The 57671-nt window shown below is 65.2% G+C and carries 57 protein-coding genes and 2 tRNA genes (1 of these 59 running past the window's edge); 49 read left to right on the forward strand and 10 right to left on the reverse strand.

Annotated elements, in window-relative coordinates; translation table 11 throughout:
* Positions 1-127 precede the first annotated feature (127 nt).
* The 15 genes from metG to ACX3PH_RS15645 all read left to right on the forward strand — a co-directional run bounded on the left by metG (position 128) and on the right by ACX3PH_RS15645 (position 13880).
* Positions 128-1705 carry a methionine--tRNA ligase gene (gene metG / locus ACX3PH_RS15575; RefSeq protein WP_459093615.1) on the forward strand — a complete coding sequence of 526 codons (1578 nt, stop codon included), beginning with the start codon at positions 128-130 and terminating at the stop codon, positions 1703-1705.
* Positions 1702-2589 carry a TatD family hydrolase gene (locus ACX3PH_RS15580; protein ID WP_459093616.1) on the forward strand — a complete coding sequence of 296 codons (888 nt, stop codon included), beginning with the start codon at positions 1702-1704 and terminating at the stop codon, positions 2587-2589. Before metG ends, ACX3PH_RS15580 begins: the two co-directional genes overlap by 4 nt.
* Complete coding sequence (gene rsmA, locus ACX3PH_RS15585) at positions 2589-3422, forward strand: 16S rRNA (adenine(1518)-N(6)/adenine(1519)-N(6))-dimethyltransferase RsmA (protein ID WP_459093677.1); 834 nt, start codon at positions 2589-2591, stop codon at positions 3420-3422. Before ACX3PH_RS15580 ends, rsmA begins: the two co-directional genes overlap by 1 nt.
* Before the next feature lie 20 nt (positions 3423-3442).
* On the forward strand, positions 3443-3997 hold the full coding sequence (locus tag ACX3PH_RS15590) for a hypothetical protein (RefSeq protein WP_459093617.1): 555 nt from the start codon (positions 3443-3445) through the stop codon (positions 3995-3997).
* 9 nt (positions 3998-4006) lie between these two features.
* Entirely contained in the window at positions 4007-4942 is a 936-nt protein-coding gene (locus ACX3PH_RS15595) for a 4-(cytidine 5'-diphospho)-2-C-methyl-D-erythritol kinase (RefSeq protein ID WP_459093618.1), read from the forward strand.
* A gap of 220 nt (positions 4943-5162) precedes the next feature.
* Positions 5163-6203 carry a hypothetical protein gene (locus tag ACX3PH_RS15600; RefSeq protein WP_459093619.1) on the forward strand — a complete coding sequence of 347 codons (1041 nt, stop codon included), beginning with the start codon at positions 5163-5165 and terminating at the stop codon, positions 6201-6203.
* A 96-nt stretch (positions 6204-6299) separates the two neighbouring features.
* Positions 6300-6950, forward strand: coding sequence for a hypothetical protein (locus tag ACX3PH_RS15605; RefSeq protein ID WP_459093620.1), 651 nt, complete (start codon positions 6300-6302; stop codon positions 6948-6950).
* A 38-nt stretch (positions 6951-6988) separates the two neighbouring features.
* Complete coding sequence (locus tag ACX3PH_RS15610; protein WP_459093621.1) at positions 6989-8779, forward strand: ABC-F family ATP-binding cassette domain-containing protein; 1791 nt, start codon at positions 6989-6991, stop codon at positions 8777-8779.
* Complete coding sequence (locus ACX3PH_RS15615) at positions 8776-9120, forward strand: TraR/DksA family transcriptional regulator (protein WP_459093622.1); 345 nt, start codon at positions 8776-8778, stop codon at positions 9118-9120. The genes ACX3PH_RS15610 and ACX3PH_RS15615 overlap by 4 nt, the downstream gene beginning before the upstream one ends.
* 70 nt (positions 9121-9190) lie before the next feature.
* Positions 9191-10315, forward strand: coding sequence for a DUF4192 domain-containing protein (locus ACX3PH_RS15620; protein WP_459093623.1), 1125 nt, complete (start codon positions 9191-9193; stop codon positions 10313-10315).
* Between the two features lie 36 nt (positions 10316-10351).
* A complete protein-coding gene (locus tag ACX3PH_RS15625; protein ID WP_459093624.1) occupies positions 10352-10561 on the forward strand; it encodes a type II toxin-antitoxin system VapB family antitoxin in 210 nt (69 codons plus the stop codon).
* Positions 10558-10992, forward strand: a complete 435-nt coding sequence (locus ACX3PH_RS15630; protein ID WP_459093625.1) for a PIN domain-containing protein — start codon at positions 10558-10560, stop codon at positions 10990-10992. The genes ACX3PH_RS15625 and ACX3PH_RS15630 overlap by 4 nt, the downstream gene beginning before the upstream one ends.
* A 163-nt stretch (positions 10993-11155) precedes the next feature.
* Positions 11156-12130 carry a MetQ/NlpA family ABC transporter substrate-binding protein gene (locus tag ACX3PH_RS15635; RefSeq protein ID WP_459093626.1) on the forward strand — a complete coding sequence of 325 codons (975 nt, stop codon included), beginning with the start codon at positions 11156-11158 and terminating at the stop codon, positions 12128-12130.
* Positions 12131-12192: 62 nt separating this feature from the next.
* On the forward strand, positions 12193-13221 hold the full coding sequence (locus tag ACX3PH_RS15640) for a methionine ABC transporter ATP-binding protein (RefSeq protein WP_459093627.1): 1029 nt from the start codon (positions 12193-12195) through the stop codon (positions 13219-13221).
* Positions 13221-13880 carry a methionine ABC transporter permease gene (locus ACX3PH_RS15645; protein WP_459093628.1) on the forward strand — a complete coding sequence of 220 codons (660 nt, stop codon included), beginning with the start codon at positions 13221-13223 and terminating at the stop codon, positions 13878-13880. Before ACX3PH_RS15640 ends, ACX3PH_RS15645 begins: the two co-directional genes overlap by 1 nt.
* A 91-nt stretch (positions 13881-13971) precedes the next feature.
* Here the strand turns inward: ACX3PH_RS15645 and ACX3PH_RS15650 are convergent, their stop codons facing one another.
* Complete coding sequence (locus tag ACX3PH_RS15650) at positions 13972-14463, reverse strand: MarR family winged helix-turn-helix transcriptional regulator (protein ID WP_459093629.1); 492 nt, start codon at positions 14461-14463, stop codon at positions 13972-13974.
* 166 nt (positions 14464-14629) lie between these two features.
* On the opposite strand from ACX3PH_RS15650, the gene ACX3PH_RS15655 reads away from it, so the two are divergent.
* From ACX3PH_RS15655 to ACX3PH_RS15665, 3 genes are all read left to right on the forward strand, one after another.
* Positions 14630-14701, forward strand: a tRNA-Gln gene (locus ACX3PH_RS15655).
* 114 nt (positions 14702-14815) lie between these two features.
* Entirely contained in the window at positions 14816-16255 is a 1440-nt protein-coding gene (gene glmU / locus ACX3PH_RS15660; RefSeq protein ID WP_459093630.1) for a bifunctional UDP-N-acetylglucosamine diphosphorylase/glucosamine-1-phosphate N-acetyltransferase GlmU, read from the forward strand.
* Positions 16256-16302: 47 nt separating this feature from the next.
* On the forward strand, positions 16303-17280 hold the full coding sequence (locus ACX3PH_RS15665; protein ID WP_459093631.1) for a ribose-phosphate diphosphokinase: 978 nt from the start codon (positions 16303-16305) through the stop codon (positions 17278-17280).
* Here ACX3PH_RS15665 and ACX3PH_RS15670 read toward each other — a convergent pair.
* Positions 17277-17639: a hypothetical protein gene (locus tag ACX3PH_RS15670; protein ID WP_459093632.1), complete on the reverse strand. Its 363-nt coding sequence runs from the start codon at positions 17637-17639 to the stop codon at positions 17277-17279. The genes ACX3PH_RS15665 and ACX3PH_RS15670 overlap by 4 nt on opposite strands.
* A gap of 425 nt (positions 17640-18064) precedes the next feature.
* Here ACX3PH_RS15670 and ACX3PH_RS15675 point away from each other — a divergent pair, with 425 nt between their 5' ends.
* The 14 genes from ACX3PH_RS15675 to ACX3PH_RS15740 all read left to right on the forward strand — a co-directional run bounded on the left by ACX3PH_RS15675 (position 18065) and on the right by ACX3PH_RS15740 (position 30937).
* Entirely contained in the window at positions 18065-18565 is a 501-nt protein-coding gene (locus tag ACX3PH_RS15675) for a MarR family winged helix-turn-helix transcriptional regulator (RefSeq protein WP_459093633.1), read from the forward strand.
* Between the two features lie 94 nt (positions 18566-18659).
* Positions 18660-19937, forward strand: a complete 1278-nt coding sequence (locus ACX3PH_RS15680) for an aconitase/3-isopropylmalate dehydratase large subunit family protein (protein ID WP_459093678.1) — start codon at positions 18660-18662, stop codon at positions 19935-19937.
* Positions 19934-20446, forward strand: a complete 513-nt coding sequence (locus tag ACX3PH_RS15685) for a 3-isopropylmalate dehydratase small subunit (protein ID WP_459093634.1) — start codon at positions 19934-19936, stop codon at positions 20444-20446. The genes ACX3PH_RS15680 and ACX3PH_RS15685 overlap by 4 nt, the downstream gene beginning before the upstream one ends.
* Before the next feature lie 167 nt (positions 20447-20613).
* Positions 20614-21111, forward strand: a complete 498-nt coding sequence (locus tag ACX3PH_RS15690) for a MarR family winged helix-turn-helix transcriptional regulator (RefSeq protein WP_459093635.1) — start codon at positions 20614-20616, stop codon at positions 21109-21111.
* A gap of 54 nt (positions 21112-21165) precedes the next feature.
* Positions 21166-22209, forward strand: a complete 1044-nt coding sequence (locus ACX3PH_RS15695; protein ID WP_459093636.1) for an ABC transporter substrate-binding protein — start codon at positions 21166-21168, stop codon at positions 22207-22209.
* Positions 22210-22329: 120 nt separating this feature from the next.
* Positions 22330-23154, forward strand: a complete 825-nt coding sequence (locus ACX3PH_RS15700) for an ABC transporter permease (RefSeq protein WP_459093637.1) — start codon at positions 22330-22332, stop codon at positions 23152-23154.
* A gap of 1 nt (position 23155) precedes the next feature.
* Positions 23156-23935 carry an ABC transporter ATP-binding protein gene (locus tag ACX3PH_RS15705; RefSeq protein WP_459093638.1) on the forward strand — a complete coding sequence of 260 codons (780 nt, stop codon included), beginning with the start codon at positions 23156-23158 and terminating at the stop codon, positions 23933-23935.
* The gene (locus tag ACX3PH_RS15710; protein ID WP_459093639.1) at positions 23932-25113 is read left to right on the forward strand and encodes a M24 family metallopeptidase; all 1182 of its coding nucleotides are present in this window, start codon (positions 23932-23934) and stop codon (positions 25111-25113) included. The genes ACX3PH_RS15705 and ACX3PH_RS15710 overlap by 4 nt, the downstream gene beginning before the upstream one ends.
* Positions 25110-26177, forward strand: coding sequence for an aminopeptidase P family N-terminal domain-containing protein (locus tag ACX3PH_RS15715; RefSeq protein WP_459093640.1), 1068 nt, complete (start codon positions 25110-25112; stop codon positions 26175-26177). Before ACX3PH_RS15710 ends, ACX3PH_RS15715 begins: the two co-directional genes overlap by 4 nt.
* Before the next feature lie 28 nt (positions 26178-26205).
* Positions 26206-27285, forward strand: coding sequence for an ornithine cyclodeaminase family protein (locus tag ACX3PH_RS15720; protein WP_459093641.1), 1080 nt, complete (start codon positions 26206-26208; stop codon positions 27283-27285).
* A 32-nt stretch (positions 27286-27317) separates the two neighbouring features.
* Positions 27318-27830: a LeuD/DmdB family oxidoreductase small subunit gene (locus ACX3PH_RS15725; protein ID WP_459093642.1), complete on the forward strand. Its 513-nt coding sequence runs from the start codon at positions 27318-27320 to the stop codon at positions 27828-27830.
* The gene (locus ACX3PH_RS15730; protein ID WP_459093643.1) at positions 27827-29089 is read left to right on the forward strand and encodes an aconitase/3-isopropylmalate dehydratase large subunit family protein; all 1263 of its coding nucleotides are present in this window, start codon (positions 27827-27829) and stop codon (positions 29087-29089) included. The genes ACX3PH_RS15725 and ACX3PH_RS15730 overlap by 4 nt, the downstream gene beginning before the upstream one ends.
* A 52-nt stretch (positions 29090-29141) precedes the next feature.
* Entirely contained in the window at positions 29142-30410 is a 1269-nt protein-coding gene (locus ACX3PH_RS15735; protein ID WP_459093644.1) for an aconitase family protein, read from the forward strand.
* The gene (locus tag ACX3PH_RS15740) at positions 30407-30937 is read left to right on the forward strand and encodes a LeuD/DmdB family oxidoreductase small subunit (protein ID WP_459093645.1); all 531 of its coding nucleotides are present in this window, start codon (positions 30407-30409) and stop codon (positions 30935-30937) included. The genes ACX3PH_RS15735 and ACX3PH_RS15740 overlap by 4 nt, the downstream gene beginning before the upstream one ends.
* A gap of 38 nt (positions 30938-30975) precedes the next feature.
* Here ACX3PH_RS15740 and ACX3PH_RS15745 read toward each other — a convergent pair whose 3' ends face one another.
* The 4 genes from ACX3PH_RS15745 to ACX3PH_RS15760 all read right to left on the reverse strand — a co-directional run bounded on the left by ACX3PH_RS15745 (position 30976) and on the right by ACX3PH_RS15760 (position 36667).
* Positions 30976-32736, reverse strand: a complete 1761-nt coding sequence (locus ACX3PH_RS15745; RefSeq protein ID WP_459093646.1) for a thiamine pyrophosphate-requiring protein — start codon at positions 32734-32736, stop codon at positions 30976-30978.
* Positions 32733-34214, reverse strand: a complete 1482-nt coding sequence (locus tag ACX3PH_RS15750; RefSeq protein ID WP_459093647.1) for an aldehyde dehydrogenase family protein — start codon at positions 34212-34214, stop codon at positions 32733-32735. The genes ACX3PH_RS15745 and ACX3PH_RS15750 overlap by 4 nt, the downstream gene beginning before the upstream one ends.
* A gap of 113 nt (positions 34215-34327) precedes the next feature.
* Complete coding sequence (gndA, locus tag ACX3PH_RS15755; RefSeq protein WP_459093648.1) at positions 34328-35785, reverse strand: NADP-dependent phosphogluconate dehydrogenase; 1458 nt, start codon at positions 35783-35785, stop codon at positions 34328-34330.
* A 69-nt stretch (positions 35786-35854) separates the two neighbouring features.
* Positions 35855-36667 carry a FadR/GntR family transcriptional regulator gene (locus ACX3PH_RS15760; RefSeq protein WP_459093649.1) on the reverse strand — a complete coding sequence of 271 codons (813 nt, stop codon included), beginning with the start codon at positions 36665-36667 and terminating at the stop codon, positions 35855-35857.
* Positions 36668-36802: 135 nt separating this feature from the next.
* Here ACX3PH_RS15760 and ACX3PH_RS15765 point away from each other — a divergent pair, with 135 nt between their 5' ends.
* From ACX3PH_RS15765 to pth, 8 genes are all read left to right on the forward strand, one after another.
* The gene (locus ACX3PH_RS15765; RefSeq protein ID WP_459093650.1) at positions 36803-38092 is read left to right on the forward strand and encodes an ABC transporter substrate-binding protein; all 1290 of its coding nucleotides are present in this window, start codon (positions 36803-36805) and stop codon (positions 38090-38092) included.
* 110 nt (positions 38093-38202) lie between these two features.
* Positions 38203-39126: a carbohydrate ABC transporter permease gene (locus ACX3PH_RS15770; protein ID WP_459093651.1), complete on the forward strand. Its 924-nt coding sequence runs from the start codon at positions 38203-38205 to the stop codon at positions 39124-39126.
* Positions 39123-39998, forward strand: coding sequence for a carbohydrate ABC transporter permease (locus ACX3PH_RS15775; protein WP_459093652.1), 876 nt, complete (start codon positions 39123-39125; stop codon positions 39996-39998). Before ACX3PH_RS15770 ends, ACX3PH_RS15775 begins: the two co-directional genes overlap by 4 nt.
* Before the next feature lie 2 nt (positions 39999-40000).
* Positions 40001-40528 (forward strand): gluconokinase, encoded by a 528-nt coding sequence (locus tag ACX3PH_RS15780; protein WP_459093653.1) that lies wholly within the window; start codon positions 40001-40003, stop codon positions 40526-40528.
* Positions 40525-41685, forward strand: a complete 1161-nt coding sequence (gene dgoD / locus ACX3PH_RS15785; RefSeq protein ID WP_459093654.1) for a galactonate dehydratase — start codon at positions 40525-40527, stop codon at positions 41683-41685. The genes ACX3PH_RS15780 and dgoD overlap by 4 nt, the downstream gene beginning before the upstream one ends.
* Before the next feature lie 31 nt (positions 41686-41716).
* Positions 41717-42955 (forward strand): D-mannonate dehydratase ManD, encoded by a 1239-nt coding sequence (manD, locus tag ACX3PH_RS15790; RefSeq protein WP_459093655.1) that lies wholly within the window; start codon positions 41717-41719, stop codon positions 42953-42955.
* A gap of 206 nt (positions 42956-43161) precedes the next feature.
* Entirely contained in the window at positions 43162-43842 is a 681-nt protein-coding gene (locus tag ACX3PH_RS15795) for a 50S ribosomal protein L25/general stress protein Ctc (protein ID WP_459093656.1), read from the forward strand.
* Between the two features lie 36 nt (positions 43843-43878).
* A complete protein-coding gene (gene pth, locus ACX3PH_RS15800) occupies positions 43879-44463 on the forward strand; it encodes an aminoacyl-tRNA hydrolase (RefSeq protein ID WP_459093679.1) in 585 nt (194 codons plus the stop codon).
* Positions 44464-44658: 195 nt separating this feature from the next.
* On the opposite strand, the gene ACX3PH_RS15805 is transcribed toward pth, so the two are convergent.
* From ACX3PH_RS15805 to ACX3PH_RS15815, 3 genes are all read right to left on the reverse strand, one after another.
* Positions 44659-44732, reverse strand: a tRNA-Pro gene (locus tag ACX3PH_RS15805).
* 34 nt (positions 44733-44766) lie between these two features.
* Positions 44767-45726 (reverse strand): metallophosphoesterase, encoded by a 960-nt coding sequence (locus ACX3PH_RS15810; protein WP_459093657.1) that lies wholly within the window; start codon positions 45724-45726, stop codon positions 44767-44769.
* Entirely contained in the window at positions 45723-48266 is a 2544-nt protein-coding gene (locus tag ACX3PH_RS15815; protein WP_459093658.1) for a transglycosylase domain-containing protein, read from the reverse strand. The genes ACX3PH_RS15810 and ACX3PH_RS15815 overlap by 4 nt, the downstream gene beginning before the upstream one ends.
* A 51-nt stretch (positions 48267-48317) precedes the next feature.
* Here ACX3PH_RS15815 and ACX3PH_RS15820 point away from each other — a divergent pair, with 51 nt between their 5' ends.
* On the forward strand, positions 48318-48479 hold the full coding sequence (locus tag ACX3PH_RS15820) for a DUF4177 domain-containing protein (protein ID WP_459093680.1): 162 nt from the start codon (positions 48318-48320) through the stop codon (positions 48477-48479).
* The gene (locus ACX3PH_RS15825; protein ID WP_459093659.1) at positions 48479-48949 is read left to right on the forward strand and encodes a RidA family protein; all 471 of its coding nucleotides are present in this window, start codon (positions 48479-48481) and stop codon (positions 48947-48949) included. Before ACX3PH_RS15820 ends, ACX3PH_RS15825 begins: the two co-directional genes overlap by 1 nt.
* A gap of 9 nt (positions 48950-48958) precedes the next feature.
* Here the strand turns inward: ACX3PH_RS15825 and acs are convergent, their stop codons facing one another.
* Positions 48959-50947, reverse strand: a complete 1989-nt coding sequence (acs, locus tag ACX3PH_RS15830; RefSeq protein WP_459093660.1) for an acetate--CoA ligase — start codon at positions 50945-50947, stop codon at positions 48959-48961.
* A gap of 353 nt (positions 50948-51300) precedes the next feature.
* Here acs and ACX3PH_RS15835 point away from each other — a divergent pair, with 353 nt between their 5' ends.
* The 7 genes from ACX3PH_RS15835 to tmk all read left to right on the forward strand — a co-directional run.
* Positions 51301-52422 (forward strand): TadA family conjugal transfer-associated ATPase, encoded by a 1122-nt coding sequence (locus tag ACX3PH_RS15835; RefSeq protein ID WP_459093661.1) that lies wholly within the window; start codon positions 51301-51303, stop codon positions 52420-52422.
* Positions 52419-53354 (forward strand): type II secretion system F family protein, encoded by a 936-nt coding sequence (locus tag ACX3PH_RS15840; RefSeq protein WP_459093662.1) that lies wholly within the window; start codon positions 52419-52421, stop codon positions 53352-53354. The genes ACX3PH_RS15835 and ACX3PH_RS15840 overlap by 4 nt, the downstream gene beginning before the upstream one ends.
* A gap of 153 nt (positions 53355-53507) precedes the next feature.
* The gene (locus ACX3PH_RS15845) at positions 53508-53669 is read left to right on the forward strand and encodes a DUF4244 domain-containing protein (RefSeq protein ID WP_459093681.1); all 162 of its coding nucleotides are present in this window, start codon (positions 53508-53510) and stop codon (positions 53667-53669) included.
* A complete protein-coding gene (locus ACX3PH_RS15850; protein ID WP_459093663.1) occupies positions 53647-54015 on the forward strand; it encodes a TadE family type IV pilus minor pilin in 369 nt (122 codons plus the stop codon). The genes ACX3PH_RS15845 and ACX3PH_RS15850 overlap by 23 nt, the downstream gene beginning before the upstream one ends.
* Positions 54015-54365: an Rv3654c family TadE-like protein gene (locus tag ACX3PH_RS15855; protein WP_459093664.1), complete on the forward strand. Its 351-nt coding sequence runs from the start codon at positions 54015-54017 to the stop codon at positions 54363-54365. Before ACX3PH_RS15850 ends, ACX3PH_RS15855 begins: the two co-directional genes overlap by 1 nt.
* A 98-nt stretch (positions 54366-54463) precedes the next feature.
* Positions 54464-57292 (forward strand): type I DNA topoisomerase, encoded by a 2829-nt coding sequence (gene topA, locus ACX3PH_RS15860; RefSeq protein WP_459093665.1) that lies wholly within the window; start codon positions 54464-54466, stop codon positions 57290-57292.
* Between the two features lie 2 nt (positions 57293-57294).
* Positions 57295-57671: the 5' portion of a dTMP kinase gene (tmk, locus tag ACX3PH_RS15865; protein WP_459093666.1), read on the forward strand. The gene runs 241 nt beyond the window's last position; 377 of the gene's 618 nt are visible here — the first part of the coding sequence; the start codon lies at positions 57295-57297; the stop codon falls past the right edge of the window.

The following is a 57671-nucleotide window of genomic DNA, read 5'->3' on the forward strand; positions in this document are numbered from 1 at the left end:
TGTCCTGTCACGAACCTGTCAGCGATGTCCCGTCACTTCACACCCGCTCGAGCCGCTGCGTGGTCAACAAACCGGCTCGCGGTTGGAGGCGCGTAACCGCATCCGGGCGCCGTTTAGGATGGACACCATGGCCGCCGGTGACTCCTTCTACATTGCGACGCCCATCTTCTATGTCAACGACGTGCCCCACATCGGCCACGCGTACACCGAGGTTGCGGCCGACGTGCTCGCGCGCTGGCACCGTCAGAGCGGCGACGACACCTGGCTTCTGACCGGAACGGATGAACACGGCCAGAAGATCCTGCGCACCGCCGTCGCGAACGGGGTGAACCCGAAGGAGTGGGCCGACCGCCTCGTCGACACCGCGTGGAAGCCGCTGCTCGAGACGATCAACATCGCCAACGACGACTTCATCCGCACGACCGATGAGCGGCACGAGACCGGCGTGAAGCTGTTCCTGCAGAAGCTCTACGACGACGGGTTCATCTACCAGGGCGAGTTCGAGGGCCACTACTGTGTCGGCTGCGAGGAGTACAAGCAGCCGGGCGACCTGATCCCGGGAACCGGCGAGTTCGAGGGCCAGCAGGTGTGCGCCATCCACTCCAAGCCGGTTGAAGTGCTCAAGGAGACCAACTACTTCTTCCGGATGAGCGACTTCGAGCAGCCGCTGCTCGACCTCTACGAGTCGAACCCCGACTTCGTGCAGCCGGACAGCGTGCGCCACGAGGTCATCCAGTTCGTCAAGCAGGGGCTCCGCGACCTCTCGATCAGCCGCTCCAGTTTCGACTGGGGCATCCAGATCCCCTGGGACGACAAGCATGTCGTCTACGTCTGGTTCGAGGCGCTGCTCAACTACGTGACCGCGATCGGCTACGGCGTCGACCAGGAGCAGTTCGACCGCCGCTGGCCGGCCACCCAGCTGGTCGGCAAGGACATCGCCCGTTTCCACGCCGTGATCTGGCCGGCCATGCTGATGGCGGCGGGACTGCCCATTCCGACCAAGGTTTTCGGTCACGGCTGGCTGCTGGTCGGCGGCGAGAAGATGTCCAAGTCGAAGCTGACCGGTATCGCCCCATCCGACATCACCGACACGTTCGGCGTGGATGCGTTCCGCTACTACTTCATGAGCGCCATCCACTTCGGCCAGGACGGTTCGTTCAGCTGGGAAGACCTGGCTGCCCGCTACCAGGCGGAGTTGGCGAACGGTTTCGGCAACTTGGCCTCCCGCGTCATCGCCATGGTGAACCGCTACTACGACGGCGTGCTGCCAGCGCCCGGCGACTACACCGAGGCCGACCTCGGCATCCAGAGGACGGTGGCGGATGCTGTCACGGGCGCAGACGCTGCGATGCAGAAGCTGGCGATTCACGACGCTCATGCTGCCATCTGGACGATCGTCGATGAGCTGAACGGTTACATCACCATCCAGGAACCGTGGGTGCTGGCCAAGAACGACGACACGCGCGAGCGCCTCGGAACGGTTCTCTATACAGCGGCTGACGGGTTGCGCGCCCTCGCCGTGTTGTTGTCACCGTTCATTCCCGATGCGACCGCGAAGCTGTGGGAAGCGCTTGGGCAGGAGTCAGAGGTGCAGGCCCAACTCATCCCGGATGCCGGCACCTGGGGCCAATTGGACCCCGGCACCAAGGTGGGCACCCTCACAGCGTTGTTCCCCCGCATCGAGCAGGTGGAGGCAGCGGTTTGAGTTACCCCCCGCTGCCAGAACCGCTGGTGGTGCCGGTCTACGACAACCACACCCACCTCGAGATGGTGCTCGGCGACGACGCCCCTGACTACCGCGACCAACTGGACAGCGCGAGCAGCGTGGGCGTGCGCGGTGTCGTGCAGGTGGGAACGGACCTCGAATCCTCCCGCTGGTCGGCGGAGGTCGCCGCCAGGGAGCCGCGGATCCTCGCCGCGGTCGCCATCCACCCGAACGAGGCGCCGAGGCTAGGAGACGAGCTTGATGCGGCCCTGGCGGAGATCAACGTGCTGGCTGGACTTCCCCGCGTGCGCGCCGTCGGTGAGACCGGCCTCGACTTCTTCCGAACCGGGGAGGATGGCCGCGCCGCGCAGTTCCGCTCGTTCGAAGCGCACATCGAGATTGCCAGGAAGCACGACCTCGCCCTGCAGATCCACGACCGGGACGCCCACGCCGAGGTGATCGCCACCCTGCGCCGGGTGGGTGCACCCGAGCGCACCGTTTTCCACTGCTTCTCCGGCGACGCCGAGATGGCGAGGCTCTGCGCGGACAACGGCTGGTACCTGTCCTTCGCCGGGACGGTGACCTTCAAGAACGCCACTAATCTCCGTAGTGCGCTTGAGGTAGTCCCGCGCAGCCAGATCCTGATCGAGACGGATGCGCCCTACCTAACGCCCATGCCCTTCCGTGGGCGACCGAACTCCTCCTACCTGATCCCGCACACCCTCCGCTTCATGGCCGACCACCTGGGCACCGAAGCGTCCATGCTGGCCGCCCAGATCTCGTCGAACACCGAACTGGTCTACGGCAACTGGGACGCCGAGCCGGTCACCCAGGACGCCGCTTCGCCGTTCGACCCGGCCATCGAACCGCACGAGCTCGCGTGATGCAGACACTGTTGGGACCGGCCGAGATCAGGGACCTCGCCGACCTGCTCGGCATCCAGCCGACCAAGAAGCTGGGCCAGAACTTCCTTCTCGACGCGAACACCGTGCGCCGCATCGTCAAGGTAGCCCGAGTGCAGCCGGGGGAGACCGTTGTCGAGGTCGGGCCTGGACTCGGGTCGCTCACCCTGGGGCTGACCGAGGTGGGCGCATCCGTCATCGCCGTCGAAATTGACGTGCGGTTGGCGGCCCAGCTTCCGCTCACCGTCGCCCAGTTGCAACCGGATGCTGACCTCACCGTGATCACGCACGACGCCATGACCATCACCGAGTTGCCAGGCAACCCGACCACCCTGGTCGCCAACCTGCCGTACAACGTTTCGGTGCCGGTACTGCTGCATTTCCTCGAGCATTTTCGCGGAATCAGCTCCGGCCTGGTGATGGTGCAGGCCGAGGTCGGGCAGCGCATCGCCGCCGACCCGGGGTCGAAGGTGTACGGCAGCCCGAGCGTCAAGGCGGCCTGGTACGGGCACTGGAAGACGTCGGGCATGGTGAGCCGTCAGGTCTTCTGGCCGGTGCCGAACGTCGACTCGATCCTGGTCGGGTTCCGCGTGCGCGATGAGCCGATCGGCACCGAAGAGGAGCGACTGGCGACCTTCCGGCTGGTGGATGCCGCCTTCGGCCAGCGGCGCAAGATGCTGCGACAGGCGCTGGCGGAATCCTTCGGGAGTTCGGCCCAGGCATCCGCCACCCTCGAAAAGGCGGGCATCCCGCCGACCCAACGCGGTGAGCAGCTCACGGTGCACGACTTCTTGAGTATCGCCCGGGCGATCTAGTGCCGGGTAGCCTGTCAGGCATGGCAGGCGTATCCGAGCAGAACATCTCAGCCGAAAGGCTGCTGGCGGCGACCGGTCGGTTGCGGGACCAGTGGCACGAACTCCTCGACGAGCAGAACGCGAGCACCTGGACGCACACGCAGATCGCCACCTGGCTGCGCGAGACCCACGGCGTTGATGGCTGGTGGGCGCAAGGCGTGACCGTCGGCTACGAGCAGGCGAAAGGGATGCGGGTCCCCGGGCAGCAGCCAGACGGCACCTTTTCGACGAGCGCCAGCAAGACGGTGGAGCGGCCCCAGTCCGACGCGCTGGAGCTGGCAATCGACGCCTACGGTGCCGCGGCCGGCAGCGAGCCGGTCAGTGTGAGCCGTGACGCGAAGCATCCGACCGCCCGCTGGAAACTCGCCGACGGCACGACGGCCCTGGCGACGGTCAGCCCTGGCGGCGGAGGCAAGTCCCGCATCGTGCTCACCCACTCGAAGCTTGCGCACGCGGAGCGCCTGGGCGAGGCGAAAGCGGAGCTGGCCGCGGTTCTCGACGCACTCGCGTCCAGAGTGGACAGATCAGTCGACTAGGTTTAACGCATGACCACCGGGGCTGCATCGAAGGTGGTGCACGCACGGGCACCGGGCAAAATCAACGTGTACCTGAAGGTCGGCGCCCTGCTCGAAGACGGCTACCACGATGTCGCCACCGCGTACCAGGCTGTCTCGCTCTACGAAGATGTCTGGGCCAGCCACGCCAACGATTTTTCGGTCAGCTTCAGCGGTCCGATCGACTGCTCCGAGTTGGTGACGGATGGCTCCAACCTGGCGCTGAAGGCGGCCGGCCTGCTCGCACGCAAGACCGGATACCGGCGCGGCGTGCGGCTCGAGATCGAGAAACACGTCCCGATTGCGGGCGGCATGGGTGGGGGGTCAGCGGATGCCGCGGCCACCCTCCTCGCCTGCGACGCGTTGTGGGGAACCGGGCTGACCCGGGAAGAACTGCTCGACCTCGCCTCCCAGCTCGGTGCGGACGTTCCGTTCGCGTTCACCGGTGGCACGGCGATCGGTACCGGGAACGGCGACCAGTTGAGCCCCGCGTTGGCCAAGGGGACGTTCCAGTGGGTTTTGGCGCTCGCCGACTACGGCCTCAGCACCCCCGAGGTCTACGACGAACTCGATCGTCACCGCGACCGCCACGCCCAGGACATCTTCCCGGTGCAGGCGCAACCGCACGTCGACGCCAACGTGCTTCAGGCGTTGCGGGCCGGCGACCCGCTGATGCTGGCCGAAGTGCTGCACAACGACCTGCAGGCCCCGGCGCTGCACCTCGAGCAGGGCCTGTCCCGCATCATCGAGTTGGGCGAGGCGAACGGGGCGCTCGCCGGCATCATCTCGGGATCGGGCCCCACGGTCGCGTTCCTTGCCGCCGACCTCGACAATGCGCTGGAACTGCAGATCGCACTGAGCGCCGCGCGGCTGACCGTGGTGCGCGCGACCGGCCCCGTGCACGGCGCACGGCTGGTCGCCGAGTAGCCCGCCTTATGACCCACGCTATTAGCGTGTCTCCTCGTCACGTGCTTCCATTCTCCGGTTCTCCGGGTCCCTTCCCTCGCCCACTTCAGGTGAAAAGGCAAAAAGTCGCCGAAAACTCGCTCGTTGGGTGACTTTTCGTCTTCTCGTGAATCATTGAGTATTCGCCGCTCTCAACCCATTCCGCGAAAAGGCGAAAAGTCACCGAAAAACCGATTCTTAGGTGACGTTTTACCTTCTCATGCGTTGGGGAGCATGGCACGGTGGACAACTTCGGCGACGAATGCTCGCCATCGGGCACCATGGGCGGATGCCGCGCAAGGTTCCCCTTCACCCCGCCTTGAACGCCTCGGGCTTCACGGTTGCCCGAGCCAGGGAGCTCGGGCTCGGCAAGCACCGCCTTTTCGGCTCCGACCTCGCGCGGCCGTTTCATGGCATCCGCTCGAAACGCCTGGACGAAACCAGAGTTCTCGGCTTGTGTCTGGCGTACCGTCCACGGCTGCGGCCAGACCACTTCTTCAGCCATGCGACGGCGGCGCTCATTCACGGGATGCCCGTGCCGCTCTCCGTCGAGGCAGACCTTCGTCTCCACGTCACCGCGATGGCGCCGAGCAGCGTTCCTCGGACGGTGGGTGTTGTCGGGCACTCGGTCCAGCGGGGCCGGGAGCGCGTCATGAGTCGGAACGGCTATCCGGTCGGGTCCGCCCTGCAGACCTGGTGCGAACTGGCTGGAGTTCTGGATCGGGACGACCTCGTGGCAGTGGCCGACTATATGGTCGGCGGGGACCGGCCGCTCACCTCACTCGGGGAGCTCGCGCACGCGGCGAAAATGTGGGGGCGACAGCGCGGCGGAAGGCGTCTGCGCGAGGCGGCAGGCCGCGCCAGCATTGGAGCTCAGTCCCGGATGGAGTCCCTCGCACGCATGCTGGTGATCGACGCAGGTTTCCCTGAGCCGGTTGTCAATGGAATCGTGCGCAACGATGCCGGGCGCTGGGTGGCTGAGTCCGATCTGGTCTTCGCCGAGTTCAAGCTCGTGCTGGAGTACGACGGGGACGGGCATCGCACCGACCGCGTCCGTTTTCTCAACGACATCGACCGCAGGCAGCGCATCGAGGAGGCCGGCTGGACGGTCATCCAACTCACGCCGCGACACATCTTCGAACGGCGGGAGCACACGATCGCCCTCATCGCTTCCCACTTGAGTGCCCACGGATGGGCGGGAAACGTCGTCTCGTCGCCACCCGTGCGTGCGAGAAGGCGATAAGTCGCCCAACGCCGCGATTTTCGGTGACTTTTCGCATTCTCGTCGGAAGCAGGGAGCGCTTCCCGGCACGGGCAGTGACTCCGTAGGCTAGGTGGCATGAGTGAGTCGAACCCGTACGCTCCACCGCCCGTCCCTCAACAGTCGTACCAGGCGGTCGCAAAGAAGCCGCCGCTGTCCCCGGAACTGAAGAAATCGGCATCCGTCGCCGGTGCGGTCAGTTTCACCGTGATGTCGATCGGCTGGGGGCTGTTCTCCACGGCCGCCGGCATCGGACTCTTTGCCGGTTTCTTCGCCTGGATGCTCGGAGTGGTCGGGGCATCAGGTAACGGTGCCGACGCCGACTACTTCCGCTTGCAGGAGTTCATCGAGAGCATCAACCCGGGTGCCTGGATCATCCCACTGGTCATCGCCGGCCTCGTCGGCATCGGCCTGTGGGTATGGTTCCTGTTCATCAGCCGAGGCATGCTGGCGAGGGCACATCACCCGTCGCCGTGGGGTGTCACGTGGGCCGGTGCGGGCGTCGCGATTGCCGCGAGCTGGCTCGTGTCGTGGATTGCCTGGCTTCCGCTGCAATTTGTGGGAGTCATCGCACCGGATGCATACAACTCGTTCGAGAGCGGCGTCACGATCACCATCATCCTCGCCATCGTGTCGTTCGTGCTGAACCTCGCGATCTCTGCGGTGATCGGCTGGCTCTCCTGGTGGTGGATGGCCCACGCGATGCGGCCCGGGCCCCAGCACGCGTGAGGATTCAAGTCACAGGCTGACCGGCTACAGTCAGTCCAGTGGCACATCTTCTCGGGGCCGAGTCCCTGCACCTCGAATACCCGACCCGCGTCATCTTCGACAAAGTCACCATCGGCATCAACGAGGGTGAACGGATCGGCGTCGTCGGCCGCAACGGCGACGGCAAGTCGACTTTGCTGCGCCTGCTCGCCGGGCGCATAGAACCGGATTCCGGACGCGTCACGCGGCGCGGCGGGGTCACTATCGGCATGCTCGACCAGGGCGACGAGCTCGACGACACCCTGGTCGTCAGTCACTGCATCGTGGGCGACCGCGAAGAGTACGAGTGGGCTTCGGATGCCCGCATCCGCGACGTCATCGACGGCCTCCTGGTCGACATTCCGTGGGATGCCACCCTCGGCCAGCTCTCCGGTGGCCAACGCCGTCGCGTCGGCCTGGCCAAATTGCTGGTCGGCGACTGGGACGTCATCTTCCTCGATGAGCCGACCAACCACCTCGACGTGGAGGGCATCGCCTGGCTCGCCGGGCACCTGAAGAAGCGCTGGCCGGCCACCCAGGGCGGGCTGGTGGTGGTCACCCACGACCGGTGGTTCCTCGACGAGGTCTGCACCGACACCTGGGAGGTGCACGATCAGCTCATCGAGCCGTTCGAGGGCGGCTATGCCGCCTACATCCTGCAGCGGGTGGAACGCGACCGGATGTCATCCGTCACCGAGGCGAAGCGCCAGAACCTGATGAAGAAGGAGCTGGCCTGGCTGCGCCGGGGAGCACCCGCACGTACCGCGAAGCCGAAGTTCCGGATGGATGCCGCGTACGAGCTGATCGCGAACGAGCCGCCGCCGCGCGACACTGTTGCGCTGAGCCAGCTGGCCACCTCACGGCTGGGTAAGGATGTCGTCGACCTGCTCGATGTCGGCGTCAGCTTTGGCGACCGCGAAGTGTTGAAGGACATCGAGTGGCGCATCGCACCGGGCGAGCGCACCGGAATTCTCGGCGTCAACGGAGCGGGAAAGTCGACACTGCTGTCGCTGATCGCGGGCACGCTGCAACCGACCACGGGCCGGGTGAAGCGCGGCAAGACCGTGAAGGTCGCCATCCTGAGCCAGCAGCTGGACGAGCTCGCCGACATCCAGGAGGACAGGGTGATGGATGTCATCGCCCGCCAGAAGAGCTCCTACGTCACCGGCGGCAAGGAGCTGACCCCCGGCCAGCTGCTCGAGCGCATGGGCTTCATGAGTGCCCAGCTGAGCACCCGCGTCAAAGAGCTGAGTGGCGGCCAGCGTCGCCGGCTGCAGCTGCTCCTCATCCTGCTCGGCGAACCGAACGTGCTCATCCTGGACGAGCCCACCAACGACCTGGACACCGACATCCTGGCCGCCATCGAAGACCTGCTCGACTCCTGGCCGGGCACCCTCATCGTCGTCAGTCACGACAGGTACCTGCTCGAGCGAGTGACCGACAACCAGTACGGCATCCTGGACGGGCGGATGCGGCACCTCCCCGGCGGGGTCGACCAGTACCTGAAGATCCGCTCCGGTGCGACGACGACCGGCGGGGTTCCGGCGGGCAGCAACACGGCGAAGACGCCTGGCACCTCCAGGCTGGCCGGCGCTGAGCTGCGCAACGCCGAGAAGGAGCTGGCCTCGGTCAGCCGCAAGCTGGAGAAGGTCACCGGAAAAATCTCGGAGATCCACGACCGGATGGCTGCGCACGACCAGAACGACTACACCGGCCTGGGCGCCCTCTCTACCGAGATTTCGTCGCTGGAGACCTCGATGGAAGAACTCGAACTGCGGTGGCTGGAGCTGACCGAGGCACTCGGCAAATGAACACCGACAAGTTCCGCGCACTGCTGATCGCCGAGCAGAACGAGACCGTGCAGCTCATGTCGACCCTCGGCGCGGACATCAGCGCCCTGGTTGCCGCCCGCCAGGATTCCAACAACGACGACGAGCACGACCCGGAAGGCTCGACGCTGGCGTTCGAACGGTCACAGACGGATGCCCTGCTCGCCCAGTCCACGCAGCGCCTCCGCGACATCGGCGCGGCTCTGGAGCGACTGGATGCCGGAACCTACGGCGTCTGCGAGACCTGCGGCAAGCCGATCGCGTCTGCTCGCCTTGAGGCGAGACCCTATGCGAGAACGTGCATATCCTGCGCAACACGGTAACCGGGGCAGTTCTCCACAGCTTTGCGACTTCCTGGATCTGACAGGTCAAGAGCCCTCAATACTGATGTTCATGTCGGTGATAGTTAAAGCACAGGGCCCCGCTGATCTGCTCGCGATGATGCCATCGCTCATAGGGTTCACTCCTCAGCGAAGCTTCGTGTTGCTAGCCTTCCGGGGCAAACGCACCTGTGGCGCAATCCGCTTCAACTTGCCGAGTTCGACAACTGAAGCCGTACTCAAACGCATCGCGACTAATGCGGTGGGCACCCTGTGCAAGATCTCGGGCGTCGACAGCGTAGTCGTGGCAATCTTCACGGACGAGGCCATTGGAACGGGCGGGATGCCCCACAGCGATTTTGCGGATGTGCTGGGTCGTCGACTTCGGTTCTCCGGGTTCGGACTGCGCGAGTCGTTGTGCCAGGCGAGCGATGGGTGGGGGTCCTACTGTGACGCTGACACCCCCGACGGCGGGCATCCGCTCAGCGACATTGCCAACTCTCCCGTCGTCGCGAACCTCCCGCCGGAGGCGCTGCCCGACGATGCCGATACCCCGGCGCGTGTCCCCGACGCCCCGGCGGCCGACAAGAAGCGGGTGAGCAACGCGCTCGCGCGTTATCGGCGACTCGCCGTGATCGAGAGGAAGGGCGACCTCGATAGCCTTCCAGCCGAATTGGACGCGCTGGGGGATCTGACAGGGTTCGTAGAGAAAGCCCTCGATTGGGATGAGTCGGCCATCAGAGACAACGATGCGCTCCTCCTCTTCGTGCTCCAGGGCCCTCCGATGCGAGACACGACCATGCTCCAGTGGGCATCGAGCCTGGCCATTGGTGACGTCATGATGGACGAAGCGGAGCGCTGGAACCGTGGTGGGCGCGACCTCAGCATGGCCGACGTGGTGACATCCCCGAACCTTATGTTCGGAAGAGGGCCGAGACCTGATCCTGAACGAATTGAACGCGGAATTCAGCTGCTCCTGACGGTTGTGTCACGGGCTGAGGACGCGGAGCGGCTCTCTCCGCTCTGCATGCTCGCCTGGCTGAATTGGGCTCTCGGTCGCGGAAGTCGGGCCGGTCGCTACATCGACGAGGCGCGGGCGATTGATCCGAACTACGGGATGGCGGAGTTGCTCGACACCATGCTGAGCAACGGCATGCTGCCGGAGTGGGCGTTCGCCGTACCCACGGATTCGATCTGATCCCAAAAGTGTTGCTGCAGGCATATAATTGGATATATGAAGACCATGATCGACGTTGACGATGAAGCCCTGATGGCGGCCGCCCGAGAACTGGGAACGGCAACCAAGAAGGACACCGTGAACGCCGCGCTCACGTTTGCCGCGACACGTCATGCTCGGGTGTCGGCGCTGCTCGATGACCCGCACAGTTACGGCATTGGAGCTGACATCGGTGATGCCGAAGTGATGTCCGCAGCGCGTCGATGAGTCCTGCTGCAGCCACAGGAGCGCTGTATCTCATCGACACGTCGGCATTCGCCAGAGTTGGCGTGCCCTCAGTGAGGACTGTCATCGCCGGTCTCATTGCGGAAGGAGTCGCCGCAACCTGCGTCACAGTCGACTTGGAAGCGGGATACTCCGGTCGAACCGCAGACGATGTTCGAACCATCGCAGAGAACCGCCGGACCCTGTATCGGAACCTGCCGATCACCGAGCCGATTGCCGAGTATGCGAGACAGGTCCAACTCAGGATGGCGGTCCGTGGGCAACATCGTGCCGCCGGAATTGTGGACGTGCTGACCGCCGCAGTCGCCGAACACTATGGAGCGATCATCCTGCACTACGACTCTGATTTTGAACACATCGCTGCGGTGACGGGTCAACAGCAGCTATGGGTAGCACCCAGGGGAACCCTCTAGCAACGTTGCTAGAAAGGCGGCGCCGGCAAGACCGTGCGGGGTGGCGCGGACCGCAGGTTACGCCGCGTGACGTCACACAATGTCACGCAATTTCGAACTGGCGGCGTGCTCGCTGAAGCTGGATAGACAACTTCCCCCAGCATCCGTTTCGAAAGGCTCCACCATGTCTGACCAGCCAGAACTCATCGCCGCGCCGAAGTCCCGCGGCAGGCTTTACGCCATCATCGCCGCGGCGCTCGTCATTGTGATCGCCATCGTCGTCGGCATCGTCATCGCCACCAACAGCTCGAACGCTGCGCCGACGGATGCCGTCGGCAACGCGATCACCGAGGGCAAGGGCTCAGCAGCAGACCCGGTGAAGATCGGTGTCGTCGGGGCATCCGACGCCTACTGGTCAGACTACGTGGAAGCCGCCGCGGCCGAGGGAATCAGCGTCGAACTGGTCGACTTCGCCAGCTACGAACTGCCCAACCCGGCGCTCACCGAGGGCGAGATCGACCTGAACCAGTTCCAGCACATCGTCTACCTGGCCCAGTACAACGAGGCATCGGGCGAAGATCTCACCCCGATCGGGTCGACCGCAACCTACCCGCTTGCGCTGTACTCGACCCAGTACGACTCTGTCGAGGACATCCCAGCCGGCTCCACCGTCGCCGTGCCGAATGACGCCAGCAACCTGGCGCGTTCGCTCCTCGTTCTTCAGTCCGCGGGACTCATCGAGCTCAAGGGTGGCGGGTCGATCTTCGCAACGCTTGACGATATCGACGCTGCCAAGTCGAAGGTCACCGTCACCGCGCTCGAGGCCGCCCTGGCACCGACTTCGCTGCCCGACGTTGCCGCTGCCATCATCAACAACGACTTCGTTGCGGATGCCGGACTCAGCTTCTCCGACGCCATCGCCACCGACGACCCCGCCGACCCGAACGCCCTGCCGTACGTCAACATCTTCGCGGCGCAGGCCGGTGACGCGGACAACGCGCTGTTCCAGAAGCTGGTCGAGATCTACCAGACCACCAAGGTGGTTCAGGATGGTGTGCTCGAGGTCTCCGGTGGAACGGGAGTGCTGCTGCAGACGCCGGTCGCTGACCTGGTCGGATCCCTCGAGAAGGTTCAGGCGGACATCCGCGCTCAGGGCTGAGAAAGACACCGGGAGGGCGCGGAAGAACTCCGCGCCCTTCTGCCATGGAGAAAGCACCACGAATGCCAGTCATCCAATTGAGCGAAGTCTCCAAGACCTTCCCGCCCCGCGCCAGGGGAGAGGCGCCGCTCGTCGCCCTCGACAACGTCAGCCTCGAGATCGAGAAGGGCGACATCTACGGGATCATCGGCTACTCCGGTGCCGGGAAGTCGACGCTGGTGCGGCTGATCAACGCGCTCGAGCGCACGACCAGCGGCAGCATCGTGGTCGCCGGCGAGGAGCTCAGCACCCTCAAGGAGCGGGAACTCCGCCGCATCCGCCTGGGCATCGGGATGGTGTTCCAGCAGTTCAACCTGTTCACCTCCCGCACGGTGTGGGGCAATGTGGCGTACCCGCTGACCGTCGCCGGCGTGCCCAAGGACCAGCACCAGAAGCGCATCTCCGAGCTGCTGCACTTCGTCGGGCTGGCCGATAAGGCGCACAGCTACCCTGACCAGCTGTCCGGCGGGCAGAAGCAACGGGTCGGCATCGCGCGGGCGCTGGCCACCAGCCCGAGCATCCTGCTGGCGGATGAGGCAACCAGCGCACTCGACCCGGAGACCACTCGCGAAGTGCTCGAACTACTGAAGCGGGTCAACGAGGAGTTCGGCGTGACCATCGTCGTCATCACGCACGAGATGGAGGTCATCCGCTCGATCGCGCACAAGGTCGCCGTGATGGATTCCGGTCGCATCATCGAGCGCGGCGAGGTGTTCGACGTGTTCTCCAACCCCCAGGCGGATGCTACGAAGATGTTCGTCTCCACCGTGGTGCAGGCGGTGCCGGAGCCTGCCGAACTGGCCGCCCTGCGACTGCGGCATCCGGGGCGCATCGTCACCCTCTCGTTCAGCGACAGGGACGTGTCCCAATCGTCGGTGTTCCTCGAGCTGGCCTCGGGCGGCGTTGGGTTCGAGCTGATCTACGGCGGCATCAATGACATCCAGGGGCGGACGTTCGGTCACCTAACCCTGAGTCTTACAGGGGACCCGGGCTCAATAGAGGCCGCCCTGGTTCGCGTACGCGACCTCGTCACCGTGGTGGAGGTGGCCTGATGGACGACCTCATCGACTTGCTTCCACTGCTCTGGCAGTCGACCTACGAGACGCTGTGGATCGTCGGCGTCTCCCTCTTCTTCGGCGGCGTCGGCGGACTCATCCTCGGGCTCGGCCTGTACACGACCCGGCGGGGCAGCTTCCTCGCCAACACGGCGGTCTTCACCGTGCTGAACGTGTTGGTGAACATCTTCCGGCCGATCCCGTTCATCATCTTCCTCGCCGCCGCGCAGCCGCTGGCTCGTGCTGTGGTGGGAACGGGAATCGGCAACACCGCCATCATCTTCACCCTGTCGCTGGCCGCGGCGTTCGGCATCAGCCGCATCGTCGAGCAGAACCTGCTCACGGTGCAGCCTGGCGTGATCGAGGCGGCGCGGTCGGTGGGCGCTGGGCCGTTGAGGATCATCTTCACGCTGCTCATCCCGGAGGCGCTCGGCCCGCTCATCCTCGGCTACACCTTCATCTTCGTTGCGCTCGTCGACATGTCGGCGGTGGCCGGCTATGTCGGCGGCGGTGGCCTCGGCAACTTCGCGATCCAGTACGGCTACCGCCTGTTCAACCCGACCGTCACCTGGGCTGCGGTGCTGATCATCATCGTGCTGGTGCAGCTCGTGCAGTGGCTGGGCAACACGCTTGCGCGGAAGGCCCTGCGCCGCTGAAGCAGGTGCGGGCGGTTGCCCCTTCGGCAAGCTCAGGGGATTTCGACGAGCTCAATCCGCTTAAGCGGGTCGAGCTTGTCGAGACTCGGAGTCAGTCGAAGTCGAGGCTGAGCTTGCGCAGCAGCCCGGCCAGCCGGGTGCGGTCGGCGGGGGAGAGCCGTTCCAGCAGCTCCGCCTCGGCGGTGAGCAGCTGGCTGATCGACCCGTCGACCCGCTCCTGTCCTTCCGTGGTCATCATCACCAGCACCCCGCGGCCGTCGCGCGGGTCGGTTCGCCGCTCTACGAGGCGGCGGGTCACCAGTCGGTCGATCCGGTTCGTCATGGTGCCGGATGACACCAGCGTCTGTTGCAGCAGGGACTTCGGGCTCAGCTGGTAGGGCGCTCCGGCGCGGCGCAGCGCCGATAGCACGTCGAACTCCCACGATTCGAGGTCGGATGCCGCGAACGCGCTGCGTCGGGCGCGGTCCAGGTGGCGGGCGAGCCGGCCGACGCGGCTCAGCACCTGCAGCGGCTCGAAGTCGAGGTCCGGTCGCTCCCGCTCCCACGCCTCGACGATGCGGTCGACTTCGTCGTGTGCGGGCATCCCCCCATTATCGTGCCTAACCGAAAATGAAGGAGTTGCGGGCCCGAAGACGCGATTCAGCGTCATCGAGCGCGCGGTGCCCGGATCTCCTTCGTTCTTGACGCTGTGCGCGGGCAACCCGGCGCGTCTGGCAGAATTGGACGGCGCCGTTTTCATGATGGTGCATTCCGCCTTGGTGTAATGGCAGCACTGCAGTCTTTGGAACTGTCAGGTCCAGGTTCGAGTCCTGGGGGCGGAGCAATGAAAAACGCGGGAGCGTATTTCATTGCTCCGTGCGCGGAGCGCGTTCTTGGCCCTGACACGAGGCCAGGTAGTCCCCGGCGCACACCCACAGATCCCACAAGGAGTCCCCATGTCAGCGTCAGGTCTCGCCGTCGTCATCCTGGCCGCTGGGCAGGGCACCCGCATGAAGTCGGCGAAGGCGAAGGTGCTCCATTCGATTGCCGGCGTTCCCCTGGTCGGTCACGTGCTGGCCACGGCGGAGGAGCTGGGGGCGGCGCACATTCTGGTGGTCGTCCGCCATGAGCGGGATGCGGTCGCTGCGGCCGTTGCCGAGCAGTCGCCACACGCGATCATCATCGACCAGGACGAGATTCCCGGCACCGGCCGTGCAGTCGAGGTCGCGTTGAGTGGCCTCCCGGACGACTTCGACGGACCGGTCGTGGTGCTCAGCGCGGATGTCCCGCTGCTGGATGCGGCCACCCTCCGGGCGCTGGTCTCAGCCCACCGGCACGAGAACAATTCGCTGACCATTCTCAGCGCCAAACTGGACAATCCGTCTGGTTTTGGCCGCATCATCCGCTCGGCTGACGGCCACTTCGAGGGCATCGTGGAGCACAAGGACGCCACCAGCGACCAGCTGCGGGTCGTGGAGGTCAACGCCGGCGTCTACGTTTTCGAGCCGAGAAGCCTGCGTTCGGCCCTGTCCGGGATTGGCACCGACAATGCCCAGCGCGAGATGTACTTGACGGATGCTGCAGCCAACATCCGGGCAACCGGTGGCCGTATCGAGGCGGTTCCCGTCTCCGACCACTGGCTGGTCGCCGGCATCAACGACCGGGTGCAGCTGGGTGCTGCCGCCCGCGAGCTGAATGCCCGCATCGTGCGTGGCTGGCAACTTGCCGGGGTGACCATCCACGACCCGGCCAGCACCTGGATCGACCTGAAGGCGCAGCTCGCCGAAGACGTCGAACTGCTTCCGGGCACCCAGATCAAGGGGGCAACCGTGATCGCCCGCGGTGCGACCATCGGCCCCGACACCACTCTCGTCGATTGCGAGATCGGTGAGGATGCCACCGTCAAGCGCACCGACGCGACGCTCGCTGTGATCGGTGCCGGCGCATCCGTCGGCCCGTTCGCCTATCTGCGCGCCGGAACCTACCTCGGGGCCGACGGGAAGATCGGCACATTCGTCGAGACCAAGAACGCGCGTATCGGTGTCGGCAGCAAAGTTCCGCACCTCAGCTACGTCGGCGACACCGAGGTTGGCGAGCACTCGAACGTCGGCGCCGGCACGATCACCGCGAACTACGACGGCGTGAACAAGCACAAGACCATGGTCGGGTCGCACGCCAGGACGGGCGCGCACAACGTCTTCGTCGCGCCGGTTAGGATTGGGGACGGAGCCTATACGGGCGCCGGTACGGTCGTCCGCAAGGACGTGCCAGCCGGGTCGCTCGCAATCAACGTGGCTCCGCAACGCAATATGGCAGGGTGGGTCGAGGCCAACCGTGCGGGCACTGAGGCGGCGAAAGCTGCTGCGGCATCCGACGGCGATTCGAGCGCGTCCTAGCCCCCGCAAGTCCCAGCCACTGGGCGCCGGCAGAGAGCGAGCACTTCTTGTCCGAAATCACCGTCAACGGACAGAAGCGCCTTGTGTTGGTCACCGGCCGTGCGCACCCCCAACTTGCCGCAGACGTTGCGGCGGCGCTGGAGACCGAGATCGTGACGACGGATGCGCGCACTTTCGCAAATGGCGAGATCTATGCGCGTTACGACGAGAGCGTGCGCGGCTGTGACGCATTCGTGCTGCAGTCGCACACCACGCCGATCAACGAGTGGCTCATGGAGCAGCTCATCATGGTGGACGCGCTGAAGCGCGCATCCGCCAAGCGCATCACCGTAGTTGCGCCGTTCTACCCCTACGCCAGGCAGGACAAGAAGGGTCGCGGCCGCGAGCCGATCTCGGCCAGACTGGTCGCCGACCTGTTCAAGGCTGCGGGTGCCGACCGCATCATGAGCGTCGACCTGCATGCTGCCCAGATCCAGGGTTTCTTCGACGGCCCGGTCGACCACCTGTTCGCCATGCCGGTGCTGCTGAAGTACTTCCAGGAGAAGCTCGACTCCAACACGCTGACCATCGTCTCGCCCGACATGGGCCGGGTGCGGGTGGCTGACATGTGGAGCGACCGGATGGGGGCGCCGTTGGCGATCATCCACAAGCGTCGCGACCCGAAGGTGGCCAACCAGGTCTCGGTGCACGAGATCGTCGGTGAGGTGAAGGGGCGCACCTGCCTGCTGGTGGACGACATGATCGACACCGGTCGCACCATCGCCAAGGCGGCCGAGGCGCTCAAGAAGGCCGGCGCAACCAACGTGGTCGTTGCCGCGACCCACGCGGTGTTCTCCGACCCGGCGTCCACGGTGCTGAACAGCGACTTCATCGACGAGGTCGTGGTCACCGATACTCTGCCGATCCCCGAGGAGAAGCGTTTCCCGACGCTGACGATCCTGCCGATCGCCCCGCTGATCGCCGGAGCCATCCACCAGGTCTTCACCGACGGTTCAGTCACGAGCATGTTCGACGGTGCCGCTTAGACCTGCTTCGGCTCTATCCCCATTACCCGGGGCGCCACCGGGATGAGCCCCATCGAGTCGATGTGGTGTTCTGTCCCGGTCCGGTCGAGCGCGTAGCACTCCCAGCCGAGCCCACCAGGGCCGAGTAGCTCGAAACGTGGTGTCGCCCTCAGCGAGGCGTCCACCATCGCCGAGCGGTAGGTGCAGGCCTGCCAGGCGTTGCTGGTGCCGACCGAGACTGTAGTGAAGACGCCCGGCAGTACGAGGGCCAGCACCGCGAGCAGCACCACCAGTCGCAGCATCCAGGTCTTGCGTGCGCTGCGGATCGGTCTCTCTTCGTACGGTTCGTAGCCGCTCAGTTCGGGGTGCTCGTCGCTCACCGATATAGTCTGACACCCTTCTTCCAAAGTGCACGCTCTCCCGCAGATCGTTCGGGCACCATTCAGCTCCACCCGGCGATCACCCGCGCGAAGCAGGGTTCAGTAGGGCTTCGACCTCGTGACTGGTGTTGCCGTCATCGGGCTTCCCGACTCGACGTGGGACAAGGTGCCGTGGGGTCCGACGATCTCCGATGAGGTGCTGGCGTGGCAGCGCCACCACTGGAGGCGTTCCGCGGTTCATCCATCGAACAAGTTCTCGCGATCTGGCTCCAAAACATCAAGGCAATCAGGTTCTGGGACCTCCCGAGGAAGCTGCAGAATCGATCGCCAGCCTTGACTGATGGGAGCGGTTGACGACCCGGTTGTGCTGACAGTAGTGTCTTACTAGGAGTGCTTAGGGTCCCTAACGAACGGAGTCGCTGACTGTGGCCATCAATGCAGAAGCCATCGAGTCGGTGCTCCCTCACGGAACGACGTCACTCGAACGAGACCAGGAGCTGCTCGTCGTCGTCGCGGCCCGGCTCCGCCGCCTGGACATGATCGTACTGGGCCAATTGGATGTTCCACTCACCTTCAGGCAGTACCGCACGCTCGGTCGAATCGCCGGCGGGTGCACTTCTCTCGGTGAACTCCGCGATCAGGCCGGAGTGACGCTTCCTTCGGTGTCTGAAACCGTCAACGGGCTGGTTCGCCGTGGCCTCATCGAAACACGGCAAAGCGAGTCCGATCACCGGGCGAGAGTCTTGTACACCACCCGGGCCGGCGCTTCGGCCGCAGCAGCGGGAGACAAGGCGTTGCGCGAGGTGATCGGGACCCTGACCCGCGACCTCTCGGATGAAAGGCGCGCGGCGCTGGCGGACTCACTGGAGGTCATCTACAAGGCCGCGACCGTGTACCTCGCCGAAAAGCTCACAACGAACGACTGATGCACTGGTAATCGCCAAGGGCGTGCGAGCAGAACCAGGAGAGGTAGGAGCACATGTTCGGGATGGGCGAGAATCTGGGGGGGCCATCGTGGGTATGACCATGGCGCACAAGGTGCTGGCCGCCCGGAGCGGTCTCGCCGAGGTGAGGCCGGGGCAAATCGTGGTCACCGACGTCGACTTGATCGTGATGGCCGATACCGTCTTCAGTGAGACGCCCGATTGCATGCCAGACGATTTGAAAAAGGTGGCATACCCCGAAAGGGTTGCCGTCCTCATGGATCACGCGGTCCCGGCTCCCACCATCAGGGTGGCGAACGCCCACCGCCGTGCGCGCGAGCACGCGGAACGGCTCGGCTTCCGACGCATCGCCGATGTCGGCAGAGGCGGTATCGAGCACCAGTTGATTTTCGAGGAGTGCCTCGCGTTACCCGGACAACTGGTCGCGTCCAACGATTCTCATACCAGTGCAGCAGGGGTGTTGAACTGCGCCGCGCGGGGGCTCGGATTGGCCGACATCTTCCAGCTTGTGTGCACCGGGAAGACCTGGTACAAGGTCTCACCGACCGTGAAGTTCCGTCTGGATGGCTCGCTTCCATTCGGTGTCTATGGCAAGGATGTCTTCCTCTACATCGCCGAGCGCTACGGCAGTCAGGAGGGGCACGACATAGAGTTCGAGGGGCCGGGCCTGGAATCGATGCCCCTGGATGACCGGGCGACGCTGTCGACGATGTGCACGGAGCTCAACGCCAACTTCGTCATGATGCCCGCCGATCGCTTGGTGCGGGAGCATATCGCCTCGGTGACGAACGCGCCCTTTGTGGCGGTGGAGAGTGACCCAGACGCCGAGTACGCCGCCGTCTATGTCGTTGACCTGAGCGAGCTCGCGCCCCGGATAGCGATGCCGAATTCGATGAATAGGAATGTGCGCTCGGCAACCTCAATCGGCAAGGACCGGGTGAAGGTCGACCAGGCGTTCATCGGATCCTGCGCCAACGGAAAGCTGTCCGACCTCCGAGTAGCCGCCGAAATCGTTCGCGGGCGGCGCGTCGCGGACGGGGTCCGGTTCATCGTGACGCCGGGATCCCAGGCGATCTATCTCGAGGCGCTTCGACTCGGCTACATCGAGACCCTCATCGTCGCCGGTGCGCTGGTGACGAACTCCACGTGCGGGGCGTGCGCCGGCGGACACATGGGGGTGCTCGCGGCCGGCGAGGTCTGTATCACCTCCAGCACGCGAAACTTCAGGGGGCGAATGGGCAGCCCGGATGCCGAGATCTACATGGGGTCATCGGCGACCGTGGCGGCATCGGCCGTCGAAGGCCACATCGCCGATCCCATGCCGTACCTGATGGCGCTGGGGGACCGCAGGTGAGACAACCCACCGACGCCTGGACCCGTTCCGGTAAAGCCTGGGTGATCCCAGACGAATACGTGAACACGGATGCGATCATGCCGCGTGCCGGGTTCGAATTGCCGCCGGACGAGCAGGGGGCACTGGTGCTCGCGACGATCCGCCCGGGCTGGGCGGGGCTCGTGAGTCCCGGCGACATTCTGGTCGTTGGGAGGGCGTTCGGCTCTGGGTCGAGCCGTCCGGCACCCCTGTATATCGGCCGGCTCGGCATTGCCGCGATCGTTGCGGAGTCCGTTGGCGAGATCTTCTTCCGCAACTGCGTGAGCTATGCGGTGCCGGTGCTCGAATGCCCCGGGGTGCTCAGCCTCGTCACCGAAGGCGACCAGGTGGCCGTCAACATCGAGCACGGCACATTCGTCAACCGTACGACCGGTGCCACGGCCACTGGCGCGGCGATGCCCGACCTGCTGCTGGAGACGATCGCGGCTGGCGGAACTCAGGCTCTGCTACGCCGAGAAGGCTACGTCTAACCACCGCCTCAGGCCTTCAACCGCAGACCCTGGTCCCCGCTGTCGATTCGTCGCGCTTCCGGTCAATCCGGATAAGTCGACCCGAGGTGTTGACTGCTAAGGGTCCCTAACTGTATGGTCGATCCAGAAGTACTTAGGGTCCCTAACAAACAAAGGCGTAAATCGTTGTGCATGAGCCTGTGAAAGCCGAGTCGATGGCAATGGACCGGGCGACGGCCCTCGATCGAGACGAAGAGCTGTTGGTCACTGTCGCGGCGCGCCTGCGTCGCTTGAACACCATCGTCCTGGGTAATCTCGCGACCCCGCTCACCTTCCGGCAGTACCGCACGTTGACGCGTGTCATGGGTGGATACACGTCGCTGGGCCAGCTGGCCGTCAGGGCCAACCTCACCCTTCCGACCGTGTCGGAGACAGTCGACGGCCTCGCCCGTCGCGGGCTCATGGAGACGCGGCCGAGCGAGGTGGATCGCCGCGCAATCGTCTTGAGCGTCACCGAGGCGGGCGCTGTTGCAGCCGCAGCCGGAGACGTGGCGTTGCGGGAGGTCATCGAGACTCTGACGCTCGGCCTGTCCGAAGACAAGCGCGCCGAACTGACTGACTCGCTGCGGATCGTCTACGAGGCCGCGACGGCATACTTCACCGAGCACCTGGGCGCCAAGCCCTGATTCACCAGCGCCCAACAACGTGCGCTGGTTCAACCAAGAAGAAAAGAGACTGGAATGCGAGTAAAGAAAGCTGCCGCCGTCACCGTTGCCTGCGTCATCGCACTGGCCATCACGTCCTGCTCTACTCCGGAACCTGAACCGATCGCCGACCCGGGAGCGGCAGCATGCGGACCCCTCACCGAGATGACCACGGTCACTCTCGGGGTGAACCCTGGAGCCCAGGACCTCGTCACTGCAGCGATCAAGGACCAGGGCCTGGACAAGAAGTACAACCTGGATCTGGACATCAAGAGCTTTCTGAATCCACCGGCCTCGGCCACCGCGGTCACCCAGAGATCGGTCGACATCGGTTTTGGGGGCACCACCAGCATGGCCGTCGCCCGGTCGCAAGGCTCGGACGTCTTCCTGTTCGGGGCGTTGGCGAGCCCGTCCAATGGTGTATTCGTTCCGAAGGACTCCGATATCAAGAACATCGGCGACCTGGAGGGGAAGCGGCTCGGATCGTTCTCGGCCAACAACAGCGCAACTTTCGCTGTGCTGTCGGCGATCGCCAATGAGTCGTTCGGCATTTCCAAGCTGGAAGACGCCGCTGCATCGCTGACCGTCGCGCCAGATGCTGCAGTGCTCGGCCTGATGGACCAGGGTGAGCTCGACGCTGTGCTTACCGGCTCCACGGCGACGGTCGTGACCCAGCTCTCCGGCAAGTACAAGAAGATCGGCGACCTGTCAACCGAGTACATCGAGGCGACGGGCACTATCCCCGTGCATCTCGCGCTCGCCTCGACGGAGACCTACGCCGCTGACCACTGCAGCGAACTCGTCGCATTCTCCAATGCGATGCGTGATGGCGTGGAATATGTCCAGAGCGATGACGAGGCCTGGACCAGGTACGCCGAGTCGCTCAAGTTGACGGACCCGGATGCGCCCCAGGCGCTGCAGGAATTGCTCGGCCAGAACTTCCGCACTTCGTGGGACCAGAAGCAGGTCGACGGTATGCACAAGCTGATCGAGTCGCTCATTCCGATCCTCGGAGCGGATGACTTCGTGTCCGAGTCGCCCGAGGGCTTGTTCAGCCTCGACTACGTGGCCACTAGCTAGAAGTCGGACACGAGCCACGGGGTGGGTCCGTCCCGACGGGCGGACTCACCCCCACCTCCACACAGAATTCACAGAAAGAGAGCTGGTGCAGAGTTGTCAACGCTTCGAGTAGAAAATCAATTGGCCCCGGACGTCGCCGCGGGGCTCGAGCCTCCCCTGGACCTCGGACGCCGTCGATCCCTCAAGCGACCGCTTCGGCGATCGGCCTCCCTGCTCGCGGTGATCGTCCTGTGGCAGGTGGGTTCCATGTTCCTCAGCGTGCAGGTTCTGCCCGGACCGGTGCCGGTCGGGACAGCACTCTTCGAGAACCTGCTGGAGGGCGACACCTATTACCAGCTCTACATCACCATGGTGCGAGTGCTCGGTGGAATGACGATCGCCATGGTGGCCGGCGTCATCATCGGCCTCATCATGGGGCTCAGTGACCTCGGAGAGGACCTTTTCGTCAACTGGATCCTGGTCGGATTCTCGATCCCGGCTGTCGTCTTCGGCATCCTGTTCATTCTCTGGTTCGGTCTCAACGACACCGCCGCAATCCTCGCAGTCGGAGTGGCGGCCACACCGGCGATCGCGATCAACATCTGGCAGGGAACCAAGGCGATCGACCACGACCTCGTGCACATGGGAAAGGCGTTCCACTTCTCGAAGCAGTCGATCATGACCAAGCTGATCGTGCCCCAGCTTGTCCCATACGTGTTGGCAGCATTCCGGTACGCCCTGGCGATCTCATGGAAGATCGTGACTGTCGTGGAGCTGATCGGCCTGTCTAGTGGCGTCGGCTACATGCTGAATTGGTGGTTCGGCAACTTCAACATGACACAGGTGCTGGCCTGGACTCTGTTGTTCACCATCACGCTCCTGCTCATCGAAAACTTCATTCTCAAGCCGGTGGAGAAGCGGCTGACCAAGTGGCGTCCACGCACGCACAGCCAGGAAGGTGCCTAACATGTCGAGCCCATACCTCATCATCGAGAATCTCCACAAGGAATTCCCGCGTCCGGGAGAGCGACCGCTCAAAGTGATCTCCGGTCTCGACGTCAGCGTCGAAGAAGGAGCGCTGCTGTCGATTCTCGGTCCGTCCGGGTGCGGCAAGTCCACCCTCCTCAACATCATCAACGGACTCGACAGCGCAACCTCGGGTCGCGTCATCGTGAACGGTAAGGAGGTGGGGGTCAAGACGCGATCCCAGGTTCGCATCGGGGTGGTCTTCCAGCAGCCTCGCCTCCTGAACTGGCGAACCGTCCGTGACAACGTCCGGATCCCGCTGAACGAGTTGGGCATCCCCAAGGAGGAGGCCGCGGAACGGGTGGAGAAATACCTGAAGCTCGTCGGCCTGGGTGAGTTCATGGACTATTACCCATTGCAACTCTCCGGCGGGATGCAACAGCGGGTGTCGCTGGCCCGCGGGTTGGCGATCGAACCCGATTTGCTCCTGGCAGACGAGCCGTTCTCCGCTCTGGACGAGATCTCCGCCCGCAAGCTGCGTCAGGAATTCGTCAGGATCTGGGCGGCGACCGGGCGCACCGTTCTCTTCGTCACCCACAACATCCGCGAGGCCGTCTTCCTGTCCACCCGGATGCTGGTCATCAGCGCCCGCCCTGCCCAGATGTTCCTCGACCTGCCGCTGGACGTGCCGCACCCGCGGGCGCCGGAGGACGACGCTCTGTTCGAGATCGAGAAGAACGTGACGCGTGACTTCATGCGCATGGAGGAGGAGGCTTCGTGACCAGCTACCCATCAACACTGGTCCGGCCCGCCGCACTGCTGCATGACGCCGCGGTACCGGAACGGGCGCTACGCCACCGGAAGCTGCGCGCCGCGATGGCCGAGCAGGATCTCGACGCGCTCCTGGCCTACGGACCCGGCTGGAGACGCGAGAACGTCAGATACCTCAGCGACGCGGAGGTCCTGGGAAGCGCGTCATTCGCGCTGCTGGCGGCGGACGGCCGGCCCAGCGCGTATTCTACGCGGCACGCGGACATCGCCGTGATCGAGGCGGCTGGATGGATAGAGGATGCGCATTACCTTGCGCTGTCCGACATTGCGCCGCTCACTGATCGGCTGCGCGAGGCCAAACCGAAGCGTGTGGGTATTGCGCATCTCGAGCTCTTGCCATTCGCGTTCCAGGCCGCATTGCGTGCGGCTCTGCCCGCTACCGAATTCGTCTCAGCCACCGGCCTCATGGATGCTGCCCGCATGGTGAAGAGCCCGTGGGAGCTTGCACGCATGCGCCGCAGTGGCGAGGTTTGTGCCGCGGGCTGGAAGAAGTTCGTGGAGGTGCTGGAGCCAGGGCTTTCGGAGTACCACATCATCGCGCATGTGGAGAGTGAGTTGAAGAAACTCGGTGCGGAGGACAATTTCATGCTGATCGCCTCGGGTGGTGACGAGGTGCTGGGCATGACCCCGCCGAGCAAGCGACGCTTGGAGCTCGGCGACATGGTCCGCACCGAGTTGACGCCGCGGATGGACGGATACTGGCTTCAGATCTGTCGGTCGGCCGTCGTCGGGACCCCCAGCGACGGGCAGCGACGGTCGTTCGACCTCTTCAACGAGGCGGTCGAAGCGGGCATGTCGGTGGTCAAGCCCGGTGTGACCGCCCACGAGGTTGCGATGGCGGAGAATGACGTGTTCCGCAGGCATGGGTATGGCGAGTATTGCTCGAGCACCTGGACGCGAGTGCGCGGCCATGGCCACGGCCTGCACCTTGACGAGAGCCCCATCATCGAGGGCAACCACACTGTGCTGCCAGAGGGCGCGGTCTTCATCATCCACCCGAACACGTATACGCCGCTGGCCGGTTACCACGTACTCGGTGACCCCGTCGTCGTAACGGCTACCGGGTATGAGGTACTGATCGACACCGAGCGAAAGCTCTTCTCCACCGACGAAGGGATTCCATCGTGAAGCGCGGACTCGTAGTGCGGGACAGATCCGAAATCGCGGACGCCGAATGGGACGGGCGCATCGAGGCGGTTCAGTCTGTCATGGCCGAGGACGGGCTCGATTTCGTGCTGGTCTATGGTGACGTGTTCCGTTCCGATGACATCGGGTACCTCACCAACCTCTGCATCTACTGGAACGAGGGCGTTGTAGCGGTCCCGGCGCAGGGCCAGCCGCTCCTGCTGACGAAGCTCTCACAACGGGTTCACAGCTGGATGCGCCTGACCTCGACCATGACCGACCTGCGCAGCGGAAAGACCTTCGGGTCCCTGGCGGCCGGACTGGTTGCCGAGGGCACGACGGGAACTCTCGGACTGGTCGACGCCGATCTGTGGCCGGCCTCGATCGTCGACGAAATCCGGGAAGCCATCCCCGGGTGGGAGCTGCGGATGCTCGGATCCCTCGTGCGCGATCAAAGGGCCTTTCCCTCTCCGGCCGAGACCGCACTCCTGAGGACGGGCGCGTCGATCCTCAGCCGAGCAGTGGACACGGCCTCGGCGCCCGGCCTGTCGACGACCGAACGCATCGCTGCCCTCGAGCGGGACATCCGTGGCGGCGGTTTCACCGACGTGGCGATCCAGACCGACCTGACCGTCGACGGAATCCTGTCGTTACAGGTGACCGGGGAGTACCGGCACGGCTGGCCGCACACGAGCCGGCTGGTGGCGGGCGAGGTGCAGGCACCGTTGCTGAGGATCCTGCCGGCGGCCCTCGCAGCCGCCATTCGGTTGGTGCGCCCAGGCGTGGCCTGGGACAGTCTCGTCGCGGCGGCGAAGCGCGAGCTCGTCGGTCTTCCCGACGATGCCATCTGGCAACTTCGGTGCGTCAATCAGGCCGATATGGCCACGAGCGGCGAGCTGCTCTCGGCAGGGCATCATCATCGGCCACCCGAGCCAGGCGAAGCGGTGGTGCTCTCGCTGGAAGTGCTGCACTCCGGTAGCGACCGCACGGTCGTCGCCGAAACGATCCTCGTCACCCCAGACGGTGCGGAACTCCTCACTGTTTCGTCCAATAGAACAGCGCCATGACCAATCCATACAGAGGAGTTAACAGAACATGAGAGTCCTATCGAACGCCGACGTTGAACAGGTGCTCACGGCGGAGGAAACCCTGAGCGTCCTGGAAGTCGCCTACAGCGAACTGGCCGAAGGCAAGGGTGCGAATCGTCCGAGGAACCACACCTACTTCCCGATCGAAGACGACAGGTACCCGGGATTCCGGTTCCGCTTCAAGTCGCAGGAAGGCGGCAACATCTCCAGTGGCGTGTGGGGAACCCGCATCACCTCGGACATCGTCGGCGTCGAGACGCTCGCGACCGGCGAGCAGCGGCGGCGCCTGATCCCGGCAGCGCCCGGGAACCGCTATGTCGGCCTGGTGACCCTGTTCAGCCTCACCACGCTCGAGCCCCTCGCGATCATCCACGACAGCTTCATTCAGAAGATGCGCGTCGGCGCGACCTCGGCACTGGGAATCCGAGAGCTCAGCAACCCCGACGCGCGCGTGGCGGGGATGTTTGGTTCAGGCTGGCAGGCCGCCGCGCACCTCGAGCACCTGCTGCTTGTGCGCCCCGGCATCGAGGAGATCCGCGTCTACAGCCCAACCGTCGCCAACCGGGAGAACTTCGCCAAGGAATGGAGTACGCGCAGCGGCCGCAAGGTTATCGCGGTGAACCAGCCGCAGGATGCGGTGGTCGGCTGCCAGATCGTCACGACGGCAACCGCAACAATGGATCCGTGCTTCGACGGTGCCTGGCTGGAACCGGGCACGCACGTGACGAGCATCACGTCCCCGGACGGGACGGCGACGCGGCGTGAACTCGACGACACGACATTCGACAGAGCCGACCACATCGTCGTCTTCTCCCGTGAGCAGGTTCACCACGACAAGCAATTCGACATTCTGGGGCCGGTCGAGTGCGGCAGGATGACCTGGGAGCAGATCCGGGAGCTCGGCGACGTGCTCATCGATCCGGCTCCCGTCCGCCAGAGCCCGGACGAGATCACGGTCTTCGCGAACAACACCGGCATGGGTATCCAGTTCGCCGCAGTGGGCTCGCGGGTTCTCGAACTGGCCGAGAAGCTCGACCTCGGCCACGTCATTCCGACCGACTGGTTCCTGGAAGACACCACCCCGTGACGGCCGGCGCAGCGACGAATGAAAGGAACGACATGATAGCCACGCCACGCCTCGGCGGACAGTGCATAGTGTTCGGAGACAACGTCAACACCGATGTCATCATCCCCGGCCGCTACCTTGTGAGCATCGACCCGGTCGAGCTGGGAAAGCACGCCTTCGAACCCCTCGGTGAGGAAGTGCAGCAGCGTCTCTTCGCAAGCCGTGTCGTTGTCGGCGGCAACAACTTCGGCTGCGGAAGCGCCAGGGAACAAGCCTCGACCTGCCTCATCGGGGCAGGGGTGACGGCCGTCGTTGCTCGCTCGTACTCCAGGGTGTTCTTCCGCAACGCCATAAACACCGGCCTCGTGGCGGTGGAGTGCCCCGCCGCGGTGGATGCCATTGTCGAGGGGCAGGAAGTCTGGGTCGACTACCACGCGGGAATCGTGAGCGTGGGGGACCAGGAGTTCCCATTCACCCCGTATCCAGCGATGCTTCGGGACATTCTCGAGGCCGGTGGGCTGATCCCGCAGCTGATGGCCGGCATTGCAAAGGAGACAGGTCGATGAGCAAGACGTTCGCAGTCAAGGCGTTGGAGCGCGCCTCGGGAGAGAAAGACCTGGTTCCCGGCCAGATCGTGGATGCCTACCCTGATCTGTACATGAGCCATACCGCCAGTTGGCGGTGTATCAGGACGCTCGAGCGGATGGGAGTCGAGAAGCTGTTCGATCCCGACCGGATCGCGATGGTCATGGACCACGTTTCGCCCGCGCAGACCGCGAAGACGGCTGCCGACCATCAGTTGTCGAGAGGATTCGCCGACAAGATGGGCATCAAGAACTTCTTCGACGTGAATGCCGGCATCGCTCATATCGTGCTCATGGAGAACGGCCTCGTCCGTCCCGGCGAGTTGATCATCGGCACCGACTCCCACTCGACCATCTACGGCGCGCTCGGAGCCTTTGGCACGGGCGTGGGGTTCAGCGAGATCACGGCCGCCTGGGTGACCGGGAAGCTATGGCTCCGAGTCCCGGAGTCGATCAAGATCGTGATCGAGGGACCCCTGCCGGCTGGCACCTATCCGAAGGACGTGATGCTCAAGCTGATCGGCGACCTCACCGCGGATGGCGCGACCTACTGTTCGGTGGAATTCCACGGCTCGTACGTCCAGCATTTGACGGTCTCGGAACGGATGACCCTGTGCAACCTGGCGATGGAGATGGGCGCGAAGAACGCCTACGTGCCCACCGACGGGGAAACCGAGAGGTATCTCGCGGCTGCTGGCGTCGACCTCGGCAGTATCAACCCGCTGTTGCCGGATGCCGATGCGCAGTACCGACAGGTGGTCACCGTCGATGGGCGCGCTCTCTCGCCGCAGATCGCGGTACCCCACACGGTCGACAATGTGGTGTCGGTCGACGAGGTCGCGGGAATGAAGCTCGACCAGGTGTTCATCGGTTCGTGTGCGAACGCCAAGTATGACGACCTCGCGATCGCGGCCAAGTACCTCGCCGGCAACAAGGTCGCGAAGGGGGTGCGTCTCGTCGTCACTCCGGCTTCGGCCAAGGTGATGGCCAAGGCGGCGGCGGATGGCATCATCACGACGCTCATCGAGGCGGGCGCGATGATCACCAACCCCGGCTGTGGCGCGTGCGCCGGCAACGGTGGTGCGATGGCGGATGGCGAGGTCACCCTGTCCACGGCCAACCGCAACTTCCGGGGGCGAATGGGCAGCTACGAGTCGAGCATTTACCTCAGCAGCCCGGCAACGGCGGCCGTTTCGGCTATCCGTGGTGTAATCACCAATCCCGGTCTGGTCCTGCAATGAGAGTGTCCGTTGGAAGAGTCAGTGTGAGCGTCGGAGGTCGGGAATGAACCTGGTGGAGAAGATTCTGGCGCGAGCGAGTGGCAAGGAGAGGGTCGAGCCCGGAGAGGTCGTCGTCGCGAAGGTCGACCGGCTCATCATGCACGACTTGAGCGGTTACCTCACCTCGAAGGTGTATGAGGAGAAGGTCGGTCTGCCCATCCCGGACCCCAAGCGGGTCGTGCTGGTATTCGACCACCACTTCTCCCCCCCCACGGAACACCAGGCCGAAGTGCTCCAGCACAATCGGACCTGGGCACGCAAGCATGGCATCAGCCTGTTCGACTGCGGAAGTGGGAACATTCATCACGTGGCGATGCGCCGCGGGATGATCCGACCGGGCATGATCGTCGTCGGATCGGACAGCCACACCCCGGTGCACGGGTCTGTGGGGGCGCTCGCCGTGGCGCTCGGCAACGACTCCCACGCCGGGACCGTGCTGCCGTATGGCAAGGCGTGGTTCAAGGTGCCGGAGACGGTGCGCATCGTGCTGAATGGTGTGCCCCCGGCCGGCACGACGGCACGGGATGTCGCATTGTGGCTGGTCAACCAGCTGGGCGAGGGGTCTCTGATCTACAAGGCCCTCGAGTTCAGTGGGCCATACATCAAGGGTCTGTCGTTCTGGGATCGATGGCTCTTCCCATTGCTGTGCGTCGATCTCGGCGCCAAATGCGGTTTCGTGGAGCCAGACGACACTACCCGGGCCTTCGTCAAGACGCTGCCGGGTGGCGATCTGGACTTGATCGAGCTCAGCGACGCCGGCGAGGCGGTCTCCGTCCGCGAGTTCGACCTGTCTCGGCTGGATCCGCAGGTGGCGTGTCCGCCAACCGTCGGCAACACGAAGCCGATCGATTCGGTCGTCGGCACTCCGATCCAGTGGGCAGAACTCGGCGGTCACGGAGGCGGCCGGATGGAGGACATCCTCATGGCCGCTGAGGTGTTGCGGGGGCGTCGCGTCCACCCGGACGTGCTGTTCAACATCGTTCCGTCCAGCCGCGAAGTCTTCAGTGAGGCACTTCGCGCCGGCCTGGTAGCGGAGCTGCACGAGGCTGGGGCGACCTGGTTCCCGGCCAGCACCGGCTCCAACCAGGCGTCGAACATGGGGGCGATGGCGGCAGGCGAGGCGATGATCTCGACCCACGCCAGGAACTTCCCCGGCCGCAATGGCAGTCCGAAGTCATCGATGTATCTGGCATCGGCGCTGACGGTGGCAGCGGCTGCCGTGGACGGCCGCATCGCTGATCCGCGCACCTTAATCTCCGCGGCGAAAGGGAATGCATCGTGAACGCGAAATCGACCGAGGGACAGACCCGGTTCGAGGGTCGCTGCTGGAAGTTCGGCGACAATATTCCGACCGATCGGCTGGTGAAGACGCAATACGTCTTCGACCCGATGGAGGAGATCGTCAGGCACGTTCTCGAGGACCTCAACCCGGCCTTTCCGGTCGAGGTCCAACCGGGGGACATCGTGGTGGCGGGCAAACACTTCGGCCAGTCATCTGGTCGTGCCATCGCCACCAAGGCGCTGAAGGCCACGGGGATCGGCTGCGTTGCGGCGGACACCTTTGCCCGCACCTTCTATCGCAACTGCTTCGAGGTCGGCCTGCCCCCGTTCGAATTCGCGGGAATCACCGATCTGGTCAGCGACGGCGACCGACTCGTCATCGACATTGCGGGTGGCGTGTTCTCAAACCTGACGACCGGCGAGGTCCGCCACGCGACACCAGCTGACCCATTCCTGCTTGACATGCTGGCCATGGGGGGACTGATCAACATGGTGGCATCGCGTCCCGGCTGGGCGCAGGGGAACTAGCCTGCTTCGCTCCGGGCCCTCGGGTCCGGAGCGGTTTCTTATGACCCGCGGGACACCTCAGCGCTCACGCGTGCCGCCTCCTCATGCGGCTGGTCTGAGATCGTAGGCAGGCGGATGCTCACGACGGCAGCCTGTCCTGCCCGAACCCGTGCGAGGGCCGCGGTGAGCGTTGGCTCGAGTGCTGGGAGCGTGCTCACCGTGGCAGCGTACGCGCCGCCGGACGCCTGCGCGATTCCGGGCAAATCGGCGGACTGCGCGAGATTCACCCAGTATTGGTCACCGCTGTCGGCGGCCCCACCGGGATGCTGCCGGATCAGATTCTGTTTTGTGGCATTCCAGCCACCGTTGTCGAGCACAATTGTGAGAACGGGGGCAGAGTAGCGCTGCGCCACCCAGTAGGCCGATGACGGCACGGTGAGGAAATAGGTTCCATCCCCCACGAGACTGACGACGGTGCGGTCGGGCAGCGCCAGCTTGATGCCCACTGCCGCGCCTCCGCTCCAGCCGAGCGAGGTTCCGGCGTTGGCGAACATCGTCCCTGCCATCACCCTGGGCAGACAGCGTGCGATGATCCCCGAATTCGTTATGGCCTCGTTCAACACTATGGTGTCGTCGTCGATCAGGTGGCCCAGAACCGTGCACACCGCTTCGGTGCTGAGCGAGGTGGCGGCCGACGCCCGCTCTGTCTCCCAGGCGTCGCGCTGCTCGCGGTGGATTGCGGCGAAGCGCTCGGTACGCCCAGTGGTGCCGCTGAGCTCGGCTGACGGCAGCAGCTGGATCAGCTGGTCCAGCACTGCGCCGCTGTCGGCGCGGACGAAGCGGTCGGACTCCATGTACCACAGCGGCAGGTCTTCTTTCAGCGGGTCGGAGTCGATGTAGAACACGCGTGCGCCGTCGGCTGGGGCACACCGCGAGATGATCCAGGGACTGTCCGTGTCGATGGCGAGGATGACATCCGCCCGGGCGATAAGGTCGTCGACGGTGTACCCGAGGTGGAGCGGATGCGTCGCCGGGAAGTTCACGACGGACGGCGTGGTCTCCACGACGCCGACACCCAGCGCCTCCGCTACCGTGGCGAGCTTGCCCACCGCACTCGGGTTCCGGCCCAGGTGCGAAGTGACCACCAAAGGGAAGCTGGCTGCGGCGATGGTCTCAACGAGTTCCCTGGCGAGGTCAGCGGGAGACGGGATGGGGGCGATCGGCTGCCAGCGCCCGGATGCGAGCTCCCTGGTCTGCACCTGCTGCGCGAGAACCTCACGGGCGCCCGTCAGGTACACCGGTCCGCGCGGGGCGCTGTTCGCGATTTGCAGCGCCCTGAACACGAGCTGCCTGACGTTGGTGCCGGTGCGGATGTCGTAGCTCCATTTGACGTACGGGCGAACCAGCGCATGTTGGTCGTGGACGTCCTGGAGGTGGTTGACGTAGCTGTTTCGGGTTCCCGGCAGTTCGCCTTCAAGCGAGTATGGAGTCAACCCTGCGAAGACGAAAACGGGCACTCGGGAGCGAGCCGCGTTGTGCACGCTGCCTCCGAGGTTTGCCGTGCCGACGTCGGTGTGCACGAATACCGCCTGGGGCTCCCCGGTGGCCAGCGCGTAGCCGTGTGCGGCGCTCATCGCCGTGGTCTCGTGTGGGCAGATGACGACCGCGGGGACCTCCTCGCCGCGGGACCTGGCCTCGGCGAGCGCCTCGATGATTCCGGGATGGTCGCTTCCGAGGTTGGCGAAGATGATCGAGACGCCGGCCTGGGCGAGAGAGGCGATCAGGGCATCGGAGGTTGTGCCTCCGCCGGACCGGCTCACTGCGCGGCCTCGACCCCATGGGAGGTGATGCTGTGGAACTCTAGGTATTCGGCCAGTCCCGACGGGGAGTTCTCCCAGCCGATGCCGCTCTGCTTGATCCCGCCGAACGGCACGTGCTTCTGGCCTAGGGCGGATAATCCGTGCTCGTTGATGAAGGTCATGCCGGCTTGAATGCGTGATGCGAAAGCCACCGCCCGTTCGGGATCCGAGGACCAGACCGACGATCCGAGCCCGTACTCTGTGCCGTTCGCCATGCCGACCGCCTCGTCCTCGGTGTCATAGGCCACGATGGGAAGGATGGGCCCGAACTGTTCTTCGGTGACGATCGGGTCGGTGGGGTCGGCGTCCAGCACGATCGCCGGGCGCAGGTAATGACCATTCTTCCACTCCCCGGGATCGAGGCAGCGACCGGTGGTGGTGATCCTGGCGCCCGCAACGGTCAGTCGTTCGTGGATCCCGCGGAGTTTCTCGAATTGCTGGAGGTTGTTGACCGGGCCCATCGTTGCCTCCGGGTCGAGCCCATGGCCAATAGTGATGCGTCCCACCCGGTCCAGAATCGCCTCGCCGAGTTCGCCGGCCAGCGCCCGTGGGGCGTACACGCGTTTGATAGCGAAGCACACCTGGCCTGCGCGCCGGAAGGCCTGGGAGGCGATCCGGTCGGCGGCATATGTGAGGTCGGCGTCGTCGAGGACCATGGCTGGGTCGTTGCCGCCCAGTTCGAAGTGAATCTTGGTGAGGGAATCGGCCGCCGAGCGCATGATGTGCTTTGCCGTCGCCCCGCCTCCGGTGAACGAGATTTTACGGACGTCAGGGTGGGCTACCAGGGCGGCACCCACCTCTCCGTCACCGTGGACTACGTTGATGACTCCGGGAGGGAAGATGCTCGCCAGCCGCCTGAGGATGAGCGATACCGCCAGTGGCGCGTTGGGGGAGGGCTTCACGATGACCGCGTTGCCCGCGATGAGGGCATGGCCGATCTTCTGCGCGGTCAGGATCACCGGCGCGTTCCACGGGACGATGCATCCGACGACCCCGAACGCCCGGCGCCGCACCCGCACCCAGCTGGCAGCGTCGGTGAAGAAGTCTCCATCGCCGAGCAGCTCGATTCCCGATGCCGCAGCAGCGCGCAGCACGTTCGCCGCCATCAGGATTTCTCGGCGAGAAATCGGCAGAACCGATCCGTTCTCGCGGGTGAGGAGGACCGCTAGGTCCTCGTTGTCCCCTTCGAGTTCGCTCGTCGCGCGCAGCAGCAGTGCGGCGCGGTCCTGGACCGTCTGGTGCTGCCACGACTCCTGTGCGCGGCGCGCGATGGCGACGACGCGGTCGACATCCGCGGTGGTGGCGGTCGTGACGGTGCCGACTACGTCGCTGAGCCGACCGGGATCGCGGACCTCGAATGAGCGGGCACCGATCGTCCACTCTTCGTCGCCGACCAGTGATCCGATGCTGATGCTTGTGCCCGGTGTCAGATGATCCATGAAGCCCATAGTCGACGCCTTTGTTTAGGGACCCTAAGTATCTGCCAGAATACTGTTAGGGACCCTTAGCGGTCAATACCGACGGACGGCAGTGGTGCTGGCCCGAGAGAGCACTAGTGGGTGTCGACCGCTTCGACCTCGCTGCGGTCGCCGGACCAGAGCGTATGGAAGGTGCCTTCAGCATCGACCCGCTTGTAGGTGTGCGCTCCGAAGAAGTCGCGCTGGCCCTGCACGAGCGCGGCGGGCAGGCGGTCGGCCCGCAGTCCGTCGTAGTACGCCAGCGACGAGGAGAAGGCGGGGGAGGGGATGCCTGCCTGGGCCGCCGCGACCACGACGCGCCGCCAGGAGGCCTGCGCCCCGGCCACCACCTCGGTGAAGAACGGCGCGGTCACCAGCGCGACCAGGCCCGGGTCTTCCGCATAAGCCTCTGTGATCCGGTTCAGGAAGCGCGCGCGGATGATGCAGCCGGCACGCCAGATCTTCGCGATCTCGCCCTTCTCGATGTTCCAGCCATACTCCTCAGCGCCGGCGACGATCTCGTCGAAGCCCTGCGAGTAGGCGATGATCTTGGAGGCGTACAGCGCCTGCCGCACGTCCTCGACAAATGCGTCGGCGTCGTCAGCCGTCCACGACTCGGCCGGTCCGGGCAGGCCGGCCGCGGCTGCCCGCTGTGCCGGCTTCGATGACAGTGAGCGGGCGAAGACCGCTTCGGCGATGCCCGACACCGGAACGCCCAGGTCGAGCGCGCTCTTCACCGTCCAGGCACCGGTGCCCTTGGCGCCGGCCTGGTCGAGGATCACGTCGACCAGCGGCTTGCCGGTCTTCGCGTCGACCTGGCGAAGCACCTCTGCGGTGATCTCGATCAGGTAGCTCTCAAGCTCGCCCTTGTTCCATTCGGCGAACACGTCAGCGATCTCCGCTGGCGACTTGCCGGTGCCGCGACGGATGAGGTCATAGGCCTCCGCGATGAGCTGCATGTCGGCGTACTCGATGCCGTTGTGGATCATCTTCACGAAGTGGCCGGCACCGTCGGTTCCGACGTGTGTCACGCACGGCTCGCCCTCGGCAACCGCGGCGATGGAACGAAGGATGGGTCCGAGTGTCTTCCAGGCCTCGGCGGAGCCGCCCGGCATGATCGACGGGCCGAGCAGTGCGCCCTCCTCTCCACCGGAGATGCCCGCGCCGACGAAGTTGATCCCGGTCTCGCGCACCGCCTTCTCGCGACGGATCGTGTCGGTGAACAGGGCGTTCCCGCCGTCGACGATGATGTCGCCCGGCTCGAACACGGCGGTCAGGGCGTCGATGACGGCATCCGTCGGCTTCCCCGCCTTCACCATGATGATGGCCGTCCGGGGGGTCGACAGGGATGCCGCGAATTCCTCGTACGAGGACGCCGGCACGAAGCTGGCTTCCGGATGCTCGGAGATCAGCACCTCGGTCTTCTCATAGCTGCGGTTGTACACCGCGACCGTGTTGCCTTCACGGCTGGCCAGGTTGCGCGCGAGGTTGGAGCCCATGACTGCAAGTCCGATAACGCCGATGTTGGCCTGTTGCTGGCTGTTCTCAGACACGTGAAGCTCCTTCTGCTCGCGATCGGGGGTCGGTGTTAACGCTAGCGGTTCGTCAATCTCGATGACTGCTCAGCCTTCGGTGCCGGTCGGCTCACCGACCTGGGCGATCGGCTCGCTCACGCCGTGCTCCCAGATCTCGCCCATCTCCGTCATGGTGCGGTCCATGATGCGGAGCATCGCGGCACCGGCGGCATCCGCATTGCCGCTCTGCACGGCGTTGGCGACGTCGACGTGGAGCTGCAACGCCTCATCGTGGGGGAACTTGGGCATCAGGCCGTAATGGGTACGACCGATGAGCACCTCGGACACCAGGTTGTTCAGGCGGGAGAACATCTCGTTGCCGCTCATCTCCATGATGAGCGCGTGGAACTCGATGTCGAGTTCCAGGAAGCCCTCCTCGTCGCCACTCCGCCCGGCGGCCCACAGGCGCCCGGCGAGTCCCATCAGGTCGCTCGCCTGCGAGAGGGCGCCGCGGCTCGCTGCGAGTTTCGCAGCCTCCGGTTCGATGGCGGTGCGCAGCTGGGTGAGGGAGCGCAGCTGGGAGATGCGACCGTGCCCGGCCAGTCGCCAACGGATGACGCTGAGGTCGTAGACATTCCATTCGCTCATCGGCAGGATGCGATTGCCGACCCGGCGTTTGGAGGTCACCATCCCCATCGCCTCGAGTGCCCGCAGGCTTTCCCGGATGACCGAGCGCGACACCTGGTAGCGGTTTTCGAGCTCTTCGGTGGTGAAGGTCATGCCGGCGGGCATCCGCCCCTCGCAGATCGCCTGCCCCAGTTCGTCGAGGATCTGGTTGTGCAACCCGGGTGTTTCGTGGGTTCTGCCCGCGACAAATCCGTGCCGCAGGGCGGGGCTGGCTTCATTGGCTTCTTCATCCACGGTGAAATCATATCCATTCGGTGTTCAGACTTGTATAAGTCAGATTAGTGAGGCTACGCTCTCTCACTAAGGCAGATGTAAAGATGCGTCTGTGGAGCCCGCGTATAAATGCGCTGGCTCAGGAATGGAGTCAACGTGAAACGCCGCACCGTCCTGCGCTTCGCCGGAATCACCACAGCAGCCCTCATGGCCGTGGGAACCTTGGCGTCCTGTAGCGCACCTGAAGAGGGTGGCTCAGACACCCTCAACGTCACCCTCGCCAACCACGTCTGGACCGACATCGTCAAGGAAGCCATTCCCGAGTTCGAGGAGGAGACCGGCATCACGGTCAACCTGACTCAGCTCGGCGAAGACCAGCTCTCGGACCAGTACAACGTGAAGCTGAACGCCGGCACCGACGAGATCGACGTCATGATGTACCGCCCGCTGCAGGAGGGGAAGCTCTTCGCCAACAACGGCTGGCTGGCTGACATCTCCGACAATGTCTCCGAGAACGGCGACTGGAACTGGGACGACTTCCAGCCAGGGCCCGTGGGTTCAACCACGGTCGACGGTGCAGTCGTCGGTGTTCCGATCATCACCGAGCGTGAGGTTCTCTACTACCGCACAGACCTGCTGGAGGCGGCAGGGCTTGAGGTGCCGACCACTCTCGAGGAGCTCGAGGCGGCGGCCAAGAAGATCAAGGAGCAGAACCCCGACATTGCAGGCTTCGTAGCCCGCACCGGCGTGTCTGCCGCTGTCACGCAGTTCAGCAGCTTCCTCTACAGCTCGGGCGGCGACTGGATCGATGACGACGGCAACGCCGTGATCGACTCGGATGCTGCTGCCGAGGCGTACGAACTGTACGGTTCGCTCATCCGCAACTACGGCCCAGCCAACGTGTCGACCGACATGAGCTGGCCAGAGGCGATGGCGATCTTCACGCAGGGCAACGCCGCGTTCTACACGGAAGCTGACAGCCTCTACAAGAACGCGACCGACCCGGCGAGCTCCACGATCTCCGACACTGTCGGCTTCGCGCAGTTCCCGGCCGGCGAGGAAGGTTCGCACCCGTACAACGTGCCGTCATGGGCACTCGGTATCGCCGCTGAGACGGAGAACACCGAGAACGCCTGGAAGTTCATCGAGTGGGCCACCAGCCAGGACAAGATGCTCGAGATCCAGCAGGCCGGCGTTCCCGGTTCGCGTATCTCCGTCTGGGAAGACCCGTCCGCAACGGCTGACTACCCGGCTGACCTGGTTGAGGCCATCAAGGGCAGCACCGAAGGCGGTGTCGGTTACGACCGTCCGCTGGTCATCTCGGTAGCCGAGGCTCGCGAGATCGTCGGCATGCCGATCGTCGTCTCCATCACCGGTGGCGATGTCGATGCAGCCATCGAAGAGGCGCAGGCCAAGTTCCAGGCATTCCTGGACGACGAGAAGTAACACGGATGGCGGGCCGTCCCATTATTGGACGGCCCGCCACACCGCGCGTACTTTCGAATCAACCACGTTGTGATTCGCCGCCCTGCGGCACGGCGGGAAAGAGGTGACTGGTGAGCGTTGTCGCTAACCGAAAGACCGGCCCCCTGGAGAACTTCTCCCAGTGGGCGAACAAGCACCGGAAATGGGTTCTCTCCGCTCCGGCCATGATCTTCACTGCGTTGCTCATCGCCTTTCCGGTGGGCTGGACGGTCTACCTGAGTTTGACGGATGCCTCCGGCTCAGTCCGTGCGGAGTCCGACTTCATCGGCCTCGAGAACTACGCCGAGGTACTGACCGACTTCGACCGCTTCTGGCCGTCGGTCTGGCGCACCGTCTACTTCACAGGTGGGGCGCTCTTCTTCGAGATGGCCCTCGGCATGTGCATCGCCTTGCTGCTCTGGCGTCCGTTCCGCGGTGAGAAGTGGGTGCGTGTCGCCATCCTGCTCCCTCTGGTGGCCACCCCGGTCGCCGTGGGAATGATGTGGAGCCTCATCCTCGACCCCAACATCGGGTTCGCCAACCAGCTGCTGAACTGGGTCGGGATCCCCGACCAGCCGTGGTTGTCCGGACAGGACACCGCCCTGACCACCCTGATGTTCGTCGACATCTGGCAGTGGACCCCGATGGTGGTGCTGATCCTCCTCGCCGGGCTGACCTCGCTCTCCGACGAACCGGATGAAGCAGCTCGCGTTGACGGGGCGAACTCCTGGCAGCGCTTCTGGTACGTCACCTTCCCGCTGATCATGCCGGTGTTCATCACCGCCATCCTGCTGCGCGGCATCGACGCACTCAAGACATTCGACATCCTGTACGCCACCAAGGGCAAGGGCGGTGGCTCGTTCCACGAGGTCGAGACGCTCAACGTCTACGCCTACGGACTCAGCTTCGACTACAACGACTACGGCATGTCATCCGCTGTGCTGATCATCTTCTTCATGATGATCATCGGCTGCATCTGGGCTCTGACAGCGCGCAGGAAGAAGGGCAACTCATGAGCACCGTGACCGCCAAAGACCTGACGCTCCCGGTGCCGAGCGCGAAGCGCCGCAAGCCGAGGGGTGTCCGCACCTACAGCGCCTTCCGGGTGACGATGCTAATCCTCATCGTGCTGACCTTCATCGCACCGCTCGTCTGGATGGTGCTGTCATCGCTGAAGACGAACGTCGACATCTACAACCCGGCATCCGCCTTCGTCTTCACCCCGACGCTCGACAACTACGAGACCGTGTTCGGTCGCGCCAGCTATCTGCAGTACATCTTCAACAGTTTCTGGATCGGGCTCTGCTCGACCTTCCTGTCGATGGTGCTGGGTGTGCCGGCCGCCTACTCGATGAGCCGGTTCGTGATGAAGAAATCGGCCGCGCTGGTGCTCATGGCGCGCATCATCCCCGGTGTCAGCCTGCTGGTGCCGTGGTACTTCGTGTTCTCCAACCTGCGGCTGGTCGGCGGCTACGAGGTGCTGATCCTCTCGCACATGTTCATCCTGTTGCCGCTGTTCGTCTACATCATGATGTCGTTCTTCGACTCGTTGCCGGTTGAGCTCGAGGAGCAGGCGCAGGTCGACGGGCTGACACCGATCGGGGCATTCCTGCGGATCGCGCTGCCACTGTCGATCCCCGGTGTCGCGACCGCGGCCATCCTGTCGTTCATCTTCTCCTGGAACAACTTCATGTTCGCGCTGGTGCTCTCCGGCTCGCGCACCAAGACGCTTCCAGTCGCGATCTTCGACTTCGTCGCCTACGCCAGCATCGACTGGGGCGGGCTGATGGCGGCCGCCGTCGTCATCACGCTGCCGATAATGGTGATCGCGCTCTTCACCCAGAAATACATCGTGTCGGGCCTCACCGCCGGTGCAACGAAGGGCTGAGCGTGAGTGGAATACCGCCGATCATGGTGATGGGCGTGCAGGGGGCGGGAAAATCCACCATCGGCACGATGCTTGCCGAGCGCCTCGGGGTTGGCTTCGTCGACGGCGACCGGCTGCACTCGGAGGAGAACATCGCCAGGATGGCCGCCGGCACGGCACTGACCGACGCTGAGCGCCTGCCCTGGTTGCAGGAAGTGGGCAAAGTGCTGCAGGCCGGCGCGGACACCGGCATCGTCGTCGTCTGTTCCGCGCTCAAGCGCGACTACCGCGACCTCATCCGCGAGTTTGTTCCGAACCTGTTCGTCGTCGACCCGGAAGGCCCCATGTCGCTGGTGGCCGAACGGATCAGTGCGCGCCAGCACGAGTACATGCCCCCGGTGCTGCTGCAGTCCCAATACGACACGCTCGAGCCGTTGCAGGCGGATGAGGCCGGCATCGCCGTAGACATCCGGCGCACCCCGGACGAGTTGATCGACGAAATCGTCGAAGCTGTGCAGGCCCACCAGGCGGCCGGAGGGCCGACCCAGTGACAACTAATGCAGTGAGCATCGCCAAGGTTGAGACGTTCTCCGTCGCCCCGCGCTGGCTGTTCGTCCGAATCGAAACCAGTGACGGCGTCGTCGGCTGGGGCGAGGCATCGCTGGAGGGTCACACCGACTCCGTTCGGGCGGCCGTCACCCAGTTCGCCGAATACCTGATCGGCTCCGATCCGTCGCGAATCGAAGACACCTGGCAGGTGCTCACCAAGGCTGGGTTCTACCGCGGCGGTCCGGTGCTGGCCAGTGCCGTCTCCGGAGTCGACCAGGCGCTCTGGGACATTGCCGGCAAGACACTCGGGGTTCCGGTGCACCGGTTGCTCGGTGGCGCGGTGCGCGATCGCATCCGCGCCTATGGCTGGGTCGGTGGTGATGATCCGTCCGAGGTGGGCGACCACATCGCAGCCCAGCTCGAGGTCGGCCTGACGGCGGTCAAGATGAACGCGAGCGGCCGGATGAGCCGGAACGGCAGTGTGCGGGAACTGGACGACGTCGTGCAGCGGGTCGCCGTCGCCCGAGAGGTGCTCGGCCCTGACCGAGATGTGGCCGTCGACTTCCACGGCCGGTTCACGCTGGCGAGTTCGCGTCGCATTGCGCCGCTCCTCGAGCAGTTTCACCCCTTCTTCCTCGAGGAGCCGGTGGCCCCCGAGAACTCGCACCTGATCGGCGACTTCGCCCGCTCCACCACCATCCCGGTGGCGACGGGGGAGCGGCTGTACAGCCGTCAGGAGTTCCTGCCGGTACTGCAGGGCGGCATCGCGATCGCCCAGCCCGACCTCTCCCATGCCGGTGGAATCTCCGAGGTGCGCCGCATCGCCGCCCTCGCCGAGACGTTCGACGTGCAACTCGCCCCGCATTGCCCGCTGGGGCCGATCGCGCTCGCCGCCTGCCTGCAGGTGGGGTTCTCAACGCCGAACTACCTCATCCAGGAGCAGAGCATCGGCATCCATTACAACCAGGGCGCGGAAGTGCTCGACTATGTGGTCGACACCGAGCCGTTGAAGTTCGTGAACGGAAACTTCGAATTGCTGACCGCGCCGGGCCTCGGTATTGAGATCGATGAGGCAGCAGTGCGGGCAGCGGATGCGCGCGGCACCGCCTGGCGCACGCCATTGTGGCGGCACGCCGACGGTGCGTTCGCCGAGTGGTAGTACTCGCTCTCATGCAAACGAAAGGCACCAAGTGATCATCACCAAGGCTGAAGTCATTGTCACCAGCCCGGATCGCAACTTCGTGACGTTGAAGTTGACGACGGATGATGGGCTGACGGGCTTGGGGGATGGCACCCTGAACGGTCGCGAGTTGGCCGTGGTGTCTTATCTGAGGGACCACGTCGCGCCGCTGCTGGTCGGCCGGGACGCGCACAATATTGAGGACACCTGGCAATTCCTGTATCGCAGTGCGTATTGGCGGCGGGGCCCGGTCACCATGGCGGCGATCGCCGCAGTGGATGTTGCGTTGTGGGATATCAAGGCGAAGGCGGCCGGGATGCCGCTGTATCAACTGCTGGGCGGGGCAAGCCGCACCGGTTTGCTGGCCTACGGCCACGCATCCGGTAAGTCGCTGGATGAGTTGTTCGACAGTGTGCGGTCGCATCAGGAGCAGGGGTATAAGGCCATCCGGATCCAGACCGGCGTGCCGGGCCTGAAGTCGATCTACGGGATCGCCTCCAACGCCACTTTCGAAGCCAATGAGGGTGTGCGGTACGACCACGAGCCGGCGCAGCGGGGGGCGTTCCCGGCGGAGGAGGACTGGGACACCCGGTCGTATCTGCGGCATGTGCCGACGGTGTTCGAGGCGGTGCGCAGCGAGTTCGGTCCGGAGCTGCCATTGCTGCACGACGGGCATCACCGGATGACGCCGATCCAGGCGGCCCAGCTGGGCAAGTCGCTGGAGCCGTATGACTTGTTCTGGTTGGAGGATTGCACCCCGGCGGAGAACCCGGAAGCACTGCGCCTGGTGCGCCAGCACACCACCACGCCGTTGGCGATCGGGGAGATCTTCAACACGGTGTGGGACTACCAGCAGATCATCCGCGAACAGCTCATCGACTACGTGAGGAGTGCGGTGACCCACACCGGAGGGATCAGTCACCTGAAGAAGGTGCTGGAGTATGCGGCGCAGTACCAGATCAAGTCCGGGATGCACGGGCCGACCGATATCTCCCCGGTCGGGATGGCAGCCGCCATGCACCTGGGCCTGGCGATCCACAACTTCGGCATCCAGGAGTACATGAAGCACGGGCCGAAGACGGATGCCGTGTTCGAGCAGTCCTACACCTGGACCGACGGAATGCTCCACCCCGGCGAGGCGCCCGGCATCGGCGTCGAACTCAACCAGGACGAGGCCGGCAAGTACCCGTACGAGACCGCGTACCTGCCCTACAACAGGCTTGCGGACGGCACCGTCCACGACTGGTGACGGAGGCGCAGGCCGGGTATCCCAGACTCCTGTAGACTGACTCACTGAACTTCGGCGAGGGATGGCTGTGCTGCAAAGCGCGGGCATCCGTAATCGACGCGGTGAGTTGGGCTTCGGTCTTTCCTCACGCTGCAGATCAGTTGACCTGCCGGGCGTTCGAGTTGAAAACATATAACCGGGCCGAGCGCCCGACAAGGAGAAATATCATGTCCGCACAGACCGACAAAGAGCGCTTCGACGCTTCCATCCGCGCCGCCCAGAAGGTAGACCCGGGCAACCACATCGCCGCTGAGGTGCGCGAATCCTTCGGCAAGGGTGCGGCCCGCAAGCTGCGCGCGCTCGGCAAGATTCCCGCCGTGCTCTATGGCCACGGCACCGAGCCGCAGCACCTGACCCTGCCCGGCCACGCCGTCATGCTCCTGCTGCGCAAGGCGAACGCCATGATCGACCTCGATATCGCAGGCAAGTCGCAGCTCGCACTGGTGAAGGACGTCCAGAAGGATCCGGTACGCCAGATCATCGAGCACATCGACCTCGTCGTCATCCGCAAGGGCGAAAAGGTGCAGGTCGAGGTTCCCGTGCATGTCGTCGGTGAAGCCGCGCCTGGCACCGCGCTCGAGCAGGAAGCCCACACGCTCCTGGTCGAGGCTCCTGCCATCGCGATCCCTGAGCGCCTCGAGGCCAGTGTTGAGGGCCTCGAGGCCGTCTCGCACGTCTACGCGAACCAGCTCGAGCTGCCGGAGAACGTCACGCTGATCGCTGACGGCGAGACGCTGATCGTCTCCGTTGTGGTTCCGATCGTTGTTGAAGAGCCGACCGAGACCGCCGAGGTTGCCGAGGGCGCGCCGGCCGGCGAAGAGGCTGCAGCAGAAGAGTCAGCAGAGTAGTCCAGAGCCATCGGCCTATTCAGGAAGTCAGCTCCGCTGGACACCAATCAGTGGCTGGTAGTCGGGCTCGGTAACCCCGGGCCCGACTACGCGAGCAATCGGCACAACGTCGGCCACATGGTGCTGGCGGAGCTGGCTGATCGGGCCGGCTCCACCTTTCGAAGCCAGAAGACCAACGCGATGGTCGCCGAGGGCCGCACCGGCCTCACCGGTCCGCGCCTGGTGCTGGCCAAGCCGAACAGTTACATGAACCTGTCCGGCGGCCCCGTGGCCGCACTGGTGCGGTTCTACAAGGTCGACCCCAGCCGCCTGATCGTGGTGCACGACGAACTGGACATTCCGTTCGACAGCGTCAAGCTGAAGCAGGGTGGCGGGCACGGCGGCCACAACGGGGTGCGAGACATTGCCTCAGCTCTGGGAACCGGCGACTTCATCAGGGTGCGCGTCGGCATCGGCCGCCCGCCCGGACGCCAGCCTGCCGCAGACTACGTGCTGCGCGACTTCAGTTCGGCCGAGCGCAGTGCGTTGCCGAACCTGCTGACGGATGCCGCGGATGCCGTCGAACTGATCGCAAGCGAAGGCCTGACTGCTGCGCAGTTGCGGTTCCACACCTCGGCGTAGTCGGACAACTTGAAGAAGTAACGCGATTGCTTCGCAACCGCTGCCGTTGGGGGATTTGTCCCCACGCCACGGCCGTCACACCGCTTCGCGGCGCGCCGGAACCGGGCGCGTGGGCCCACCTGCTCGCAGGTACACCTCTTTTACACCCCGACAAATGAGAGAGGGCCGCCCTGGGGGGCGGCCCTCTCTCATTTGTCGGGGTAACAGGATTTGAACCTGCGACCTCTTCGTCCCGAACGAAGCGCGCTACCAAGCTGCGCCATACCCCGGTTGGTTACGCCGACATCCGTCAGCGAAGCCTTATCAAGAATAGCCGATATCGTCGCCCGTTAATGTCAGCAGCACAGCCTCCGGCTTGCAGGCGAAACGGACCGGAGCGTAGATGGATGTCCCGAGCCCCGCAGACACATTCAGGTAGGCCGCACGCATCGCATGCTTCCACAGGCTCAGGCCGCTCGCCTGGCTGCGGGGAAGATCGCAATTGGTGACCAGTGCGCCATACCCGGGAACGCAGACCTGACCGCCGTGCGTGTGACCGGCGACGATGAGCTCCGCACCATGGGTGACGAAAGAATTGAGCACGCGTCGATACGGGGCGTGTGTCACGCCGATGCTGGTGATTTCCCGCCCGGGCCCCGCAGCCTCGTCCTCCGAGTTCTCGCGCAACTCGTCCAGGAGGCCCGGGAGGCTGTCCAGCCGGTCACGGCCGATGTGTGGGTCGTCGACACCGAAGAACTCGAGCGGCGACCCTGCCGCCTCCATCGTGACGGCCGCGTTGTTCAGGTCATGCCAGCCGAGCGAGTCGAAGAAAGCCTCCAGTCGAGGAGTGTCGAGGCGACTCGGGTCTGCACGGCGACCGGACGCACCGGAGAAGTACGCGAGCGGGTTCTTCGGCGATGGACCGTGATAGTCGTTCGATCCGTTGACGTAGACACCGGGGATGCCGCGGAACGGTTCCAGCGCATACTCGACGCCGTCGATCCCGTCGACGTGCCCGAGATTGTCTCCCGTGTTCACGATCAGGTCCGGTTCGAGCGCCCGAAGGCTCCTCACCCAGTCCTGCTTACGCCGCTGCCACGGGGCCATGTGCAGGTCGGTGACGTGCAGTACCCTGATCGGGCGTGCACCCGGCTCCAGGATGGGAACAACCTCCCGGCGCACCGTGAACCGGTTCCGCTCCACGAGCGTTCCCCACGCGAGCGTGCCCAGTCCAACGGCCGCGACGGCAGCTGTCGCTACGCTCGCGGCCGATGGCCTGGTCAAGTGCAGAGCCCGGGTGCCGGCTCGTCACCCTCTTTGTCGCTGTACACGGTCAGGGTGACCGGCTGGGTCCCAGTCATCGCGGTTCCAGCCGCTGGGTTGCTGGAAGCAACCCGGCACAGCTGAAGCGGATCCTCCGTCTTGACGTAGGCGAAGCTGATGGCGCCGGACGTCTGGGAGGCAACCGTCGCCTCCGCATCCGCCTGCTTCTGGCCGACGACATCCGGCATTGTCTGGGTCAGCGAACCGTCGCTGAGGTAATAGGTGACGACGGAGCCCTGGGAAATCCGGGCGCCGGCCCCGGGGCTGCTGCTCGCCACCCTCCCGGCAGCGATCGAAGACGGCCCGGTGCCACCGTTCTGCGGCGTGAAGCCGAGACCCTCAAGGAGGGCGATGACCTGCGCCTCGCTCTGCCCGGTGACATCCGGCACGGTCGACAGCTGCCCGCTGAGGAGCTCCGACGGAGGCGCTGGGAAGTCGCCGCCGCCGTAGACGCCGTTGAGGCCGCCCATGATCGCCCTGAACAGCGAGTAGCGGAGGTCGTTGGCTCTCGAGCTACCGACCTGGATGCGGGCGAGGTCCTGCTTTCCAACCACATTGCCGACCCACACAGCGAGGGCTATGTTGGTGGACGCGCCGGCCATCCAGGTGTGGACGGCATCGTTGGTCGTTCCGGTCTTGCCGATGACCTTGACGTTGTCGCTCGGGTTGGCCCGCGCGCCGGTGCCGCCACCGGTCATCACACCGCGCAGGGCGTAGGCGACACCGCTGGCGACCTCAGGCGTGAGCGCCTGGGTGCAATCGGAGGTCTGGCCCGGCAGCTCTTCCCCATCGGCTGAGACGATGCGGTCAACGGCGATCGGCTTGCAGTACACGCCGCCACCGGCCACTGTTGCAAACGCCGCAGCCAGCGAGAGAGGAGCGATCTCGTTGGTGCCCAGGATGGCCGCGGGGTTGGCCGCGAGCTCGTTGCCGTCCGCGCGGTGGACACCCATCGACAGTGCGGTGTCCCGGATGGCGCAGAGGTCAAGCTTGTGCGCCATGGCGACGAACGCGCTGTTGATGGATGCGCGGGTGGCAGCCATCACGGACGTGGAGGCGCCGCCGCCCTGGCCACCGAAGTTGCCTGGCTTCCAGTTGCCGACGGATGGCGCGCACGGGGCGGTGAACGTCGCCTGGTTATAGGTCTTGACGCGAGCGTCGACGGTCTCGTTCAGGCCGTGGTTCTGCTTCAGCCACTCGGCGAGGGTGAAGATCTTGTACGTCGACCCCACCTGGAATCCGGACGATCCGCCGTAGGGCTTGTCCGTGTTGTAGTTGACCGTCGTGGTCGCCGGGTTCTCGTCCGGGGTCGGGTCGAAGACCTTGTTCTGGGCCATCGCCAGGATGCGACCGGTACCCGGCTGCACAGCGGATGCTGCAGCACCCAGGTTGAATCGCGTTTCACCGGCCGGGGCCTGGGCCAGCAGCTGGGCTTCGGCATTCGCCTGCTGGTCGACGTTCAGGGTGGTGTAGATCTGGTACCCACCGGTCTTGTAGTTCGCCTTGCGTTCTTCTGCGGTAGAGCCCAGCGACGTCAGCTCGGGCACCAGGTGCTCCACATAGTCGCAGAAGTAGGTGCCGATGGTGGCGTACAGGCATCCGCCGCGTGGCGGGCTGGGAACAACCTCGAGTGGTGTCGCGATCGCCTCATCGAAGGTGGCCTGATCGATGAAGTCCCAGTTGAGCATCCGCGTCAGGATGTCATCGCGACGGTCCTGGTTGGCCTCATAGTTCTCGGGGTTGTTCAGGCTGTGGTAGGTCGGCGTCTGCACGATGGCGATCAGGCTGGCAGCCTGCGGAAGAGTCAGGTCCTTGGCGTCAACCGAGAAGAATTCGTTGGCAGCGGCCTGGATGCCGTAGGTGTTGCTGCCAAACCCGGCGATGTTGAGGTAGCCGAGCATGATGTCGTTCTTGGAGTAGCGCTTCTCCAGGCCGATGGCCATCTTCATCTCCCGCAGCTTGCGGTCGATGGTCTGCTCTTCGGCCTTATCCCGTGCCTCGGCACGCGCGGCCTCGGTCGGCTCCTCCAGGGACCTCATGATGAGGATGTTCTTGACCAGCTGCATGGTGAGGGTGGACGCACCACTCTCGATGTCGCTCGCCACAACGTTGCTCAGCGCGGCGCGGATGGTCGACGAAAGGTTCACCCCGCCGTGCTCGTAGAACTTGCGGTCCTCCGCGGCCAGGACGGCCATCTTGACGTTCTCGTTGATGTCCTCCCAGCCGATCACCTCACGGTTCTGGTGGTAGGCCTCAGCGATCTGGACCGGTTCACCGGCGTTGTTGACGCCGTAGATGGTGTTCTTCTGGGCCTGTTCGTCCAGGGTGAGGTAGTCGGGGAGGCTATTGAAGATGCCGACGGAGCTCTGGGCGGTCAGACCGGTGACGGCGATCGCGGGAGTGACCATCGCGGTGACCAGGACTCCGGCGAGAACACTCAAACCGAGGAGGCCGGCCAGGGCGCCGAGGGCGCCGGAAGGCGACGTTTTTTGGGCAGACATAGACTCTAGGGTAATGGGTCGAAACCCTGATCAAGCTGAATGGATGCCGTGATGCCACACTGGGAATATCTGACCACACCGCTCATCGTTCACAACACTTCTGCAATCCTCAACAACTGGGGTGCCGAGGGGTGGGAGCTGGTGCAGGTCGTCACCGGTCCGGAAGGCGGGCTGGTGGCTTACTTGAAACGCCAAATTACGGAGGATTCCTGATGTCCACGATCGAAGAACGCCTTATCGAACTCGGGATGCCTCTTCCGCAGGTGACGAAGCCGGTTGCCGCCTACGTACCCGCCGTGATCACGGGGAACCTGGTGTACACCTCCGGTCAGCTGCCCATGGTGGACGGCGCTATGGCCGTAACCGGCAAGGTCGGTGACGGTGATGGAATGGTCTCTGCGGAGACCGCGAAGGGGCTCGCCCGCACGTGCGCGCTCAACGCGCTCGCCGCCGCAGCGTCGGCCATCGGCTCCCTCGACCGGGTCACCCGCGTGGTGAAGGTTGTCGGTTTCGTCGCATCCGACCCGTCATTCACCGGCCAGCCGGCCGTGGTCAACGGGGCGTCAGAGTTCCTCGGGGAGGTGTTCGGCGACATTGGCGCCCACGCCCGAAGTGCTGTCGGCGTCGCCTCCCTGCCGCTGGACACCGCGGTCGAGGTGGAGCTGATCCTCGAGTTCGCGTAACGCCCTTCGCTACTCCTTGCGCACCCCGCCGGTCAGCTTGTCGGTGATGAGCTGCATCACCGAGGTGTCGGCCAGCGTGGTGGTGTCTCCGACCGTTCGCCCCTCGGCGACATCGCGCAACAGCCGGCGCATGATCTTGCCCGAGCGGGTCTTCGGCAACTCCGTCACCACATAGACGTGCCGCGGGCGGGCGATGGCGCCGATCTGCTCGGCCACGTGGGCCCGCAGGATGCCGTTCGCCTCGTCGGGCGTCTGCGCATCCTCCTGGTCTGACCGCAGGATCACGAACGCCACAACGGCCTGCCCGGTGGTCTCATCCGCTGCCCCCACCACGGCCGCCTCGGCGACGATCGGATGCGAGACCAGCGCAGACTCGATCTCTGCGGTCGACAGCCGGTGGCCGGACACGTTCATCACATCGTCGACCCGCCCGAGCAGCCAGATGTCGCCGTCTTCGTCGAGCCGCGCACCATCGCCGGCGAAGTACATCCGCCGGTTCGTGGTTCCCGGAACGTCGAACTTCTCCCAATAGGTTTCGATGAAGCGCTCCGGGTCGCCCCAGATGCCGCGCAGCATCGACGGCCACGGCTCGGTGACCACCAGCAGGCCGCCGTTGCCGTTGCCGACATGTTCGCCGCTCTCGCTGAGCACGTCGATTGAAATGCCGGGGATCGGTTCCTGGGCAGACCCCGGCTTCAGGGTCGTGACACCGGGCAGAGCGGACACCATTATCGCGCCGGTCTCGGTCTGCCACCAGGTGTCGACGATCGGGGCCTTGCCGGCGCCGATCACGTCGCGGTACCAGACCCAGGCCTCCGGGTTGATGGGCTCACCGACCGAACCCAGCACCCTGATGCTGGTGAGGTCGAAGCCGTCCGGAACCTGGCGCCCCACCTTCATGAACGAGCGGATGGCGGTGGGCGCCGTGTAGAAGATGCTCACCTTGTACTTCTCGATCAGTTCCCACCAGCGACCAGGGTGCGGAGCATCCGGTGTTCCCTCGTAGAGCACCTGGGTCGCACCGTTCGCCAGCGGTCCGTACACGACGTAGCTGTGGCCGGTCACCCAGCCGACGTCGGCCGTGCACCAGAACACGTCGTTCTCGGCGTCGAGGTTGAACACCTGCTTGTGCGTGAACGCGCACTGGGTGAGGTATCCGCCACTGGTGTGCAGGATTCCCTTCGGACGCCCGGTGGTGCCGGAGGTGTAGAGGATGTAGAGCGGATGCTCGGCGGGGAACGCCTCAGCCTCGTGCTCGGCATCCGCCGCCTCCATTTGCTCGTGCCACCACAGGTCGCGGCCCTCCACCCAATCGATGTCGTTGCCCCCGCGCTTGACCACCAGCACGTTCTCGACGGAGTCGGTGCCCTCCTTCTCGAGGGCGGCATCGACGGTCGGCTTGAGGGCGGAGATCCTGCCCTTCCTCCAGCCGCCGTCAGCGGTGATGATCAGCTTGGCGCTGGCGTCGTGCACTCGCGAGCTGATGCTGTCCGCACTGAACCCGCCGAAGATGACCGAGTGCACTGCGCCGATACGCGCGACCGCGAGCATGGCGACGACGGCTTCGGGAATCATCGGCAGGTAGATGGCGACACGATCGCCCGAGCGGATGCCGAGGGCCAGCAACACGTTCGCGGCGCGTTTCACCTCCGCGGTGAGGTCGGCGTAGGTGAGGGTGCGCGTGTCGCCGTTCTCGCCCTCCCAGTGGAAGGCCACCCGGTCGCCGTGTCCGGCGATGACATGCCGGTCGAGGCAGTTGTACGCCACATTCAGCTCACCATCGGCGAACCATCTGGCGAACGGTGCCTGGGTCCAGTCGAGGGCCTGGGTGAAGTCCTTGTGCCAGTGGAGCAGTTCGCGGGCTTGCTCGGCCCAGAACTCCTGGGGGTTGGCGGTCGCCTTCGCGTACAGCTGCTCCGTGGCTTCCGCAGTGGCGGCGAACTCGGGGCTCGGCGGGAACCTCCTGCTCTCGTGCTGAAGACTGTCAATGGTGTTCATCGTTCGTGAAGCTCCTTTGCAACAGGGTGTCGTACATGACTGCCGCCAGCCGTTTTCGAGACTATCGGATTGTGCTTTCTTTCCTATTGCGTCCGCGGCCTGCTGGGGTACACTTAGCGAACCGAATGAGAATTCGGTTGGTGGCGCCACGTGATTCCCCCCAATCCGGCGCTACTGTGGCGGCGCCGGTTCCCCCCAACAGGCGCCGCCCCTCTTTCTTTAACGCGCGCTTCCTCGCTCGATGCCGGACCGCTTCGTGACTCTCACCCTCCCCAGCCTGTTGAACGCAGGGTTCCTGACGTCACCGCGACGACCACGGCGTTGTCGAGCGGGGCGCCCATAGCCTCCGTTGGGTGTCCGATTATTCCCCCAACCCACCTCATCCGTCAGTCCAGTCACACTGGCAACAGCAGCCACCATCTGCCACGGACCAGCCTCGGTTCGTTGCCCGTCCACCTGGCTCCGAGGCATCAGAATGGGGTACAAGCAGCGATTCCGGGGTACGGCTGGGACGCTCGGGGGAAACTCTCAGCGAGTTCGGGCCGCTAGGTCGGCTGGTGGCCGACCCGCTGGTGACGGATGTCTTCGTGAACGGCCACGACGAGGTCTGGTTCGACCGTGGTGGCGGGCTGGAATCCGAGCACTTTCCCGAGCTTGACGAGCGCCACCTCCGGGAGCTCGCGGTGCGGCTGATCGCCCAGGGCGGCCGTCACATCGACGAAACCAGTCCCTGCGTCGATGTGCGGCTGCACGACGGCATCCGGGTGCATGCGGTGCTGCCGCCGATTTCCCCGCGGGGCACCCTTCTCTCCATCCGACTGCCCAGGGTCGGGCACCTCTCCCTCGGCGACCTCGATGCCGCACAGTTCTTCGAAGTGGTCCCGTTGGACACGGTTTCCCGGCTGGTCGAGCGCCGGGCCAACGTGCTGATCAGTGGTGCGGGCGGCAGCGGCAAGACCACCCTGCTCTCCGCCATCCTGTCGAGCGCACCCAGCACGGATCGGATCATGGCCATCGAAGACGTGGCCGAACTGCGCGTCGCGCATCCGCAGTTCGTCTCCCTCGAAGCGCGCCAGGCAAACCTCGAAGGTGCTGGCGAGGTCGGCTTGCAGCGTTTGGTTCGCGAGGCGTTGCGGATGCGCCCGGACCGCCTGGTGCTGGGGGAGTGCCGGGGCGCCGAGATCAGGGAGCTGCTGGCGGCGCTGAACACCGGCCACGATGGTGGCGCGGGAACGCTGCACGCCAACTCGCTGGCGGATGTTCCCGCGCGCCTCGAAGCGCTGGGCGCGCTCGCCGAGATGAGCCCGACCGCGGTGGCCCGCCAGACCGTCAGCGCGATCGACGCCGTGCTGCACCTGCGGCGCGACCACGGCGTTCGGCGCCTGGTGGAGGTCGGCTCGTTCGAGCTGGACGCGAACGGCCGCCTCCAGGTGCGCCCAGCCGAGCCGGGGCATCCGCTCGATGACCAGCCATGAACCGGAGGAGGGCCGACGCGTCGGTGGAGCAGGAGAATGTTGCCTCGCTGGTGCAGCGCCTGGCCGTGCTGCTCGCCGCCGGTGTTCCGCCGCCCTCCGCCTGGGGTTACCTGCTGCCGGAGAACGGTGAGTCCGACTGGTTGCGACTGAACGAGGTGGTTCGCCGGATCCGGTCCCACGGCGCGGCGGATGAGGCGATCCTGGCGGCGGTGGGCGACCTGCCGGAGTCGGCCGGCTGGCGAGGCCTGGCTGCCGCCTGGCGGGTGGCATCCGAAGCCGGTGCACCGCTGGCGCCGACCCTGGCGGAACTGGCCGGCTCATTGAGGGACCTCGCGGAAACCGACCGGGAGGTGCAGGTCGCCCTGGCAGCACCGGTCGCGACCGCCCGGATGGTGATGGCCCTCCCCGTGGTCGGGGTGTTGTTCGGGCTCGCCCTCGGATTCGACACGCTCGGCACGCTGTTCGGCACTCCAGCCGGGCTGGTGTGCCTGATGCTCGGCGCCGGCCTCATGCTCATCGCCCGGTTCTGGAATCGGCGGTTGGTGCGCTCCGCCGCACCGACCGTTCAGAGCCCCGGACTCGCCCTCGACCTGGTCGCGATCGCCGTCAGCGGCGGGGCGTCAACCGATCGGGCGATCCAGGCGGCCACCAGCGCATGCCAGGGCAGTTCGATCCCCATCGGGCACGACCAGGCTGCCATCGACAGCGTGCTGCAGCTCTCCCGTCGGGCAGGAGTGCCGGCGGCGGCGCTGCTGAGATCGGAGGCAGAGGAAGCCCGCCGCCGTGCCCGCAGCGATGGTGCGCGTCGAGCGGCAACGCTGTCGGTGACCCTGATGCTGCCGCTCGGCCTGTGCATCCTCCCGGCCTTCATGCTGCTGGGCGTGGCACCGCTGCTGATCGCCGTCATCTCGTCCACAGTCGCAGGTTTCTGACCGACTCCACCGATGCGCGCTGCGCCGGCCAGGCAGCATCCGGCGCCGCCAAGACTGAGTGGGACCGGCTGCGATCGCGACCGGCACACCACAACAGGAAGACACATCGTGCGACGAGCATTAAGAGGACTCCAGGCCGTCATCACCGAGCGGATGCGCGCAGCAGGCGAGAGGGGCGCCGCGACGGCGGAGTACGCCATCGTGATCATGGCTGCTGTCGGCTTCGCCGGGCTGCTCGTCGTCATCATGCGCAGCGACGAGGTGCGGGCCGTGCTCACCGACCTGATCCAGCGTGCGCTCACGTTCGCCGGGTAGGCGCTGCCGACTGCGCGGTGAGCGGGGAGCGGTCACCGCCGAGTTCGCGACGGCGATGCCGGCGGTGATCCTGGTGCTCGCGTTCTGCCTGGCCGGTGGGCAGCTCGCGAACCAGCAACTCCGCCTGCAGGACGCCGCATCGACCGCCGCGCGCGCGGCCTCCCGTGGTGAACCGGCGAGCACGGTCGACGCGAGGGCGCGGCACTTGGTCCCGCGGGCATCCGTCAACCGCAGCGACCGGAACGGCCTGGTCTGCGTGACTGTTGCGCTGCCTGCAGCGCTTCCCGGTCTCGCCTCGGCGGTGACGCTGACGGCATCCGCCTGCGCCCTGGCCGAGACCCGCTGATGCGCTCGCTCCGGGATGAGTCCGGCGCCGGTTCGATTCTCGTCGTCGCGATTCTCGCCGCCGTGCTCGGACTGAGCGCGCTGTCGGTACCCCTCTATTCAGTGCTGGCGGTCAAAGGGGTCGCCAGTGGGGCAGCGGATGCCGCGGCGCTCGCCGCAGCAGACGTCGCCATCGGCCTCGCGCCCGGCGTTCCCTGCGTCGCCGCCGCGCGAATCGCCGAGGCGAACGGCACGGTTCTCTCGGCCTGCCAGCCGGACGGATTGGTGGTGACCGTGCGCGTGGAAGCGGTCGTGCTCGGCTTCACCGTCGGGGCAACTGCGACGGCCGGCCCGGCAGTCGAAGGGCCCTGACTCTGGGAGCTTGCGCAAACTCGATTAACAGTGCATGCGGTTTGAGTGTGTATGGTTTCGAGGGCAACCCCCAATCAACGTAATTCTCAAGGAGTCCGGTGTCAGGCACGAAGAAGCTGGTCATTGTCGAGTCGCCGGCCAAGGCGAAGACAATCGCCCAGTACCTGGGTGACGGGTACGAGGTACTCGCCTCGGTCGGCCACATCCGTGACCTCATCGAGCCGAAGAACCTGCCGCCCGAGCTGAAGAAGGGGTCGCTGGGAAAGTTCTCCATCGACGTCGAGAACGATTTCCAGCCCTACTACGTGGTGTCCGACCAGAAGAAGAAGACGGTCGCCGACCTGAAGCGCGCGCTCAAGGATGCCGACGAGCTCTACCTCGCAACTGATGAGGACCGCGAGGGGGAGGCCATCGCCTGGCACCTGCTCGAGGTGCTGAAGCCGAAGGTCCCGGTCAAGCGGATGGTGTTCCACGAGATCACGCAGGAGGCGATCCAGCGGGCGCAGGAAAGCCCGCGCGATCTTGACACCGCGCTGGTCGACGCACAAGAGACCCGTCGCATCCTGGACCGCCTCTACGGTTTCGAGGTTTCACCGGTGCTGTGGCGCAAGGTCGGCCCTGGGCTGTCCGCCGGTCGGGTGCAATCGGCAGCGACTCGCCTCATCGTCGACCGCGAACGCGAGCGGCTCGCCTTCGTCACCGCCAGCTACTGGGACCTGACGGCGACGCTCGCTCCCCACGAGACGAGCACCAACTTCGACGCCCGCCTCAGCAAGATCGACGGCAAGCGCATCGCCTCCGGACGGGACTTCGACGACAAGGGCGCGCTGAAGTCGGATGCCCGTGCTCTCGATGAGCAGTCCGCCCAGACGCTCGCGGCGGCCCTGCGTGAGCAGAGCACCACCATCGTGGTCTCGTCGGTCGAGGCGAAGCCGTACACCCGGCGCCCGGCCGCACCGTTCAGTACGTCGACCCTTCAGCAGGAGGCGGCGCGCAAGCTGCGCTTCTCTGCTCGCCAGACCATGAGCGTCGCCCAGGGATTGTACGAAAACGGCTACATCACCTACATGCGAACCGACTCGCTGAACCTGTCACAGCAGGCGATCAACGCGGCTCGCGCGCAGGCTGCCGCCCTCTACGGCCCGGAGAACGTGCCGGACAAGCCCCGCGTCTACGCCAGCAAGAGCAAGAACGCGCAGGAGGCGCACGAGGCGATCCGCCCATCCGGTGACACCTTCCGCACCCCGTCGGAGCTGCAGAGCGTGCTCCGCGGCAACGACTTCAAGCTGTACGAGTTGATCTGGAAGCGCACCGTCGCCTCCCAGATGGCCGACGCCAAGGGCTCAACAGCATCCGTTGGCATCACCGCAACGGTGGCGTCCGGCACGATCGCCGACTTCGTGGCGACCGGAACCGTCATCACCTTCCGCGGCTTCCTGCAGGCGTACGAGGAGGGCACGGACGAAGAGCGCAACAAGGATGACGCGAAGGAGGCCAAGCTTCCGCCGCTGACCGAGGGCCAGTCGCTCACGGCCGTCGAGGTGGAGGCGAAGGGGCACGAGACCAGCCCGCCGCCGCGCTACACCGAGGCGAGCCTGGTCAAGACGCTGGAAGAGCTCGGCATCGGGCGCCCGTCGACGTACGCGGCGATCATCTCCACCATCATCGACCGCGGGTATGTGACGCCGCGCGGTCAGGCGCTGGTACCCAACTGGGTCGCGTTCTCGGTCATCCGCCTGCTTGAGCAGTACTTCGGCGACCTGGTCGAATACGCCTTCACGGCGGCGATGGAGGATGACCTCGACCACATCGCCGGCGGCAGGCAGAACCGGGTGGAGTGGCTGAACGGCTTCTACTTCGGCAACGACACCCACCGGGGTCTGCGCACCGTGATCGACAACCTGGGCGAGATCGACGCGAAGCAGATCAACTCCATTGCGATCACCGACGACATCACCCTGCGCATCGGCAAGTATGGGCCATACCTTGAGGTGGCGGATGCGGACGCGGCGGCGGATGCGACGCCACGGCGCGTCAACCTGCCGCAAGACCTGGCACCGGACGAGCTGACCGCCCAGAAGGCACAGGAACTGATCGACGCACCCGTGGTCGACGACCGCATCGTCGGCGTCAACCCGGCCAACGGCAAGAACATTGTCGCCAAGGACGGCCGCTTCGGCCCCTACGTGACCGAGCTCGATCCTGAGCCCGAAGCCGAAGCAGCTCCGGTCCCTGAGCTCGTCGACGGGTCCGAAGTCGACCCGGCCACCGGCGAACTCATCGAGAAGCCGAAGAAGAAGGCGGCCACCAAGAAGTCGACGGCGCCCAAGCCGCGCACGGCATCCATCTTCAAGTCGATGGACCTGGCCACCATCGACCTCGACACGGCGCTCAGGTTGCTCGACCTCCCGCGCGTGGTCGGAGCCGACCCGGAGACCGGCGAGGAGATCACCGCGCAGAACGGCCGCTACGGTCCGTACCTCAAGAAGGGCAGCGACACCCGGTCTCTGACCGAGGAAGACCATATCTTCGACATCGACCTGGCCGGTGCGGTGGAGCTGTTCGCCCAGCCGAAGTATGGCGCCCGCAAAGCCTCCAGCGCCCTTAAGGAATTCGATGCCGACCCGGAGAGCGGCAAGCCGATCAGGATCAAGGACGGCCGCTTCGGCGCCTATGTGACGGATGGCGTGACCAACGCCACCATCCCGCGCGGGGAAACCATCGAAGAGATCGACTTCGAGCGGGCCGTGCAACTGCTGGCGGACAAGCGAGCGAAGGGTCCGGCTAAGAAGCCCGCGGCCAAGAAGAAGGCACCAGCGAAGAAGAAGGCGCCCGCCAAGAAGCCGGCGGCGAGGAAGGCACCTGCAAAGAAAGCACCGGCAAAGAAGACGGGCATCCCGAAATCCATCGAAGGGGACTCGGAGTAGCCGTGACCGGCCTCTTCATCACCTTCGAGGGCGGCGACGGGTCAGGTAAGACCACTCAGGCGCGTTTCCTCGCCGACTGGCTGCAGGCATCCGGTCACACCGTCATGCACACCCGGGAGCCGGGCGGCACCGAGCTCGGCCTGGAGTTGCGAGAGATCGTGCTGCACCGCCGCGGCGACATCGCACCGCGCGCCGAAGCCCTCATCTATGCGGCAGACCGCGCGCACCATATCGCGACCAAGGTGAGGCCGGCGATCGAGCGGGGTGAGGTGGTGATCCAGGATCGCTACCTCGACTCATCCGTCGCCTACCAGGGTGCCGGGCGGGTGCTCGACGGTACCGAAATCCGTGACCTGTCGCTGTGGGCCACCGAAGGATT

The sequence above is a fragment of the Homoserinimonas sp. A520 genome (assembly GCF_054489245.1).

What these genes read in the sequence shown, in the direction of transcription:
- ACX3PH_RS15590 (WP_459093617.1), top strand. Translation starts at nt 3,443, where the DNA reads ATGGCAGGCGTATCCGAGCAGAACATCTCAGCCGAAAGGCTGCTGGCG.
- glmU (WP_459093630.1), top strand. Translation starts at nt 14,816, where the DNA reads ATGTCAGCGTCAGGTCTCGCCGTCGTCATCCTGGCCGCTGGGCAGGGC.
- ACX3PH_RS15650 (WP_459093629.1), bottom strand. Translation starts at nt 14,463, where the DNA reads ATGCCCGCACACGACGAAGTCGACCGCATCGTCGAGGCGTGGGAGCGG.
- acs (WP_459093660.1), bottom strand. Translation starts at nt 50,947, where the DNA reads ATGAACACCATTGACAGTCTTCAGCACGAGAGCAGGAGGTTCCCGCCG.
- ACX3PH_RS15615 (WP_459093622.1), top strand. Translation starts at nt 8,776, where the DNA reads ATGAACACCGACAAGTTCCGCGCACTGCTGATCGCCGAGCAGAACGAG.
- ACX3PH_RS15725 (WP_459093642.1), top strand. Translation starts at nt 27,318, where the DNA reads ATGATAGCCACGCCACGCCTCGGCGGACAGTGCATAGTGTTCGGAGAC.
- ACX3PH_RS15625 (WP_459093624.1), top strand. Translation starts at nt 10,352, where the DNA reads ATGAAGACCATGATCGACGTTGACGATGAAGCCCTGATGGCGGCCGCC.
- ACX3PH_RS15795 (WP_459093656.1), top strand. Translation starts at nt 43,162, where the DNA reads ATGTCCGCACAGACCGACAAAGAGCGCTTCGACGCTTCCATCCGCGCC.
- ACX3PH_RS15635 (WP_459093626.1), top strand. Translation starts at nt 11,156, where the DNA reads ATGTCTGACCAGCCAGAACTCATCGCCGCGCCGAAGTCCCGCGGCAGG.
- ACX3PH_RS15705 (WP_459093638.1), top strand. Translation starts at nt 23,156, where the DNA reads ATGTCGAGCCCATACCTCATCATCGAGAATCTCCACAAGGAATTCCCG.
- ACX3PH_RS15840 (WP_459093662.1), top strand. Translation starts at nt 52,419, where the DNA reads ATGAACCGGAGGAGGGCCGACGCGTCGGTGGAGCAGGAGAATGTTGCC.
- metG (WP_459093615.1), top strand. Translation starts at nt 128, where the DNA reads ATGGCCGCCGGTGACTCCTTCTACATTGCGACGCCCATCTTCTATGTC.
- ACX3PH_RS15640 (WP_459093627.1), top strand. Translation starts at nt 12,193, where the DNA reads ATGCCAGTCATCCAATTGAGCGAAGTCTCCAAGACCTTCCCGCCCCGC.
- ACX3PH_RS15855 (WP_459093664.1), top strand. Translation starts at nt 54,015, where the DNA reads ATGCGCTCGCTCCGGGATGAGTCCGGCGCCGGTTCGATTCTCGTCGTC.
- ACX3PH_RS15605 (WP_459093620.1), top strand. Translation starts at nt 6,300, where the DNA reads ATGAGTGAGTCGAACCCGTACGCTCCACCGCCCGTCCCTCAACAGTCG.
- ACX3PH_RS15595 (WP_459093618.1), top strand. Translation starts at nt 4,007, where the DNA reads ATGACCACCGGGGCTGCATCGAAGGTGGTGCACGCACGGGCACCGGGC.
- ACX3PH_RS15630 (WP_459093625.1), top strand. Translation starts at nt 10,558, where the DNA reads ATGAGTCCTGCTGCAGCCACAGGAGCGCTGTATCTCATCGACACGTCG.
- ACX3PH_RS15815 (WP_459093658.1), bottom strand. Translation starts at nt 48,266, where the DNA reads ATGTCTGCCCAAAAAACGTCGCCTTCCGGCGCCCTCGGCGCCCTGGCC.
- ACX3PH_RS15620 (WP_459093623.1), top strand. Translation starts at nt 9,191, where the DNA reads ATGTCGGTGATAGTTAAAGCACAGGGCCCCGCTGATCTGCTCGCGATG.
- ACX3PH_RS15645 (WP_459093628.1), top strand. Translation starts at nt 13,221, where the DNA reads ATGGACGACCTCATCGACTTGCTTCCACTGCTCTGGCAGTCGACCTAC.
- ACX3PH_RS15845 (WP_459093681.1), top strand. Translation starts at nt 53,508, where the DNA reads ATGCGCGCAGCAGGCGAGAGGGGCGCCGCGACGGCGGAGTACGCCATC.
- ACX3PH_RS15730 (WP_459093643.1), top strand. Translation starts at nt 27,827, where the DNA reads ATGAGCAAGACGTTCGCAGTCAAGGCGTTGGAGCGCGCCTCGGGAGAG.
- ACX3PH_RS15820 (WP_459093680.1), top strand. Translation starts at nt 48,318, where the DNA reads ATGCCACACTGGGAATATCTGACCACACCGCTCATCGTTCACAACACT.
- ACX3PH_RS15720 (WP_459093641.1), top strand. Translation starts at nt 26,206, where the DNA reads ATGAGAGTCCTATCGAACGCCGACGTTGAACAGGTGCTCACGGCGGAG.
- rsmA (WP_459093677.1), top strand. Translation starts at nt 2,589, where the DNA reads ATGCAGACACTGTTGGGACCGGCCGAGATCAGGGACCTCGCCGACCTG.
- ACX3PH_RS15695 (WP_459093636.1), top strand. Translation starts at nt 21,166, where the DNA reads ATGCGAGTAAAGAAAGCTGCCGCCGTCACCGTTGCCTGCGTCATCGCA.
- ACX3PH_RS15825 (WP_459093659.1), top strand. Translation starts at nt 48,479, where the DNA reads ATGTCCACGATCGAAGAACGCCTTATCGAACTCGGGATGCCTCTTCCG.
- ACX3PH_RS15775 (WP_459093652.1), top strand. Translation starts at nt 39,123, where the DNA reads ATGAGCACCGTGACCGCCAAAGACCTGACGCTCCCGGTGCCGAGCGCG.
- ACX3PH_RS15750 (WP_459093647.1), bottom strand. Translation starts at nt 34,214, where the DNA reads ATGGATCATCTGACACCGGGCACAAGCATCAGCATCGGATCACTGGTC.
- ACX3PH_RS15680 (WP_459093678.1), top strand. Translation starts at nt 18,660, where the DNA reads ATGACCATGGCGCACAAGGTGCTGGCCGCCCGGAGCGGTCTCGCCGAG.